Origin of the sequence: Novosphingobium umbonatum (genome assembly GCF_004005905.1) — a bacterium.
Lineage (GTDB): Bacteria > Pseudomonadota > Alphaproteobacteria > Sphingomonadales > Sphingomonadaceae > Novosphingobium > Novosphingobium umbonatum.
In genome coordinates this window covers 1-57080 of the sequence record NZ_SACO01000008.1, presented here as the reverse complement: position 1 = coordinate 57080, position 57080 = coordinate 1, and the positions used below count along the sequence as shown (strand labels likewise).

At 61.6% G+C, this 57080-nt stretch carries 50 protein-coding genes, 1 tRNA gene and 1 other RNA gene (1 of these 52 running past the window's edge); 29 read left to right on the top strand and 23 right to left on the bottom strand.

All coding sequences use genetic code 11. The annotated features are described in order from the left end of the window. Both dnaE and EOE18_RS11630 read left to right on the top strand, forming a co-directional pair. Nucleotides 1-122, top strand: the 3' end of a protein-coding gene (gene dnaE, locus EOE18_RS11635) for a DNA polymerase III subunit alpha (RefSeq protein ID WP_127709680.1). 3451 nt of this gene lie to the left of the window's left edge; 122 of the gene's 3573 nt are visible here — the last part of the coding sequence; the start codon falls outside the window, past its left edge; the stop codon is at nucleotides 120-122. Beyond that, a complete protein-coding gene (locus EOE18_RS11630) occupies nucleotides 119-721 on the top strand; it encodes a pyridoxamine 5'-phosphate oxidase family protein (RefSeq protein WP_127709678.1) in 603 nt (200 codons plus the stop codon). Before dnaE ends, EOE18_RS11630 begins: the two co-directional genes overlap by 4 nt. Here EOE18_RS11630 and EOE18_RS11625 read toward each other — a convergent pair. Beyond that, entirely contained in the window at nucleotides 718-1803 is a 1086-nt protein-coding gene (locus EOE18_RS11625) for a PA0069 family radical SAM protein (protein WP_425464292.1), read from the bottom strand. The two genes, EOE18_RS11630 and EOE18_RS11625, sit on opposite strands and share 4 nt — an antisense overlap. Nucleotides 1804-1898: 95 nt before the next feature. Here EOE18_RS11625 and EOE18_RS11620 point away from each other — a divergent pair, with 95 nt between their 5' ends. Then, entirely contained in the window at nucleotides 1899-2741 is an 843-nt protein-coding gene (locus tag EOE18_RS11620; RefSeq protein WP_181953049.1) for an arylamine N-acetyltransferase family protein, read from the top strand. Here EOE18_RS11620 and moaB read toward each other — a convergent pair. From moaB to EOE18_RS11605, 3 genes are all read right to left on the bottom strand, one after another. Beyond that, a complete protein-coding gene (moaB, locus tag EOE18_RS11615) occupies nucleotides 2738-3277 on the bottom strand; it encodes a molybdenum cofactor biosynthesis protein B (RefSeq protein ID WP_127709676.1) in 540 nt (179 codons plus the stop codon). The genes EOE18_RS11620 and moaB overlap by 4 nt on opposite strands. A gap of 27 nt (nucleotides 3278-3304) precedes the next feature. After that, the gene (locus tag EOE18_RS11610) at nucleotides 3305-5071 is read right to left on the bottom strand and encodes a lytic transglycosylase domain-containing protein (protein ID WP_127709818.1); all 1767 of its coding nucleotides are present in this window, start codon (nucleotides 5069-5071) and stop codon (nucleotides 3305-3307) included. Nucleotides 5072-5179: 108 nt separating this feature from the next. Further along, nucleotides 5180-5965, bottom strand: coding sequence for a uracil-DNA glycosylase family protein (locus EOE18_RS11605; RefSeq protein ID WP_164852738.1), 786 nt, complete (start codon nucleotides 5963-5965; stop codon nucleotides 5180-5182). Between the two features lie 118 nt (nucleotides 5966-6083). Between EOE18_RS11605 and EOE18_RS11600 the strand changes: the two genes are divergently transcribed. The 5 genes from EOE18_RS11600 to EOE18_RS11580 all read left to right on the top strand — a co-directional run bounded on the left by EOE18_RS11600 (nucleotide 6084) and on the right by EOE18_RS11580 (nucleotide 12133). Next, a complete protein-coding gene (locus tag EOE18_RS11600; protein ID WP_246027411.1) occupies nucleotides 6084-6902 on the top strand; it encodes a 4-(cytidine 5'-diphospho)-2-C-methyl-D-erythritol kinase in 819 nt (272 codons plus the stop codon). Further along, complete coding sequence (locus EOE18_RS11595; protein WP_127709670.1) at nucleotides 6899-7639, top strand: N-formylglutamate amidohydrolase; 741 nt, start codon at nucleotides 6899-6901, stop codon at nucleotides 7637-7639. Before EOE18_RS11600 ends, EOE18_RS11595 begins: the two co-directional genes overlap by 4 nt. Before the next feature lie 82 nt (nucleotides 7640-7721). Beyond that, nucleotides 7722-9563 carry a dihydroxy-acid dehydratase gene (ilvD, locus tag EOE18_RS11590; RefSeq protein WP_127709668.1) on the top strand — a complete coding sequence of 614 codons (1842 nt, stop codon included), beginning with the start codon at nucleotides 7722-7724 and terminating at the stop codon, nucleotides 9561-9563. Then, nucleotides 9560-10921 carry an NAD(P)H-hydrate dehydratase gene (locus EOE18_RS11585; protein WP_127709666.1) on the top strand — a complete coding sequence of 454 codons (1362 nt, stop codon included), beginning with the start codon at nucleotides 9560-9562 and terminating at the stop codon, nucleotides 10919-10921. The genes ilvD and EOE18_RS11585 overlap by 4 nt, the downstream gene beginning before the upstream one ends. Before the next feature lie 12 nt (nucleotides 10922-10933). Then, nucleotides 10934-12133, top strand: a complete 1200-nt coding sequence (locus EOE18_RS11580) for a class I SAM-dependent RNA methyltransferase (RefSeq protein WP_127709664.1) — start codon at nucleotides 10934-10936, stop codon at nucleotides 12131-12133. Between the two features lie 4 nt (nucleotides 12134-12137). Here the strand turns inward: EOE18_RS11580 and EOE18_RS11575 are convergent, their stop codons facing one another. Both EOE18_RS11575 and EOE18_RS11570 read right to left on the bottom strand, forming a co-directional pair. Then, a complete protein-coding gene (locus EOE18_RS11575; protein ID WP_246027410.1) occupies nucleotides 12138-12794 on the bottom strand; it encodes a class I SAM-dependent methyltransferase in 657 nt (218 codons plus the stop codon). 17 nt (nucleotides 12795-12811) lie between these two features. Further along, the gene (locus EOE18_RS11570; RefSeq protein ID WP_127709662.1) at nucleotides 12812-14026 is read right to left on the bottom strand and encodes a BtaA family protein; all 1215 of its coding nucleotides are present in this window, start codon (nucleotides 14024-14026) and stop codon (nucleotides 12812-12814) included. Nucleotides 14027-14239: 213 nt separating this feature from the next. On the opposite strand from EOE18_RS11570, the gene EOE18_RS11565 reads away from it, so the two are divergent. The 9 genes from EOE18_RS11565 (at nucleotide 14240) to alaS (ending at nucleotide 26124) form a co-directional block, all read left to right on the top strand. Continuing rightward, nucleotides 14240-15451 carry a saccharopine dehydrogenase family protein gene (locus tag EOE18_RS11565; protein WP_127709660.1) on the top strand — a complete coding sequence of 404 codons (1212 nt, stop codon included), beginning with the start codon at nucleotides 14240-14242 and terminating at the stop codon, nucleotides 15449-15451. Nucleotides 15452-15462: 11 nt separating this feature from the next. Then, a complete protein-coding gene (locus tag EOE18_RS11560) occupies nucleotides 15463-15795 on the top strand; it encodes a DMT family protein (RefSeq protein ID WP_246027409.1) in 333 nt (110 codons plus the stop codon). Between the two features lies 1 nt (nucleotide 15796). Further along, entirely contained in the window at nucleotides 15797-16981 is a 1185-nt protein-coding gene (locus EOE18_RS11555; protein WP_127709656.1) for a carboxynorspermidine decarboxylase, read from the top strand. Between the two features lie 265 nt (nucleotides 16982-17246). After that, nucleotides 17247-18455 carry a type III PLP-dependent enzyme gene (locus tag EOE18_RS11550; RefSeq protein WP_127709654.1) on the top strand — a complete coding sequence of 403 codons (1209 nt, stop codon included), beginning with the start codon at nucleotides 17247-17249 and terminating at the stop codon, nucleotides 18453-18455. 133 nt (nucleotides 18456-18588) lie between these two features. Then, nucleotides 18589-19071, top strand: coding sequence for an SsrA-binding protein SmpB (smpB, locus tag EOE18_RS11545; RefSeq protein WP_127709652.1), 483 nt, complete (start codon nucleotides 18589-18591; stop codon nucleotides 19069-19071). Beyond that, nucleotides 19068-19625, top strand: a complete 558-nt coding sequence (locus EOE18_RS11540; protein WP_246027408.1) for a DUF2062 domain-containing protein — start codon at nucleotides 19068-19070, stop codon at nucleotides 19623-19625. Before smpB ends, EOE18_RS11540 begins: the two co-directional genes overlap by 4 nt. Nucleotides 19626-19647: 22 nt before the next feature. Next, a complete protein-coding gene (locus tag EOE18_RS11535; RefSeq protein WP_246027407.1) occupies nucleotides 19648-22137 on the top strand; it encodes an ATP-binding protein in 2490 nt (829 codons plus the stop codon). A gap of 111 nt (nucleotides 22138-22248) precedes the next feature. Continuing rightward, complete coding sequence (gene recA, locus EOE18_RS11530) at nucleotides 22249-23313, top strand: recombinase RecA (protein WP_127709650.1); 1065 nt, start codon at nucleotides 22249-22251, stop codon at nucleotides 23311-23313. A gap of 165 nt (nucleotides 23314-23478) precedes the next feature. Further along, a complete protein-coding gene (alaS, locus tag EOE18_RS11525) occupies nucleotides 23479-26124 on the top strand; it encodes an alanine--tRNA ligase (RefSeq protein ID WP_127709648.1) in 2646 nt (881 codons plus the stop codon). Nucleotides 26125-26540: 416 nt separating this feature from the next. Here alaS and EOE18_RS11520 read toward each other — a convergent pair whose 3' ends face one another. After that, on the bottom strand, nucleotides 26541-26879 hold the full coding sequence (locus EOE18_RS11520; protein ID WP_127709646.1) for a hypothetical protein: 339 nt from the start codon (nucleotides 26877-26879) through the stop codon (nucleotides 26541-26543). Nucleotides 26880-26917: 38 nt separating this feature from the next. Further along, complete coding sequence (locus tag EOE18_RS11515; RefSeq protein ID WP_127709644.1) at nucleotides 26918-28693, bottom strand: cation:proton antiporter domain-containing protein; 1776 nt, start codon at nucleotides 28691-28693, stop codon at nucleotides 26918-26920. 204 nt (nucleotides 28694-28897) lie between these two features. On the opposite strand from EOE18_RS11515, the gene EOE18_RS11510 reads away from it, so the two are divergent. Next, entirely contained in the window at nucleotides 28898-29632 is a 735-nt protein-coding gene (locus EOE18_RS11510; RefSeq protein ID WP_127709642.1) for a tetratricopeptide repeat protein, read from the top strand. Nucleotides 29633-29809: 177 nt separating this feature from the next. Here EOE18_RS11510 and EOE18_RS11505 read toward each other — a convergent pair whose 3' ends face one another. The 3 genes from EOE18_RS11505 to cpdR all read right to left on the bottom strand — a co-directional run bounded on the left by EOE18_RS11505 (nucleotide 29810) and on the right by cpdR (nucleotide 31847). Then, entirely contained in the window at nucleotides 29810-31033 is a 1224-nt protein-coding gene (locus EOE18_RS11505; protein ID WP_127709640.1) for an NADP-dependent isocitrate dehydrogenase, read from the bottom strand. A gap of 238 nt (nucleotides 31034-31271) precedes the next feature. Further along, nucleotides 31272-31346, bottom strand: a tRNA-Val gene (locus EOE18_RS11500). A gap of 126 nt (nucleotides 31347-31472) precedes the next feature. After that, on the bottom strand, nucleotides 31473-31847 hold the full coding sequence (cpdR, locus tag EOE18_RS11495; RefSeq protein ID WP_127709638.1) for a cell cycle two-component system response regulator CpdR: 375 nt from the start codon (nucleotides 31845-31847) through the stop codon (nucleotides 31473-31475). A 139-nt stretch (nucleotides 31848-31986) separates the two neighbouring features. Here cpdR and EOE18_RS11490 point away from each other — a divergent pair, with 139 nt between their 5' ends. Further along, nucleotides 31987-32946 (top strand): N-formylglutamate amidohydrolase, encoded by a 960-nt coding sequence (locus EOE18_RS11490; RefSeq protein ID WP_127709636.1) that lies wholly within the window; start codon nucleotides 31987-31989, stop codon nucleotides 32944-32946. Between the two features lie 332 nt (nucleotides 32947-33278). On the opposite strand, the gene EOE18_RS11485 is transcribed toward EOE18_RS11490, so the two are convergent. Both EOE18_RS11485 and EOE18_RS11480 read right to left on the bottom strand, forming a co-directional pair. Next, the gene (locus EOE18_RS11485; RefSeq protein WP_127709634.1) at nucleotides 33279-34064 is read right to left on the bottom strand and encodes a SapC family protein; all 786 of its coding nucleotides are present in this window, start codon (nucleotides 34062-34064) and stop codon (nucleotides 33279-33281) included. 112 nt (nucleotides 34065-34176) lie between these two features. Then, nucleotides 34177-35637, bottom strand: a complete 1461-nt coding sequence (locus EOE18_RS11480) for an FAD-binding oxidoreductase (protein WP_127709632.1) — start codon at nucleotides 35635-35637, stop codon at nucleotides 34177-34179. Between the two features lie 158 nt (nucleotides 35638-35795). Between EOE18_RS11480 and EOE18_RS11475 the strand changes: the two genes are divergently transcribed. Both EOE18_RS11475 and EOE18_RS11470 read left to right on the top strand, forming a co-directional pair. Then, a complete protein-coding gene (locus tag EOE18_RS11475; RefSeq protein ID WP_127709630.1) occupies nucleotides 35796-36383 on the top strand; it encodes a hypothetical protein in 588 nt (195 codons plus the stop codon). Nucleotides 36384-36567: 184 nt separating this feature from the next. Next, on the top strand, nucleotides 36568-38010 hold the full coding sequence (locus EOE18_RS11470) for a DEAD/DEAH box helicase (RefSeq protein ID WP_127709628.1): 1443 nt from the start codon (nucleotides 36568-36570) through the stop codon (nucleotides 38008-38010). 39 nt (nucleotides 38011-38049) lie between these two features. On the opposite strand, the gene EOE18_RS11465 is transcribed toward EOE18_RS11470, so the two are convergent. Next, nucleotides 38050-39282, bottom strand: a complete 1233-nt coding sequence (locus tag EOE18_RS11465) for a carbohydrate porin (protein WP_164852737.1) — start codon at nucleotides 39280-39282, stop codon at nucleotides 38050-38052. On the opposite strand from EOE18_RS11465, the gene EOE18_RS11460 reads away from it, so the two are divergent. Further along, on the top strand, nucleotides 39281-39541 hold the full coding sequence (locus EOE18_RS11460) for a hypothetical protein (protein ID WP_127709624.1): 261 nt from the start codon (nucleotides 39281-39283) through the stop codon (nucleotides 39539-39541). The two genes, EOE18_RS11465 and EOE18_RS11460, sit on opposite strands and share 2 nt — an antisense overlap. A gap of 15 nt (nucleotides 39542-39556) precedes the next feature. Here EOE18_RS11460 and EOE18_RS11455 read toward each other — a convergent pair whose 3' ends face one another. The 4 genes from EOE18_RS11455 to EOE18_RS11440 all read right to left on the bottom strand — a co-directional run bounded on the left by EOE18_RS11455 (nucleotide 39557) and on the right by EOE18_RS11440 (nucleotide 44183). Beyond that, the gene (locus tag EOE18_RS11455) at nucleotides 39557-41443 is read right to left on the bottom strand and encodes a methyl-accepting chemotaxis protein (RefSeq protein WP_127709622.1); all 1887 of its coding nucleotides are present in this window, start codon (nucleotides 41441-41443) and stop codon (nucleotides 39557-39559) included. 263 nt (nucleotides 41444-41706) lie between these two features. After that, nucleotides 41707-42786 (bottom strand): substrate-binding domain-containing protein, encoded by a 1080-nt coding sequence (locus EOE18_RS11450; protein WP_246027406.1) that lies wholly within the window; start codon nucleotides 42784-42786, stop codon nucleotides 41707-41709. An 84-nt stretch (nucleotides 42787-42870) separates the two neighbouring features. Beyond that, the gene (locus EOE18_RS11445) at nucleotides 42871-43626 is read right to left on the bottom strand and encodes an SDR family oxidoreductase (protein ID WP_127709620.1); all 756 of its coding nucleotides are present in this window, start codon (nucleotides 43624-43626) and stop codon (nucleotides 42871-42873) included. Continuing rightward, a complete protein-coding gene (locus EOE18_RS11440) occupies nucleotides 43623-44183 on the bottom strand; it encodes an NUDIX hydrolase (protein WP_127709618.1) in 561 nt (186 codons plus the stop codon). The genes EOE18_RS11445 and EOE18_RS11440 overlap by 4 nt, the downstream gene beginning before the upstream one ends. A gap of 139 nt (nucleotides 44184-44322) precedes the next feature. Here EOE18_RS11440 and mscL point away from each other — a divergent pair, with 139 nt between their 5' ends. Then, complete coding sequence (mscL, locus tag EOE18_RS11435) at nucleotides 44323-44754, top strand: large conductance mechanosensitive channel protein MscL (RefSeq protein ID WP_127709616.1); 432 nt, start codon at nucleotides 44323-44325, stop codon at nucleotides 44752-44754. A 53-nt stretch (nucleotides 44755-44807) separates the two neighbouring features. Beyond that, nucleotides 44808-45174: a transfer-messenger RNA gene (gene ssrA, locus EOE18_RS11430) on the top strand. 49 nt (nucleotides 45175-45223) lie between these two features. Here ssrA and EOE18_RS11425 read toward each other — a convergent pair. Next, a complete protein-coding gene (locus EOE18_RS11425) occupies nucleotides 45224-45490 on the bottom strand; it encodes a hypothetical protein (protein ID WP_127709614.1) in 267 nt (88 codons plus the stop codon). A gap of 282 nt (nucleotides 45491-45772) precedes the next feature. Here EOE18_RS11425 and EOE18_RS11420 point away from each other — a divergent pair, with 282 nt between their 5' ends. After that, nucleotides 45773-47920, top strand: a complete 2148-nt coding sequence (locus tag EOE18_RS11420) for a malate synthase G (protein WP_127709612.1) — start codon at nucleotides 45773-45775, stop codon at nucleotides 47918-47920. Between the two features lie 20 nt (nucleotides 47921-47940). On the opposite strand, the gene rsmA is transcribed toward EOE18_RS11420, so the two are convergent. The 4 genes from rsmA to EOE18_RS11400 form a co-directional block, all read right to left on the bottom strand. Continuing rightward, nucleotides 47941-48765, bottom strand: coding sequence for a 16S rRNA (adenine(1518)-N(6)/adenine(1519)-N(6))-dimethyltransferase RsmA (gene rsmA, locus EOE18_RS11415; RefSeq protein WP_127709808.1), 825 nt, complete (start codon nucleotides 48763-48765; stop codon nucleotides 47941-47943). 11 nt (nucleotides 48766-48776) lie between these two features. Then, nucleotides 48777-49784, bottom strand: a complete 1008-nt coding sequence (gene pdxA, locus EOE18_RS11410; protein ID WP_181953048.1) for a 4-hydroxythreonine-4-phosphate dehydrogenase PdxA — start codon at nucleotides 49782-49784, stop codon at nucleotides 48777-48779. Then, nucleotides 49784-51130, bottom strand: coding sequence for a peptidylprolyl isomerase (locus EOE18_RS11405; RefSeq protein ID WP_425464293.1), 1347 nt, complete (start codon nucleotides 51128-51130; stop codon nucleotides 49784-49786). Before EOE18_RS11405 ends, pdxA begins: the two co-directional genes overlap by 1 nt. 248 nt (nucleotides 51131-51378) lie before the next feature. Beyond that, nucleotides 51379-53619 (bottom strand): LPS-assembly protein LptD, encoded by a 2241-nt coding sequence (locus EOE18_RS11400; protein ID WP_164852736.1) that lies wholly within the window; start codon nucleotides 53617-53619, stop codon nucleotides 51379-51381. Nucleotides 53620-53828: 209 nt separating this feature from the next. Between EOE18_RS11400 and EOE18_RS11395 the strand changes: the two genes are divergently transcribed. From EOE18_RS11395 to EOE18_RS11380, 4 genes are all read left to right on the top strand, one after another. After that, a complete protein-coding gene (locus tag EOE18_RS11395; protein WP_127709606.1) occupies nucleotides 53829-55277 on the top strand; it encodes a leucyl aminopeptidase in 1449 nt (482 codons plus the stop codon). Between the two features lie 21 nt (nucleotides 55278-55298). Next, entirely contained in the window at nucleotides 55299-55739 is a 441-nt protein-coding gene (locus EOE18_RS11390; protein WP_127709604.1) for a DNA polymerase III subunit chi, read from the top strand. Between the two features lie 85 nt (nucleotides 55740-55824). Then, nucleotides 55825-56247: a nucleoside-diphosphate kinase gene (gene ndk, locus EOE18_RS11385; protein ID WP_127709602.1), complete on the top strand. Its 423-nt coding sequence runs from the start codon at nucleotides 55825-55827 to the stop codon at nucleotides 56245-56247. A 587-nt stretch (nucleotides 56248-56834) separates the two neighbouring features. Then, nucleotides 56835-57080: phage integrase N-terminal SAM-like domain-containing protein (locus EOE18_RS11380; RefSeq protein ID WP_164852735.1), on the top strand; the 246-nt coding region annotated here is incomplete at its 3' end.

The window sequence follows — 57080 nt, the reverse complement described above, 5'->3', positions numbered from 1 at the left end:
GTCTGGGCCGCGATTTCATGCTGGACGGGGATCTGGCCGAAGTGATTGCCGGGTTGGATGGCGTAGCGCAGGTTTCCCTCAAGCCGACGCGTTCGGGGGCGCATTTGCGTCTGGTGGCGTGATCGAGGCGGCGAAGCAGGCGCTGGCGCTGGATGATCCGCAAGGCTGGCTGCCCATCGGGCAGGCCATGCTGGCCGATGGCGTGGCAAGGCGGCGGAGCCCCTGGCGGGTGATGACCTTGGCCTCGCTCTCGGCGGATGGCTGGCCAGAGGCGCGCTCGGTTACCTTGCGGCATTTTGATGCTCAGGCTTGGGAGTTGGGCTTCAATCTGGACCGGCGTAGCCCGAAATGGGCGCAGATGGCAGCGCATGATCAGATTTGCCTGCATGGCTATGACGCCGCAGGGCGGATGCAATTGCGGCTTTGGGGCCATGTGCGCTTACATGGCGATGATGCCTTGGGCGATGCGGCATGGACGGCCAGCCAGCCCATGAGCCGCGCCTGCTATGCCGTGGCCGATGCGCCAGGGGAGGAGCTTTCCTCCCCTCCATTAGCTCCTGCAAAGCCTGATGCGCGGGATGCACCGGCGCGGGCACATTTCGGCGCGGCGCGAGTAGCGTTGAACCGCTTGGACATGCTCTGGCTGCGCGTCGAAGGCCATGTGCGTGTGGGGGCCTATCTTGAAAATGGCGCGATGCAGGCGCGCTGGCTGTCGGTTTAGAACAGCGCCAATTGCCCATGCCGGTCGGGGGCCACGAATTGGCTGCAATCCAGCTCCGGCCCTTGGTTGTTCAGTCCCACCCTTGCGCGGGCCTTGTTGAAACGCGCGCGGACCAGATCGGCCCAGACGCCCTGCGGCTTCATGCGGGTGAAAAAATCGCTGCTATTGTCTTTTCCCCCGCGCATGGATTGCACCAGATGCATCACCTTCTCCGCTCTGTCGGGGAAATGCACCTCCAGCCATTCGCGGAACAGAGGCGCCACCTCATGCGGCAGGCGCAGCATGATCCAACTGGCGCCTTGCGCCCCATGCTCGGCGGCCGCTTCCAGAATGCGCTCGATCCATTCCTCGGTGATGGCCGGAATGATGGGGGATACATTCACCCACACTGGTACGCCCGCCGCGCTCAATTGCCGAACGGCCGCCAGACGCTTGGCCGGACTGGCAGCGCGCGGTTCCAGCTTGCGCGACAGGGCCGGATCCAGACTGGTGACCGAAATCGCCACCGCCGTTAACTTGCGGGCGGCCAGCGCGGCCAACAGGTCTGTGTCCTGCAATATGCGGTCGGATTTGGTGGTGATGGTCACCGGATGGCCGGTTTCAAGGCAGAGTTCGAGGATCTGCCGCGTCAGGCGGTATTGGCTTTCAATCGGTTGATAGGGGTCGGTGTTGGTGCCCATGGCGATGGGGGCGGGGGTGTAGCCCTTGCGCGCTAGTGTCTTGCGCAACAATTTCGCCGCCTCGGGCTTGGCGAAGAGCTTGCTTTCAAAATCCAGCCCCGGCGACAGGTCGAGATAGGCATGGGTTGGCCTAGCATAGCAATAGATACACCCATGTTCGCAGCCACGGTAAGCGTTGATCGAGCGGTCGAACGGAATATCGGGCGAGTTGTTGCGCGACAGGATCGAACGCGCCGCTTCCTCGGTAACGGTGGTGCGCAATTTGGGCGCGGGGCCGTCGAGCGTTTCGGCCATATCCAGCCAGTCGCCATCCTCCTCACGCGCGGGCAGGGCAAAGCGGGTGGAGAGTTGCGCCGTGACAGCCCCACGGCCGCGTTTGGGGAGATTGACCATAATGGACATAGAACATAAAAGGAACGAATGCGCAAGGCGCTAGCAAGCCTTGCGATTAACCATTAAGAGGGGGGGAAGCACTTCCGCCCATGTGAAAGCCATTCATGATCAGCGATTTTCTGGCTGCCTATCTTGAGCGCATTGCATTGCCACTGCCCAAGGCTGTTACTTTGGAGGTTCTTGAACAAATCCAATTGGCCCATCGTATGGCCATCGGCTTTGAAAATATGGACGTGATGCTGGGGCGGGGCATTTCTGTGGAACTTCCCGCGATTCATGCCAAGCTGGTCGAGCGGATGCGGGGTGGCTATTGTTTTGAACATAATGCGCTGTTCGGTGCGGCGCTGGAGGAGTTGGGCTTTCCCAACCGCCCGCTACTGGGCCGGGTCTGGCTCAATGTCCCTGAAGGTGTAGTGCCACCGCGTACCCATACTTTGCGTCTGGTGGAACTGGACGGGGCCGTGTGGATTGCCGATGCGGGCTTTGGCGGGTCCTATGTGCCGGTGATGCGTTTGGCGGACGGGGCCATTGCGCAAACCGCCGATGGTGCGCAACATCGGTTGAGTCGGGTGATGGAATCGACCGGCGAATGGGTGCTGGAACGGGCGGGGCCGGTGGGGGCGACCGATGGCCGTGCACAGCCGCATACCAATTGGCAGCGGCAATATAGTTTCGATCTGGCGCCGGTGATGCCGGTGGATCTGGAAATGTCCAACCACTGGACCAGTGCCAAACCCAACACCCGTTTTACCAGTGCGCATATCGCTTCCATCGTGCTGCCCAACGGCGGCTTTGCCGCGCTCAACGGGCGCAGACTATCGATGTATAGTGGCGGGCGGGCCGATGTCATGGAATTGCCCAGCGCGGCGGACTGGCGCCGCGTGCTGGGCGATCTGTTCAATATTGAATTGAGCGTAGAGGAAATCGACGCACTCTATCTGTTTTAGGCTTCTTTCAGGCGCGGCATCAGTTCCACGAAATTGCAGGGCCGGTTGCGGCTGTCCAATTGTTCGTCAAGGATGCCGTCCCAACCATCCTTCACCGCGCCGTTTGATCCGGGCAGGGCAAAGATATAGGTGCCCCCCGCCATGATCGCCATGGCGCGCGATTGCACCGTGCTGGTGCCGATGGTTTTGAGCGAGAGCCAGCGGAAGACTTCGCCAAAGCCGGGGATCAACTTGCCCGAATGCGAGACGAGCAATTGCTCCAGCGCCTCTGGCGTAACGTCGCGGCCGGTCAGGCCCGTGCCGCCGGTGGAAATGATGCAATCAATATCAGGCGCATCGATCCACGCGTCCAGTTGCGCCACCAGCGCTGGCACGTCTTCGCGCAGGATCTTGCGCGCGGCCAGATGGTGGCCCTTGGCGGTGATCCGCTCGGCCAGAATGTCGCCGCTGGTGTCGGTTTCGGGCGTGCGCGTGTCGGACAGGGTGAGCAGCGCGATGCGGATGGGTCTGAAAATGCGGGTTTCGTCAATGGCCATGGGGAATGTCCTTGTTCAATGGCCAGCTTAATAGCCGCTGCCGTTGGAGCTGTCTTTGCTGGCCACGCGGATGGAACGCTGGGTCTGTGCCCCATCCAGTCCGGGGAAGCCGGGCCATTGGCCCTGCGCCAGCGCCACGCGGCTTTCCGAAATGCCGCCCGCCTGCCGCTCGTACATCCAGTAATTGCGCAGCACCGTGGCGACATAGCCACGCGTCTCCCAATAAGGCAGCGATTCCATCCAGAGCAGCGGATCACCCTTGTCACGCACGGTGCTGTTCCAGCGCGCCACCGTCAGGGGCCCTGCATTATAGGCGGCCATCACCTTGGGTAGCAGACCCTGGGTAGAGGCGGATTTCTTCAACGCCTGCAAATGCTGCTGGCCAAAAGCAAGGTTGACATCGGGGCGGGTCAGATCGCTGACGCTGCCTGATACGCCCAGGGCGGCGGCATGGTCGCGCGCGGCGGCGGGCATGATCTGCATCAGCCCCCTTGCGCCCGCGCCCGACACGGCATTGGCGCGGAAAGCGCTTTCCTGCAACGTATGGGCCAGCACCAGAGCGGGATCGACCTGCCATCCGGTGGCGGGCGTCCATTTGGGGGTGGGGAAACGACTTGCCGGAGCAGGGGCCGCGCCGCCCGGAGCATTATAGGCCATCCACAATTGCGTGGCGGGCAGGCCCAGATCGCGCGCCAGACGGGCGAGTGGTTGATAGGCCTGCGCCCCGCCCAGCCTTGCCTGATGGCGCAGCACATCATCGGCCAGCGCATCCTCGCCAATTTCGGCCAGAGCGACAGCAGTGCGCACATTGGGCGTTTCGCGCAAGGCCTGCCAATCCTGCGCGGTAAAGTCCGGGGCGGCATGGGTGGCGGGCAGTTTCAGTCCCAATTGCTCCACCGCCATCATGCCATAGAGCGTTTCATCCAGACGCGCCGCCGCGCGCAAAGGCTCACTGGCCGCTTCAGGCTGGCGGCAACGCACCAAGGCGCGCGATTGCCAGAACAGGGCGGCGGCGGTCAGTTCGCTATTGGCCGATTGCTTCGCCGTGCGGCCAAAAGCCTCGGCCGCATTCATGCAATCATCCAGACGCCATGCGGCAAGCCCTGCCACCCATGCGCCCTCGGCCAGCCAAGGCCCGTCCATCGCCACGCTGCCATCGCCGATAGAGGCGGCCAGCGCGAAAGCCTCGCCGTCCTGATTGCCGATATAATAGGCCCATGCCACTTTCTGCCGCCATTCGGCCCGAGCCTCGGGGCTGAGCGCGGCGTCTATACCGTCCAGCAAAACGCGGGCGCCGGTGGCATCATCGGCCTTGATCTTGTCCAAGATGCCGCCGGCGATGGTGGCGGGCATGGTGCCATCACTGCTGCTGCGCGGGCGAGTGCGGCGCGGGGCATTGGGCTGCGCCTGCATCGGCATGGCGGCGGGCAGGGTGGGCAGGGCCGTCACCCCGCGCTTGCTGGCCAGCGCGGCCAATTGCTCGGCTTGTGGCAGGCTGGCATTGGCACCCAGCCAAGTGGCCAGCGCCGCGCCGTCCACCTTGGGCGAGCCTGCGGCCAGATAATATTCGCCCAGCGCCACACTATGCAGCGGGCCATCGGCCTTGCTGGACAACAGGCTTTGCACCTTGGCCCAATCGCGGCTCTTGATGCTGGCGAACAGGTCTTTGTAATAGCTGCGCTCGTCCTCGGTCAGCAGTTTGGGCACAGGGCTGCGGCCGATACGGCTGATGAAATAATCGGCGGCGGCGGAATTGGCCTTCGCCGCGCCAGGGGCCAGCAAGGGCGCTGCCATGGTCAGCAGCGCACAGGCCGCAACCCGCACGCGCTTTTGCGCTCGCTTTGAAAAACAGACCCCCGTCAACAATTCGTCACCCTTGTATCAATTACCGCCTGACCGCGACTACACCCTTGCGGTCCAGTCCAACCACGCCTGCCACAGGCCGCGTTTGCGCGACGCATGTTCCAGCATCACGCCCAGATCATAAGAGGCCAAAGCCTCTATCAATTGCTCAGGCTGCCCTTGTCCGACAGATAGGCGCAACTTGGCAGTCTTTTGCGCTGGCTCGTGGCCAAGAAGCGATAGAATGCTCTGCCCCAGCACCAAAAGGCGTTGGGGAGCGGCCAGAGCGATGTGATGGGCCAGCACTGGCCCGATACCCTGCGCCAACAAACCGGCCCAATCGGGCGAGGGCATGGTGCGCGGCAGAACCGAGGCGACATAGACCTCGTCCTCAGCCAGCCCCAGCACGGGCAGCATGCTGGACAGCAATTTGCCCTGCGCACCGGCCAGCAACAGGCCCGCTGCGGCATCCTCGGCTTCGGGATGGGCGACCAGCACCATCAGTCTGGCATGAGCTGGCCCGCGGGGTGGCACGCGTTCATGGGTCAGGCCTTGGTCAAGGCTGGGCTCGCCCATCCACCATGGCGTGAAATCGGCCAGCGATTGCGGCCAATCCTCGCGCGGGCCGCCCATTTGCGGCTTTTGCTCTTCGGGCGCGGCGACAGGCTTGGCCAGCGCGGGGTGGATCGGCTCCAGCACCTCGCCCGCCGGTTCCTCAACCGGCAGCCAGTCGCGCGGATCGTCCTGAAAATCATAGTCCAGCCCGGCATCGCGCCACCAATCCAGCGCAGCGGCAAGGCCAGCGGCAAGGCTGTCGGCAGGAAAGGATGCAGGATGGGCAGACATGTCGGCGGTCTTGGGCGTAGTTGCCGTTTTTGGCAAGGGGCCGTTTTGGTCAGCGGCGCCCAAGTTTTCGGCAGCCTCCCTCTTGTTTCCCGCCGCCGCTCGCGCCATGGCTGCTGGCATGTTTCAGCCTCTCACCGAAACGGCTTACGCCAAGATCAACCTCGCTCTGCATGTCCGTCGCCGCCGTGATGATGGCTATCACGAGCTGGAGACCTTGTTCGCCTTTGTGGATGCGGGCGACCGGTTGCAGGTCACCCCTGCCGACCGCGATAGTTTGCGTTTGAGCGGGGAATTCGCGCCCTTGCTGGCGGAGGAAGATGGCAATCTGGTGCTCGACGCGCTGGCCTTGCTGCCGCGCCGTCATGGCTGGCTGGTGTCGCTGGACAAGGTTTTGCCGGTGGCGGCGGGCTTGGGCGGTGGTTCGGCCGATGTGGGGGCGGTGTTTCGACTGATCGGTCGCACCTATGGCTTGCCCGATCATTGGCATGCGCTGGCGTCCAAATTGGGCGCGGATGTGCCCGCTTGCGTGGAAAGTGTGGCGATGGTCGGGCGCGGCACGGGAACCGAGTTAAGCGCGGCGCCTGATGATCTGGCTGGCTGTCCCGTGCTGCTGGTCAATCCGCGTGTGCCTTTGCCGACCGGACCGGTGTTTAAGGCGTGGGACAGGGTGGATCGCGGCGCTATGCCCGAGGGTAGCGCGCGAGAGATTGCGCTATATGGCCGCAATGATCTGGAAATGCCCGCCTTGTCGATCTGTCCGCAGGTGGGCGATGTGCTGGCCGCGCTGGGGCAGACGGGCGCATGGCTGTCGCGCATGTCGGGCAGCGGGGCCACCTGTTTTGCGCTGTATGACAGCAAGGCGCAGCGCGATGCGGCCAAGGCTTACATCGAGGCCAAGCACCCCGACTGGTGGCAATTGGCAGGAGCCCTGCGATGATCGCGCCCGAACATGAAGCCTATCGCCTGATCGGCACGCCCCGCTTTGGCGGCATCCAGATCATTTCCGACCATGCCAGCAACCGCGTGCCCGAAGGCATCGATCTGGGCATCGATCCGGTTTTGCTTAACCAGCATATTGCCGTGGACATTGGCGTGGGCGCGATTGCCGAAATCATGGCCCGGCGCGCAGGGATCGCGGCCTTTTGCGGCAATGTCAGCCGCCTTGTCTGCGATTTCAACCGCGAGGAAGGCCAGACCAGCATTATCCCGCTGGTGAGCGACGGGCATAATATCCCCGGCAATGCGCTGGATGCTGACGGGTTCGAGGCGCGTTATGCCCGATTTTTCCGCCCCTATCACGCGGCCTTGTCGCAATTGCTGGACGATGTGCCGCCCGCGCTCATCCTCTCGCTGCATAGTTTTACCCCATGCCTTGCCACCAGCGACGAGCAGCGACCTTGGCATATTGGCATCCTCTATAACGAGGATGACCGCGCGGCGCGCATCGCCATTCCCTTGCTGGAGGCCGAAGGCTTGGTGGTGGGGGATCAGCAGCCCTATTCGGGCAAGATCCTGAACGCCACCATGAACCGCCATGCCGAGGCCGATGGTCGCCCCTATCTGGGGGTGGAGATTCGGCAGGACCTGATTGCCGACGCCGAGGGACAGGCGCAATGGGCCGAAAGATTGGCGCGCCTTTGTAACAAGATTGCGCTGGATATGCCGCAAACGTAATTTTGCATTTGCCACTTGCCGCGCCCGATAGTAGAGGCGCCCCATCCGTTTGCCCCTTTGAGTCTTGCCGGAAGGACCGATCATGCCTGCCTATCGTTCACGCACCTCCACCCACGGCCGCAATATGGCGGGCGCACGTGGCCTGTGGCGCGCCACGGGGATGAAGGACAGCGATTTCGGCAAGCCGATCATTGCGGTGGTTAACAGCTTTACCCAGTTCGTGCCGGGCCATGTCCATTTGAAGGACTTGGGCCAGATGGTGGCCCGCGAGATCGAGGCTGCCGGTGGCGTGGCCAAGGAATTCAACACCATCGCCATCGATGACGGCATCGCCATGGGCCATGATGGCATGCTCTATTCGCTGCCTTCGCGCGATCTGATTGCCGATAGCGTGGAATATATGGTCAACGGCCATTGCGCCGATGCCATGGTCTGCATTTCAAACTGCGACAAGATCACGCCCGGTATGTTGATGGCCGCCATGCGTCTCAACATCCCCGTGGTTTTCGTGTCGGGCGGTCCGATGGAAGCGGGCAAGGTGGTTCTGCGTGGCAAGGAAACCGCGCTGGATCTGGTGGACGCCATGGTTGCCGCCGCCGATGAAAGCTATACCGACGAGGAAGTGCAGAGCATCGAGCGTTCGGCCTGCCCCACCTGCGGGTCGTGCAGCGGCATGTTCACCGCCAATTCGATGAACTGCCTGACCGAGGCGCTGGGCCTTTCGCTGCCGGGCAATGGTTCGACTCTGGCCACGCATAGCGACCGCAAGGAATTGTTCCTGCGCGCGGGCCGCTTGGTGGTGGAATTGTGCAAGCGTTACTATGAGCAGGATGATGCCAGCGTGCTGCCGCGCTCCATCGCCACGTTCGAGGCGTTTGAAAATGCCATGAGCCTCGATATTGCCATGGGCGGTTCGACCAACACCGTGCTGCATCTGTTGGCGGCTGCTCAGGAAGCGGGCGTCGATTTCACCATGGCCGATATTGATCGCTTGTCGCGCCGTGTGCCCTGCCTGTCGAAGGTGGCTCCGGCCAAGAATGACGTGCATATGGAAGATGTGCATCGCGCGGGCGGCATCATGTCGATCCTTGGCGAATTGGAGCGTGGTGGCCTGTTGCATGGCGATCTGCCCACGGTGCATGCGCCGACTTTGCGTGCCGCGATTGACCAGTGGGATATTGGCCGCACCAATGATCCGGCGGTGCAGGAATTCTTCCGCGCCGCCCCCGGTGGCGTACCGACCCAGACCGCTTTCAGCCAGAGCCGCCGTTGGGAATCGCTGGATACCGACCGCGAAAATGGCGTGATCCGCAGCTGCGAACATGCTTTCAGCAAGGATGGCGGTCTGGCGGTGCTGTTCGGCAATATCGCGCTGGAAGGCTGCATTGTGAAAACGGCGGGTGTGGATGAAAGCATCCTGAAGTTCACCGGCCCAGCCAAGGTTTACGAAAGTCAGGATGCGGCGGTGACGGCGATCCTGACCGGTCAGGTGGTCGCTGGTGATGTGGTGGTGATCCGCTATGAAGGGCCGCGCGGCGGTCCGGGCATGCAGGAAATGCTCTATCCCACCAGCTATTTGAAGTCGAAGGGGCTGGGCAAGGCCTGCGCGCTGATCACCGATGGTCGCTTCTCGGGCGGTACGTCGGGCCTGTCGATCGGTCATGCCTCGCCCGAAGCGGCGGAAGGCGGGGCGATTGGTCTGGTGGAAACCGGCGACATTATCGAGATCGACATCCCCGGTCGCACGATCAATCTGGCCGTGTCGGACGAGGTGCTGGCCGAACGCCGCGTGGCGCAGGAAGCCAAGGGCTGGAAGCCGGCTAAGGACCGCCCGCGCAAGGTTTCGGCGGCGTTGAAGGCCTATGCCGCGATGACCACCAGCGCCGCCAAGGGCGCGGTGCGGGATGTCACCCAGCTGAAATGAGCCCTGCTGGCCAGATCCTGTCCACCGCGCAGATGCGCGGGGCCGAAGATGCCCTGATCGCCGCTGGCGTCAGCGTGGAAGCGCTGATGCAGCGGGCAGGGCAGGGCGCGGCGGATTGGGTGTGGCGCATGGCGGGGGCGCAAAGGCGCGTGACCGTGCTATGCGGACCGGGCAACAATGGTGGCGATGGCTGGATCATCGCTGAAACCTTGCGCCAGCGTGGCGGGCAGGTGGCTGTGGTGGAAGCGGCGGCTCCCCGCAGCGCCGCGGCGCAGGTGGCCAAGGCGGGATTTCGCGGCGCGGTTGTTGAGGCCGCCTCTGGCGATGTTCTGGTCGACTGCCTTTATGGCACGGGGCTGACGCGCGGGCTGGGCGAAAGCGATCTGGCCCTTTTGCATGGGCTGGCCGCGCGCCATGCCTATCGCATTGCGCTGGATGTGCCGAGCGGGATTTCCAGCGATACGGGCGCGGCATGGAATGATGGCTTGCCCGATTATCATCTCACCATCGCCTTGGGTGCGTGGAAACCCGCCCATGGATTGATGCCCGCCTGCGCGGCAATGGGTGCCATGCGTTTGGTGGAGATTGGCTGCGCGGCGGTGGAGGGGGCTGGCCGATGGATTGCGCGGCCCGAATTTTCCGCCCCCGCGCCGGATGCGCATAAATATCGCCGTGGGATGTTGGGCGTGGTGGCGGGGGCGATGAGCGGCGCGGCCATTCTGGCGGCGACCTCGGCGCAAGGGGCTGGGGCTGGATACGTGAAGCTGTTTGCCCATACGCCGGTACATACTCCGCCCGATCTGGTCTGCGCCGCGCCGGATTATAGCGACCCGCGCCTGTCGGCCCTGCTGGTCGGGCCGGGGTTGGGCCGCGATGCGCAAGGTTTCTTCGCTCTGGCTCAGGCGGTGGAGGCGGGCAAGCCTTTGGTGCTGGATGCCGATGCTTTGCATTTGCTGACCAAGGGGATGCGTGCCACGATTGCCACGCCGCATGAAGGCGAATTGGCGGCGATGGAGCAGATTTTTGGTTCCGGTGGCGAGGACAAGATCACCCGCGCCCGCGCCTTGGCGCAGGCCAGCGGCATGGTGATTGTGGCCAAGGGGCCGGACACCGTGGTCGCCGCGCCGGATGGTCGCTGGGCCTTGGCGCCGCGTGCGTCGAGCTGGCTATCCACGGCGGGCACGGGCGATGTTCTGGCGGGCGCGATTGCCAGCAGGCTGGCCAGTGGCGCAACCCCATTTGACGCCGCTTGCCAGGGCGTATGGCTGCATGGCGAGGCCGCGCGTATCACGCCAGCGCCTTTTTCTGCGGGTGAACTGGTCAAATCCATTCCCAGCGCCTATCGCGCCTGCCTCTGACAGGAGAGATATGTGAGCGAAGAGACGATCATCCGCCTTGCTGCCAAGGGCGATGGCGTGACGGCCAGCGGCGGTTTTGTGGCTGGCGCGGCACCCGGTGATGTGCTGCTGGCCGATGGCAGCCTGCGCCGTGGGGCCCATTATGCCGCGCCTGCCTGCCGCCATTACGGCCAATGCGGCGGATGCCAGTTGCAGCATGTGGATGATGCCGCTTTGGGCGATTTCGTGTTTGAGCGGGTCAGCTATGCCGCCTCGGGGCAGGGCGTGGAAGCGGGTAAGGTCACGCCTGCCCATCTCTCCCCCGCCGCATCGCGCCGCCGTGCCAGTCTCCATGCGCAGCGCGTGGGCGGAGCGGTGGCGATCGGTTTCCGCGAGGCCGGTTCGCACAAGCTGGTCGATTTGCAGGAATGCCCCGTGCTGGTGCCCGAACTGGCCGCTCTGCTGGGGCCTTTGCGCCGGATGCTGTCGCGCCGCGATGGGCGTTTGGCGGTGGAGATCGACCTGACTTTGGCCGAGCAGGGCGTGGATGTCTCGATCAAGGGGCTGACCGTTGAAGGTCTGCAACAGACCGAGGCCATGCTGGACTTCGCCCGTGACAACAAGCTCGCGCGCCTTTCGCTGGACCAAGGCTTTGGGCCGGAAAGCCTGTGGGAGCCGGATGGCGTCAGCGTCAACCTGTCGGGCGTTTCGGTGCCTTTGCCGCCCGGCGCCTTTCTTCAGGCCACGCTCGATGGCGAGCAGGCGCTGGTGGGCGCGGCGGTGGAATGGCTGAAAGGCGTGTCGCCGGTGGCCGATCTGTTCTCCGGCCTTGGCACTTTTGCCTATGGTCTGGCCAAGGCGGGCGCGAAAGTGTTGGCGGCAGAGGCCGATCAGGCGGCGCATCTGGCTTGCAAATCGGCCGCGGCGCGCAGCGGGCTGGTGGTGCATAGCATCCACCGCGACCTGTTCCGCAACCCTTTGCTGCCTGATGAGTTGAACCGTTTCGGCGGGGTGGTGCTCGATCCGCCGCGTGCCGGTGCGCGCGATCAGGTGGGGCGCGTGGCGGCCAGCACAGTCAAGCACGTGGTCTATATCAGTTGCAACCCGTCAAGCTGGGCGCGGGACGCGGCCACTTTGGTGGCGGGCGGTTATCGTCTGGTGGAATTGCGGCCGGTGGGCCAGTTCCGCTGGAGCACCCATGTGGAACTGGCCAGCTATTTCACGCGCGATTAAAGGTTTAGCGAGGGCGGCGGATCACCAGACGGCGGTAATAGCCGAGCGGGCCGTCCTCGACCTCTACTTGGGCGGTGGCGCCCAGACTGTCGCGCGCTACCTCCACCAGATCCAGCCTTGGCGTGACATGGAAATGGCGCAGCCATGCCTTGAGCAAACCGCGCAAGGGGGCGGGCAGGCCATGGGCAGGGCCGAAGTCTACGATATGCAATTCGCCCCCCGCCGCCAGCATGCTGGCGCCTTGGCGCAGGGCTGCCTGCCAGTCGGGGATCATCGATAGCGCGAAAGAGATAACCACCCGATCAAAACTGGTGCGGCCAAACAGCGCTTCCGCATCAAAACCGCAGGCATCGCCCACCGCCAATTGCGCGCGAATGCCCAAACGGCTTTGCGCCGATTCCAGCATCAGCGCGGAAATATCCAGCCCGTGCAATTGCGCCTTGGGCCAGCGCCGCCCGATCAGCGCCAGATTGCGCCCCGTGCCACAGCCGATTTCCAGCACCGCCCCGCCATAGGGCACCTGCAATTGCCCGATCAGCCGGTCGCGGCCAAACAGGAAATATTTGCGCGTGGCGTCATAGATATGGCGTTGCCAGCGATAGACGCCATCCATCAATTCGCCATGGGCGATGCTGGTGTCTTCCGGAGCAATAAGCGGCATGGAAGGGGCCATGGAGATCAGCCTTTTAAACGATAGAGGTGGAGGCCGCCATAGATGGAGGAGCGGTCGGCGCGGATCAGGGCGCGGGCCTCGTCCTCATTGTAATCCCAGCGGGACAGGATGGCATCGGGCACACGGCCGGGCAGCAGCGTTTCCTCCGCCGCCGTGCGGAACAGCACGCGCGCGCCGTTGCGGGCGGTGCGGGTGATCTGGTTCCATAGCTCGGTTAGCTGCGTATCATCCATCCAGTCCTGCGCGTCGAGCAGGATATAACGGTCGAGGCTGGCATCGGGTTGGGCGGCCAGATGGTGCGTGAAATTGACGTGGCGCCATTCGATGCGGTCGATCCGCTCCCTCACCGCCGCGTAATTCTCGCGCTGGAGATAGGGGGGCAGAGGGGCATCGGGCCCTTTGTCATAGCCGCGGTTGAAGGCCTGCCATGCGAAATAATTGTCCTGCACCGAAAAGTCGCAGGCCAGCTTTTCCAGCCTTGCGCGCAGAACATGCGCCATGCGTTGATCGCCGGCCAAGGCGTCGAATTGGGCAGGGGGAATGCCAAGGCCGAACAGGCTGGCGGGCTGGTTGGTCAGCCAGCGGATGAAGGCTTTGTCGAATACGGGCGCGATTCTGGCGTCGAAGATTTCGCGCTGCTCCTCTATGCTGCGCGCCTCCAGCAGCACGCGCAGGTCCACGCCATAGAGCCGCGCGATGCGATGGGCCATGCCGATGAAATTGCCCAGCAATCCGCGTTTATAAATGCCGCTGGCAAAGCCACCGATCCTTTTGCGCCCGACCAGATCGCGCCCTTCCCAATAGCGGCGGGTAGTTTCGTCCAGATGCGGGGCCAGATATTGGTGATAGGCGGCGATATTGGCCTTGCTGTCGGCCTCGACAAAGAAGCGGCGCAGCACGTCATAATCGGGCAGATGGCGGAAGGCGGCATATTTCAGCTTGCCCAGGGCGATATGGGCGGTGTTGAGATCGACCGCCGTAATCTGCGCCGGATTGGCGGTCAGATAGGACAGCGCGTTGCATGAACCGCTGGCGATGGTGACGATGCGGCTGTCGGGCTGGATGTCCAGCGCGGCCATATCCACCACCGGATCCTCCCAGATCTGGGCATAGACCAGCCCGCGAAAGGCCAGAGCGAAAGCCTTGTCCAGCAGGCGTTCCTTGGGCTGGGCAGCTTCGCGTAGAACGGCATGTTCGATGATATTGGCCGCTGTTGCCATCTTGTCATGATCCCCTGCCGCCAAACCTGCGGCATCTGGGACGGGATTGCTAAACCAGCCCTGTTGCGCCTGCGTGACGCATCGGTGACGCTTTGGCGACACCATCCTGCCCACCTTGCCTGTTGTGCTGTCACAATCCGGCTCTATAGGGCACTTTTGGTTTCAGGCTGCGCCAAGGCTAGTGGCGCGCGGCCGGTTGAAGGAGTTTAGGCCTTGAACAAAGTTCTGGTGATTGGCGCTGGCGGCGTCAGCTCGGTTGCTGTGCACAAGATGGCGATGAACGCCACCATCTTTCCCGACATCCATCTGGCAAGCCGTACCAAGAGCAAATGCGACGCCATTGCCGCCAGCGTGAAGGAACGCACGGGCGTGAATGTGGCGACCTATGCCATCGATGCCGAGGATGTTCCTGCCCTGACCGCGCTGATCAAGCAGATCGGCCCCAAGCTGGTGGTCAATCTGGCGCTGCCCTATCAGGATCTGACCATCATGGACGCCTGCCTTGCCGCTGGCGCGCATTATATGGACACGGCCAATTACGAGCCCAAGGATGTGGCCAAGTTTGAATACCACTGGCAATGGGCCTATCAGGACCGCTTCAAGGAAGCTGGTCTGACGGCTCTGCTGGGCAGCGGGTTCGACCCCGGCGTGACCAGCGTTTTCGCCATGTGGCTGAAGAAGCACAAGCTGAAGACCATCCGCCAGCTCGACATTCTGGACTGCAACGGCGGCGACCATGGTCAGGCCTTTGCCACCAATTTCAACCCCGAAATCAACATCCGCGAAGTGACCGCGCCCGCGCGCCACTGGGAAAATGGCCAGTTCGTGGAAACCCCGCCCATGGCCAAGAAGGTCACGTTCGATTTCGAACAGGTTGGCCCCAAGAACATGTATATGATGTATCACGAGGAGCTGGAAAGCCTCGCCAAGTTCATCCCCGAGCTGGAGCGTGGCCGTTTCTGGATGACCTTTGGTGATGAGTACATCAAGCATCTGACCGTGTTGCAGAATGTGGGCATGACCCGCATTGATCCGGTGATCTATAATGGCGTGGAAATCATCCCGCTCCAGTTCCTGAAAGCCGTGCTGCCCGAGCCCAGCACTTTGGGCGCCACCACCAAGGGCAAGACCAATATCGGCGATATCGCCACGGGTGAAGCGCTGGATGGTAGCGGCGAGAAGACGTTCTACATCAAGAATATCTGCGACCATGAAGCCTGCTATGAGGAAACCGGCAATCAGGCGGTGTCCTATACCACCGGCGTTCCGGCCATGATCGGCGCGGCTTTGGTGATGCAGGATGTGTGGAGCGGCGCGGGCGTGTTCAACATCGAGCAGTTCGATCCCGATCCCTTCATGGACATGCTCAACCAGCATGGCCTGCCGTGGACGGTGGAAGAGCTGGCCGGTCCGGTCGAGTTTTGATGGAACGAGCGATGATCCTGCCAGTGCTGTTGCTGGCAGGATCGAATATCTTGATGAACCTTGCATGGTATGCCCATCTCAAAGTGCCGAACAAGGCGCTGTGGGTGGTGGTGCTGGGCAGTTGGGGCATCGCCTTTTTCGAATATTGGCTGGCCATTCCTGCCAATCGTATCGGGGCGCGGGCCTATAGTCTGGCCCAGCTCAAAACCATGCAGGAAGTACTTAGCCTTGCCGCCTTTGTGCTGGTGGCGTGGTGGCTGTTTGGCCAGCGGCCGACTTGGCACCATCTGGTGGGTTTCGCGCTGATCGCAGCGGGCGCGGCTTTGATTTTCAGGAGCAAGTGACATGGAAACGCGTGCAGGCGACCCCGGCGCCTTTGCCCATTTCGATTTGACTCGCGTGGATTCGCCCGCCTTTGTGGTGGACGAGGCGCGGCTGCGGGCCAATCTGGCGGTTCTGGCCGATGTGCGGGACCGTAGTGGCATCAAGCTGCTGGCGGCGATGAAGGCCTTTTCTATGTGGCGGGTCGCCTCCATCGTGGGCGAATATCTCGATGGCGTTTGCACCAGCGGCCTGTGGGAAGCGCGTTTGGCCCGCGACTATTACAAGGGCGAAATTGCCACCTATTGCGCCGGCTACAAGGCCGAGGACATGGGCGAGATTTGCCATATTTCTGACCATGTAATCTTCAATTCGCCCAACCAATTGGCGCGTATGCGGCCCTATCTGGCAGCGGCGCAGGATCTGGGCGAGCAGTTCGATATCGGCCTGCGTATCAACCCGCTGCACCGCGAGGGCGAGGTGGAGAAATATGATCCCTGCGCCACCGGCTCGCGTCTGGGCTTTCCGGTGGACCAGATTGGCCTTGCCGATCTGGAAGGCGTTACCGGCCTGCATTTCCACACGCTCTGCGAGCAGGATTTTGAACCTTTGGAGCGCACGTGGAACGCGCTTTATCCGCGAATCGCGCCATGGTTGGCCGTGAATGGCGGGCCAATCACCTGGCTGAATTTTGGCGGTGGGCATCACATCACCCGCGCCGATTACCAGCGCGATGATCTGATAGCCTTCCTGCGCAAGGTGAAGGCGGAAACGGGTTGCGAGATCTATCTGGAGCCGGGAGAAGCGGTGGCGCTGGATGCGGGCATTCTGATTGGCACGGTGCTGGATACCCATACCAACGGCATTCCGGTGGCGATTGTCGATATTTCCGCCACTTGCCACATGCCCGATGTGATCGAGGCGCCCTATCGCCCCGCCATGTTGGGCGAGTTGGACGAGGGCGAGGCGGTGCGTCTGGGTGGGCCATCCTGCCTGGCGGGAGATGTGATCGGCGATTATCGCTTGCCTGTGCCGGTTGAGCCGGGCCAGCGCTTCGCCTTCCTTGATCAGGCGCATTATTCGATGGTGAAAACCACCACGTTTAACGGCGTTCCGCTTCCCTCGATCTGGCTATGGAACAGCGCGGATGATTCGCTGGAATGTGTGAAGAGTTTCGACTGGACCACTTTCCGCGACCGTTTGAGCTAAAAGGCTTTTTTATCCAGTAAAGGCGCGGGCAGGGGGATGGCCTTCTGCTTCGCGCCTTTTGCCTTTTGGGGCATTCATCCGCTGGAAAAGGCGTTTCATCCGCAACTTGGCCTCTACCCGTGCCAATACGCAAATTTTCTCTTGCACCGCCCATGCAACGACCTTAATGCACCCCCCTCGCTGCCCCATGGGGACTTCCAAACCGCAAGGCAGCTTTCGTCCTGTGTTTGATTATGGCTTCACGGCCTATTGGGGGTCCCTTGCGTTGTCCATTCATCTCGATGCATCGTCTGTAGCGCGCACCCTCGCGCCTACCGAACCTGTCATTCTGAACCGTCCTGCCGCCGCAGGCCGCGCCGCTCGTTTCTTCGCTCAGAAGTTCCCGGGCAAGTCGCTCTATGCGGTCAAGGCCAATCCTTCGCCCGATCTGCTGGGCGTGTTGTGGGACAATGGCATTACCCATTTCGATACGGCTTCTATTGTGGAAGTGCGTCTGGTGCGTGACACGTTGGGGCCGGAACCGACCCTGTGCTTCATGCATCCGGTCAAGCCCTTTGCGGCCATCCACGAAGCCTATCACATCCATGGCGTGCGCACTTTCAGCCTCGACAGCTTTGACGAGCTGGAAAAGATCGTCGAAGCCACGCGCGATGCCGATGGTGAAGTGGCCAGCGACCTTTCGCTCTGCGTGCGTCTGCGCGTGTCCAGCGAATATTCGCAGCTGAGCCTTGCCGCCAAATTCGGCGTTGATCTGGCCGATGCGGCACCTTTGCTGCAGGCAACGCGTCAGGTGGCCGATTGCCTTGGCATCTGCTTCCACGTGGGCAGCCAGGCGATGACGCCCTTTGCCTATGTGCAGGCGCTGGAACGCGTGCGTGCGGCGATTGTCGATGCCTCGGTCACGGTGGACATTATCGATGTCGGTGGCGGTTTCCCGTCCATCTATCCCGGTATGGAACCCGCCCCGATGGAGGACTATTTCTCGGTGATCCACCGTGCGGCTGAATCTTTGCCGGTGTCCTATTCGTCGGAATTGTGGTGCGAACCGGGCCGTGCCCTGTCGGCCGAATATAATTCGATGATCGTGCAGGTGGACAAGCGTCGCGGCAAGGAGCTGTTTATCAACGAGGGTGCTTATGGCGCGCTCTATGATTGCGCCCATGTCGATTGGCGTTTCCCCGTGCGTTGCCTGAACGAGGCGCGTGAGGAAGGTTTGGAGGATTTCTCCTTCTACGGCCCGACTTGTGACGATGCCGACTTCATGGAAGGCCCTTTCCGCCTTCCGGCCGATATTCAGGCGGGCGATTATATCGAAATCGGCATGCTGGGCGCTTATGGTGCGGCGATGCGCACCCGCTTCAACGGCTTTGGCACTGGCCTTGCGTTGGAAGTGAGTGATGAGCCGATGGCCAGCCAGTATAATGGCAGCCGCAAGGATCCGCGCAGTTCCGACAATGTGGTGTCGCTGCGTTAAAACATAACAGGCCCGAAATCTGGCAAAGTGCCGGTTTCGGGCCTTTTGCTTGCCGCTTTTTGCGCAGGCAGGCGAAAAGATCTTGGCAAGCCTCTTTCGCTAAAGGCTTGGGATCCCTACATGCCGGAATATTATGGCACGCCCGACTCCAGTAGAATTCGACAAGAAGAAGACCGTTGCGGAGAACCGCCGCGCGCGCTTCGAATATTTCATCGAGGACCGCTATGAGGCGGGGATCGCGCTGACCGGCACGGAAGTGAAAAGCTTGCGCTTTGGCGAAGGGTCGATTGCCGAAAGCTATGCTGAGGTGCGTGACGGGCAGGTGTGGCTGGTCAATGCCAATGTGCCCGAATTCAGCCATGGCAACCGTTTCAACCATGTGCCCAAGCGCCCGCGCAAATTGCTGCTGCACGAGCGGGAAATTGCCAAGCTGACCGGCGCGGTGGAGCGCAAGGGCATGACTTTGGTGCCACTTTCGATCTATTTTAATGGTCGCGGGCGGGCGAAGGTCGAACTGGCCCTGTGCAAGGGCAAGAATGTGGCCGACAAGCGCAACACCGTCAAAGAGCGCGACTGGAAGCGTGATCAGGCCCGCATTATGAGAGAGCACAAGTGAGCAAGACCAGACTTGTCTCTCTGGCAAATTGGGCGCGAACCCATTTGCCCACGCGGGACAGTCTGGAACAAAGTGTGCTGATCCGTCCGTTTGCCCATCTGGTGCTGCGGGCGGACCTATGGCGATTTAACCGCCGCAGTGTGCCGCGCGGCGTGGCGGTCGGCCTGTTTGTCGGGATATTCGCCCTGATACCGGGCGTACAATTGGTTGGGGCGGCGCTGCTTTGCGTGCCCACGCGGGGGAATATTCCGCTGGCCGGAGCCATGACCTTTCTGTCCAACCCGGCCACCACACCCTTTATTATGCTCGCATCGATTGCTTTGGGCAATGCGCTGGGCTTTCATGCCGATCTAGCCACGCTCAACCATCTGTTCACCAGCGGGGCTGGCATGGGGGCGTGGATGCATTGGCTGTTGTCGGATGGCGCGCCAGCCTTGATGGTAGGACTGGCGATCATCGCTTCGGTATCGGCGGCGGCGGGCTATTGCGTGGCGGCGCTGGTATGGCGGCGGATGGTGGCGACGCGTCGTCGCAAGCGGCGCTTGCGGGCTTGAGTTAGGAATTAAGGGGATTTGTATGGCGCGCGGGACAATGCGCAAGGGGCCTGCCATGGCGGGGGATCGCGCTGTCCTGATGGGGCTGGGTGGCTTGCTGGTCAGTCTGGGTCTGGTGTGGCTGGCCACGGGGCAGGTGGTGCTGGTGGCGTCTTTTGCTGCGGGCCTGCTAGCTTTGGGGCTGGGCGCTATGCTGGTTGCCCGCCGTCAGACGCCTCTGGCGCAAACCACTGCGTCCGAACCGGATTGGACGGTGACGGTCGCGGCAATCGAGCCGGCGACAGGGGCAGCGCCTCTGGCAGTGGCCATTGTGGATCGGGCGGGGCGTCTGGTCTGCGCCAACTCCCCCTATGAGCGCCAGTTCGGAACGCAGCCTCCGCAATTGCTGCCGATTAACCCCGCGCATCAGGATCAACTGACCGAAGCCGTGCGTGTCGCTTGGCGCGATGGCGCGGGTGAGGTGGATCTGGTGGAATATTCCGCCGTGGGCGGTGTGCGCCGCTGGCGGGTGGAAGTGATCCGCGCTGGTCGGGCCGAAGATTTTCTGGTGTGGCGCTGGACGCCTTTGGTAGCACCCGATCTGGTGTCCGACCTTGCGCAACATCTGGCGGGCAAGGTGGGGCGGGTTCTGTCCCATGCCGGTTTCTCGGCGGCTTTGGTGGGCACGGATGGGGCGATCATCGCCACCAATACCGCCTTTGAACAGCGCGCGATGGGGGACAGCAGCGAGCCGGTGCTGGGCGCGGAATTTGCCGGATTGTTCATGCAGGACGATCAGGACCGCATCCATTGGGCGCGGGACGCCAGGCGGGCGGCGCCTTTGACCCTGTTCTACCTGCCTTTGGCCGATCCGGAAGGCCCCGCTTTGGCCGACCCGCAGCATAGCCCTTCGCTGATGTTGGTGGTGGAGCAAGGCGTGGGCGTGGGCGGCGGCGCGGAATCGAGCGCGGCTGTGCCCCATCTGGAGGCCTTGCTGTCCCAATTGCCGCTGGGCCTGGCGATGGCGGACCGAGACGGGCGCTTGCTGTTTGCCAATGTGGCCTTCATGCGCGCGGCAGGGCGCGAGGGCGAGATGCCGCCGACCTATCCCATCGATCTGGTGGTGAAGGAGGATAAGGCAGCGCTGTCCGATGCGGTACGCCGTTTCGGGCAGGGGGCGGCGACCAGCGGCGACGTGGCGGTGCGGCTGTCGGCACAGCCGGACGAGACGGTTTCGCTATCCTTGGCGGGCGTGCGTGGTTTGGGCGAGGCAGCCGTGCTGCTGGGCCTGACCGATAGCACCGAGGAGCAGCGGTTGAAGCGTCAGGTGGCGCAGGCGACCAAGATGCAGGCGGTGGGCCAGTTGGCGGGCGGTGTCGCCCATGATTTCAACAATGTATTGACCGCTATTATCGGCACTTGTGATCTGATGCTGCTGCGCCATACGCCCGGCGACAGTGACTATGACGACATTCAGCAGATCCGCGCCAATTCCAACCGCGCTGCCAGCCTGACACGGCAATTGCTGGCTTTTAGCCGCCAGCAGACTTTGCGCCCGCAGGTTTTGCAATTGCCCGATATCGTCAGCGAAATCACCCATATGCTGCGCCGCCTGATCGGCGAGAAGATCCAGTTGCAGGTGACCCATGACCGTGATTTGGGGCCAGTGCGCGCCGACCCGACGCAATTGGAGCAGGTTATCGTCAATCTGGTGGTGAATGCGCGCGATGCGATGCAGGAATCCAGCCAGCGGATGGGCGGCGACGGCAGCGGCCATTTGATGATCGCCACCCGCCGGGTCACCATGGCGCAGGTGCGCAATATGCGCAGCGAGATCATGCCGGTGGTCGATTATACGGCGCTGATCGTGCAGGATACCGGCGGCGGCATTCCGCCCGATATTCTGGGCAAGATATGGGAGCCTTTCTTCACCACCAAGGAGCAGGGCAAGGGCACCGGTCTGGGCCTGTCCACCGTCTATGGCATTGTAAAGCAATCGGGCGGCTTCATTTTTGCCGATACGATCCCGGCCCATGATGGGGTTCCAGCGGGCACGCGATTTACCATCTATCTGCCGGTGCATCATGGGCCTGCGGCAGAAGCGCCGCGTGTGAAGGAAGAGGTGGCCGCATGGGCCGGTGGCGGCGACATCCTGTTGGTGGAAGACGAGGATGCCGTGCGCGTGGTGGCCGAAAGAGCGCTGACGCGGGCGGGTTATAATGTGACCACCGCCAGCGATGGCGAGGAGGGCTATGACGAGGTCAAGGCGCGACTCGAATCGGGCACGGGCATGTTCGATTTGCTGGTTTCTGACGTGGTTATGCCGGTGATGGACGGGCCTGCCATGGCAAAAGCTGTGCGTAAACTTTTGCCCGATCTGCCGGTGCTGTTTATGTCGGGCTATGCCGAGGAACAGCTGCGCCGCGAGATCGATATTGTGAATATGCACTTCATACCTAAGCCTTTTTCCGTATCGCAGATCGCGGGGAAGGTGGCCGAGGTTCTGGCGAGAGATGCGGCAAGAAGGGCTTGATTGTCCAGCATTTCAGAAATTTTGTTCCCCCCTTGTTCATGGTGAACAAAGGCGATACATATATCGCCATGTTGACGTATGGCGTCAGCGCCTTAGCAAGGGAGTCCAAGCATGGCATCTCAGCTCAAGCTGATACAAGATAGCAAGGATAAGGATAGCATGGACCGGCAGAAGGCGCTGGAGGCGGCATTGGCGCAGATCGATCGGGCCTTTGGTAAAGGCTCGGCGATGCGTCTGGGGGCCAAGGAAGCGATGCAGGTGGAGGCCATTCCCACCGGTTCGCTGGGGCTGGATATTGCCTTGGGTATTGGCGGCTTGCCGCGCGGGCGTATCGTGGAAATCTATGGTCCGGAAAGCTCGGGCAAGACCACGCTGGCGCTGCATGCCATTGCCGAGGCGCAAAAGGGCGGCGGTACGGCCGCTTTTGTGGATGCTGAACACGCTTTGGACCCTGTCTATGCCAAGAAACTGGGCGTTGATATCGACAATCTGATCGTCTCGCAGCCTGATACGGGCGAGCAGGCGCTGGAAATCGTCGATACTCTGGTGCGCTCCAACGCGATTGACGTGCTGGTGGTGGACTCGGTGGCGGCGCTGGTGCCCCGCGCGGAAATCGAGGGCGAAATGGGCGACAGCCATGTCGGCCTGCAAGCGCGCTTGATGAGTCAGGCGCTGCGCAAGCTGACCGGTTCGATCAGCCGTTCGCGCTGTCTGGTGATTTTCATCAATCAGGTCCGCATGAAGATCGGGGTGATGTATGGCAATCCCGAGACGACCACGGGCGGTAATGCTCTGAAATTCTACGCCTCGGTGCGTCTGGACATCCGCCGCACGGGCCAGATCAAGGATCGCGACGAGATTACCGGCAACGCCACCCGCGTGAAAGTGGTGAAGAACAAGGTGGCCCCGCCGTTCAAGCAGGTCGAATTCGACATCATGTATGGCGAGGGCATTTCCAAGATCGGCGAAATTCTCGATCTGGGCGTGAAGGCTGGCATTGTCGAGAAGTCGGGCGCTTGGTTCAGCTATGATTCGATCCGCATCGGACAGGGGCGCGAGAATTCAAAAACCTTCCTGCGCGAAAATGCCGAAATTCGCGACCGGATAGAGGCCGCGATCCGGGCCCAGACCGAAGGTTTGGCGGTCGAGATGATGGCCGGTCCCGACGAGGACTGATGCATCGCAAGGCGTCCGAAGGCATACTTCGGGCGCCTTTTTCGTGGCACGTGGTGCGGTGGCGGCAGATCAAACTGCGGAAACGCGCAAATATCGTGCAATTCTGTTACGGTTATTGCGCCTTCCGGCTTGTCGGGCGCGCTTGTGTGGCTTAGTGGCGAAACCATGATCTCGACGAATGACATCCGCCGCTCCTTCCTCGACTACTTCGGCTCGAACGGGCATGATGTGGTGCCATCCGCACCGCTGGTGCCATACAACGATCCCACGTTGATGTTCACCAATGCGGGGATGGTTCCGTTCAAGAATGTGTTTACGGGGCTGGAAACCCGCGCTTTGCCGCGCGCCACCAGCAGCCAGAAATGCGTGCGCGCCGGCGGCAAGCATAATGACCTCGACAATGTGGGCTATACCGCGCGTCACCACACTTTCTTTGAAATGCTGGGTAATTTCTCCTTTGGTGACTACTTCAAGGAACAGGCGATCACCCATGCCTGGACCCTGTTGACCAAGGAGTGGCAGATCCCCAAGGACAAGTTGCTGGTCACAGTCTATCACACCGACGACGAAGCGTTTGGCCTGTGGCAGAAGATCGCTGGCCTCTCGGAAGATCGCATCATCCGGATTCCGACCAATGACAATTTCTGGTCGATGGGCGATACTGGTCCTTGTGGGCCGTGCAGTGAAATCTTCTTTGACCACGGCGACCATATCTGGGGCGGGCCTCCCGGATCGCCGGAAGAGGATGGCGATCGGTTTATCGAGATCTGGAATCTCGTGTTCATGCAGTTCGAGCAGCAGGCCGATGGTCAGCGTCTGAACCTGCCCAAGCCCAGCATCGATACCGGGATGGGGCTGGAGCGTATCGCTGCGGTTTTGCAAGGTGAGCATGACAATTATGACATAGATACGTTCAAGGCGCTGATCGCGGCGAGCGAGAGCCTGACCGGCGTGCGCGCTGAGGGCGAGACCCGTGCTAGCCATCGCGTGATTGCCGATCATTTGCGTTCGACCAGTTTCTTGCTTGCCGACGGCGTGCTGCCCAGCAATGAAGGGCGTGGCTATGTGCTGCGCCGCATTATGCGCCGCGCCATGCGTCATGCGCATTTGCTGGGTGCCAAGCAGCCATTGATGCATCGTCTGGTGCCAGCGCTGGTAACGGAAATGGGCGCTGCCTATCCAGAATTGGGTCGTGCGCAGGCCTTGATTCAGGAAGTGCTGGAGCGCGAGGAAACCAAGTTCCGTCAGACGCTGGACAAGGGGTTGAAGCTGCTCGACGAAGCCACCGAGGCGATGGGTGATGGTGCGCAGCTTCCAGGCGAGACGGCATTCAAGCTCTATGATACTTATGGCTTCCCTTACGACCTGACCGAGGATGCGCTGCGATCGCGGGGCATTACGGTCGACAAGGAGGGCTTTGACGCCGCCATGGCCCAACAGAAGGCAGCCGCCCGTGCAGCCTGGAAGGGCAGTGGTGAAGCCGCTGCTGGCGAGGTCTGGTTCGACTTGGTCGAACGGGTTGGGGCGACCGAATTCACCGGCTATACCAGCGCCACCGGCGAGGCACAGGTCGTTGCCATTTTGAAGGATGGCGCGGAAGTGGCCTCGGCGCAGGTGGGCGATGCGGTGATCATTCTGACCAACCAGACGCCTTTCTACGGTGAATCCGGTGGTCAGATGGGTGATGCCGGCGTGATCTCTGGCGCAGATGGCCTGTTGGTTAATATCAGCGATACGGCCAAGCCTTTGGGCCGTTTGCATGCCCATAATGGGCAAGTGGCCTTGGGCACGATTGCGGTGGGCGATGCCGTGGCTTTGGCCATTGATGTGACGCGCCGCGATGCTATCCGCGCAAACCATTCGGCAACACACCTTTTGCATGCCGCTTTGCGTAATCGCTTGGGCGACCATGTGACGCAGAAGGGATCGCAGGTCGCACCGGAACGTCTGCGTTTTGACTTTTCGCAGCCGACCGGCCTGACGGCGGACGACATTGCCGCCATCGAAGCGGAAGTGAACGCGCAAATCCGCGCCAATGATACTGTGTCTACCCGCTTGATGTCGCCTGAAGATGCGATTGAAGCCGGTGCCATGGCGCTGTTCGGCGAAAAATATGGCGAGGAAGTGCGCGTGCTGGCCATGGGCAGCCAGCAGGCAGGCAAGGCCTATTCGGTCGAGCTTTGCGGTGGCACCCACGTTCGCGCGTTGGGCGACATCGGCGTGTTTCGCATTGTTTCGGAAAGCGCGGTTTCCAGCGGCGTGCGCCGTATCGAGGCCGTGACCGGCGAGGGTGCTCGTCAGTGGTTTGTAACACGTGAAGAGCAACTTAAGGCTGTTGCTTCGGCGCTACGCACGACGCCTGATGAAGTGGAGTCGCGCGTTGTGGCTTTGCTGGATGAGCGCAAGAAGCTGGAACGCGAATTGGCGGAAGCCAAGAAGGCGCTGGCTCTGGGAGGTGGCGGCGCGGCTCAAGCGGCAGACGAAATGGTCAATGGCGTGACCTTTGCCGGACAGGTGCTGGAAGGGCTGGACCCCAAGGAATTGCGTGGCCTGCTGGATCAGGCCAAGGCGCGCATTGTCAGCGGCGTTGCCGTGATGGTCGCGGTCAATGAAGGCAAGGCCAGCATTGCTGCAGCTGTGACCGAGGACCTTACCGGGCGTATTAGCGCTGTTGATCTGGTGCGTGCCGGTGTGGCGGCGCTGGGTGGCAAAGGCGGTGGTGGTCGTGCTGATATGGCGCAGGGCGGCGGTCCTGATGGGGACAAGGCTTCCGAGGCGCTTGAGGCGGTAAAGGCCATTATCGCAGGATGATCTGGGCCGTCGGTTCGGCTTTGGTGGCCGTAGTGACGGAACATGGTTCGCAATAAAGAGGGGCGGGGCTTTGGCTCCGCCCCTTTCGCGTGATGGCATTTGCGGTATTTTGGAAAAGAGAGGCAAACAGACGACTTGAGTGGCTAGGAAATCAGCCTTTGGTGCGGCGGCTGGATGAGGCGCGCATTTTGCTATTTGCCGGGCATCCGGTTTAAAGGCATGGTTGCCCCGCAGTGACTTTTCACACCCGATACCTCTGTTGCAGTTTGGCAAAGGCGGCACATTAGCAGGCCATTGGATTTGCCGAGTGAACGTGTTCCACTGGGTTGGAATAGGCTAAATCTCAGGCCGCTCTGCCACGAAGATGGCTTTGCAACCGCGTGTGACAGGCAGGCGCATGATGCGCCAATACCCGATTAGCTTTGTTGCAACTTGGCCAGCCAAGCTGCTGCTTGCTTGGGTTCGCCTGGCGCATTGGATGGCACCGGCCCGCGTGCTGCCAAGAATTCAGCATGCAACTCAAACGGCTCCATCATCAGCTTTTCGCGCATAGTGTCGATTTCGTCTGCCAGTTCTTGCAGACTTTCCAGAACGGGAGCCCATTTGGCCTGTGCGTGGCGATCCTTGGTATGGCCAAACATGCCCCATGAACCACCGGCTGCTATCGTCAGCGCCTCGATCAGCGCGGCTCGATAGTCGTCTTCCCGTTCGGCGCGCAGGCTGTCCATGCGCTCTAATCTATCTGCCTTGGCCATGCGCCGCGCTTAGGACGCATGGGCTGGCGCGGCAAGCGTTAGCTGCTGGTCTTGTCGCGCAACGCTGCACTTTTTAGCTTGGGTCGTTCCGACAGCCCGCCTTGTTCCATGATCTGGTCGCGGAATTCGTCGCGCTTTTCATGGACCGACGCGATGACGAAGCCCATGGGCACGCCCAGTTCCACCAGCACGGCCTCCGACAGCTGCAAAGTGGCCTCCAGCGTTTCAGGTGTGGCATGGGTTGCGCCAGCGCGATAGAGCGCCGCCGCGTGCAAAGAGTCGCGGGCGCGAACTAGGATCGGTAGATCGGGATATTGACCGCGCAGCTTTTTCACCAATCTTTGCGCCGCGCGGGGTTCGTCCATCGTCAGAATGACGCAGGTGGCCTTGTCCAGATGGAGGCGGTTTAACACATGCGCGGACATGGCATTGCCAAAAAGCGCGGGATATCCGGCGCGTAGTGCCGTGCTGATCATGTCCGGATCGGCGTCCACGCCCAGAAATGGCTTATTATGGGTTTTCAACATGTCGGCCACCAAACGGCCTACGCGGCCAAATCCGATGATGATGGCGCGGGGCACATCTTCCTCGAACTCACTGTCGACCTGATTGCCGTCCTCCACACGGCGCCCCAACCGACGACCCGCCCATGCCAAAAGCGGTGTGACCGTCAGACCCAGCGCGGTAACGATTTGCCAGAATTGGGCCGTTCCCGGCTGAACTAGCGTGGCACTGGTCGCGGCGGCCAGCACGATCAGGGTTGATTCCGAAGGGCTGGCCATCAAAATGCCCGCCTCGGTAGCCACGCCGCGCCTTGCGCCAGAAAGGCGGAGCAGGAAGCCGGTGACCAGCGCTTTGACCAGGACCACGCTGCCGGTGGCGACAATAATGGTCAACCAGTGGTGGACGACCATGGCCAGATCGATGCTCATGCCGATGGTGATCAAGAATACCCCCAAAGCCAAGCCTTTGAAGGGCGAGATAATGCCTTCCACCTCGGTGTGATATTCGGTTTCGGCGATCAGCAGGCCCGCGATCAGGGCGCCCACGATGGGCGACAGGCCAACGGCCGCCGTGGCCAACGAGGAGACGATGACCACCAGCAGGCTGGCCGATAGAAACAACTCGGGGCTTTTGGTGCGGGCCGCCTGTGCAAACAGATGGGGCAGGGCATAGCGCCCCACCACCAGCAACAGGAGCACAACCAGCAAGCCGTAGAGCAAAGTGTCCGCCAGTCCCGACCAGCCACCTGCCGCTTTTGGTGCCAAGGCGCCCAGCAAAAAGATGATCGGGACCAGTGCGAGGTCCTCGAACAGCAACATGGCCAGCGCCGCCCGCCCCACGGCCGTATGCGATCCTGCAATGGGCAAAACCAAGGCGGTGGACGACATGGCCAGAGCCAGCCCCAAGCCTATTGCGCCGACTGTACCCTGACCCAACAGGGCCAGCGCAAAGGCCAGCACCAGCCCGCCCAGCAGCAATTCGGCCGCGCCCAATCCAAACACTTGCCTTCGCATGGACCACAGGCGGTCAAAGGAAAGCTCGAGCCCCACTGTGAACAGCAACAGCACGATGCCGAATTCGGCATAGGGTTTGAGCGATTCCGGATCGGATATCGTGACAAAGGCAAGCCACGGATAATCAAATACATGGCGGCCAAGCCCGTAGGGGCCCACCAGCAAGCCCACCAGAATGAAGCCGATGACCGGCGTAATGCGGAAACGGGCGAAAACAGGGATAACGATGCCCGCCGCGCCCAGAATGACCAGTGCGTCACCCAGCGAGGAGGAGGGGGAGAAGGAGGCTTCAGACATGGCGCAAGGCTAGGGCAAGGGGCGCGTGATGTCACGGGCGGATGGCTCCGCAGCGGGGCGGGCGCAAAGTGTGGCATTTTTGTTGCACCGGGGCGGAATGGCTAGATGGTTGCAAAATGCGCAACATCAATTGCATTTTCTGTTTTGCATTCGTCTGCGAATCAGCTAATCAGAATGCAACAAGAAGAAGTTTGGGAGTGAGTGATGGTTCTGACAGGACGGCGCTTTTGGTATTTGATGGCAGGTTATGCTGCCTCTGCCTGCGCCGTCCTGTCGGTTCCTGCAGAAGCGGGCAATATGCCGGTTCCGATGACGGTCGCCTCGGTGGCCCAAATGAACCCTTCGGCGTCGCAGCCGGTCTTTTCGGAAATTTCGGCAACTGCCATGGATTTGATGCGTGCTGGTCGCGCTGGTGATGCGCTGGCGATACTGGAGCCTGTGTCGGGCCAGTTGGCCATGCTGACCAAGGCAAAGGCCGGTCGCGTGACTTGCCAGCAGGGCCAACGTGGCAAACAATTGCTGGATGCCGATCTGTGTCAGGCGCTCTATCTACGCGCCTTCGCCTTTACCGAGCTTGGTCGCCGCGCCGATGCGGTGGAAGCGCTGGAGCAACTGACCGTGCTCTCGCCGGAATACCCGCGCTACTTTGTGGAACTGGCCTATGCTTATCGCGTGGGTGGGGACAAGGTAAAGGCGCTGGCGACCTACCAGCAAGCGGCGTCTTTGGCTGAAAAGCCTGCTCTGCGTGAAGAGAACAAGCGCTATCACGCAGCGGCTTTGCGCGGCGTTGGCTACTTGCTGATTGAAAAGGGCGATCTGGCCGGAGCTGAAGCCGCTTATCGTGCCAGCCTTGCCGATGATCCAGGCAGCAAGATTGCGATCAAGGAATTGAGCTTTATCGCCCGCAAGCGGGCCGATGGGGAACAAAAGGGCGGGTAACAGCCCTCAACGCCTCTAACAGGGGCCTCAAGATGGGCGCTCGCCAATGGTGCGGGCGCCTTTTTTGTTGCCTGCCTTTGGCGTTTGCTAGCCGTCTGCTTTTACCCCCGTGGCCCAACAAAAACGGCGCCGCTCCGAAGACCAGCGCCGCCTTTATTCTATCCGATGGAGCGGAGCTTACGCCCAGCTGGCCATTTCGGCTTCCAGATTCTGCACGATGGCTTCGAAGAAGGCTTCCGTGGTCATCCATCCCTGTTCGGGGCCGATCAGCAGCGCGAGGTCCTTGGTCATCTTGCCGCTTTCCACGGTTTCGATGCAGACGCGTTCCAGCGTTTCGGCAAACTTTACCACTTCGGGCGTGTTGTCGAAACGGCCGCGATAGATCAGGCCGCGGGTCCATGCGAAGATCGAGGCGATCGGGTTAGTCGAGGTCGCCTTGCCCTGCTGGTGCTGGCGATAGTGACGGGTCACGGTGCCGTGGGCGGCTTCGGCTTCCACCGTCTTGCCATCGGGCGACATCAGAACCGAGGTCATCAGACCCAGCGAGCCGAAGCCCTGCGCAACGGTATCCGACTGCACGTCACCGTCATAGTTCTTGCAAGCCCAGACGAACTTGCCCGACCACTTGAGAGCCGAAGCCACCATGTCGTCGATCAGGCGGTGTTCGTAGGTGATGCCGGCTTCCTTGAACTTTTCGGCGAAACCTTCGGTGGCGAAGACTTCGGCGAACAGGTCCTTGAAGCGGCCGTCATAGGCCTTGATGATGGTGTTCTTGGTCGACAGATACACCGGCCAGCCCAGCGACAGGCCATAGTTGAACGAGGCGCGGGCGAAGTCGCGGATCGAATCGTCAAGGTTGTACATCGACATGGCGACGCCTGCCGAGGGGAACTTGAACACTTCACGGTCGATCACCTGACCATCGTCGCCTTCGAACACCAGGCGCAGGCGGCCCGGACCGGGGACGAGGAAGTCGGTGGCGCGATACTGGTCACCAAAAGCGTGACGGCCAACCACGATGGGGTCGGTCCAACCGGGCACCAGACGGGGCACGTTCGAAATCACGATGGGTTCGCGGAACACAACGCCGCCCAGAATGTTGCGGATCGTGCCGTTGGGCGACTTCCACATGCTCTTCAGGTTGAATTCTTCCACGCGGGCTTCGTCCGGCGTGATGGTGGCGCATTTCACGCCCACGCCATACTGCTTGATGGCATTGGCCGAATCGATCGTCACCTGATCGTCGGTGGCATCGCGGTTTTCCACCGAGAGGTCATAATACTTCAGGTCAATGTCGAGATAGGGCAGGATCAGCCGCTCGCGGATCCACTGCCAGATGATCTTCGTCATTTCATCGCCGTCAATTTCGACGACCGGGTTGGCAACCTTGATCTTGGCCATGTTTTCTAACTTCCCCTGGGGTGGATATTGCCCAAATCCCCTAGCATAGGTGTGGCGCGGCGCAAGGGCAGGTTTTGCGGGAGGGAAGGGTTATTTTGAAGGACTATTGATACCGACTTGCAGCATCAATAGGTGCGCCTGTGGTTTCTGCATGGCTTGCATGATCGAGGCATGGGCCTAACTGTTTTGAAGGCAACAAAAAACCCGCCTGATCCAATCGGATCGGCGGGTTTTTGAATGGTGGGCGTAGCAAGGATTGAACTTGCGACCCCTGCGATGTCAACACAGTGCTCTACCACTGAGCTATACGCCCACTCTATCAAGAGGCTGACCGGCTAGCTCGTTAAAGCGTGGTAGCGCCGGGCAGGTGCGTGCCATTAGCGGGGGTTCCGGATTCTGGCAAGCGGCTTTTTGAAAAAAAATGCAAGAGGGCGAAAAATCAGATGCTGGCCTGCGAAGGCAGGCCAAAAACGCGCTGCACCTCCAGCACCAGATCGCGCAGGTGGAAGGGCTTGGACAGCACCTTGGCCTGCGGGGCCTCGCGATTGGCCTTCAATGTGACGGCGGCAAAGCCGGTGATGAAGATCACTTTGGTTTGCGGGCTGATCTCTGCGCAGCGCTGCGCCAGTTCGATGCCGTCCATTTCCGGCATGACGATGTCGGACAGCAACAGGTCGAACCTTTCCCGTTCCAGCCAGGGCAGGGCCGCCGTGCCGCGGTCCACCGCCACCACATCATAACCGGCATTTTCCAAGGCGCGCGCCAGATAGCTGCGCATGGCAAGATCGTCTTCGGCTAGCAGGATACGGATCATGGGGCCTGTCTCTTCTTATGTGTTGCCACGCTTATAACGCGGTCTGCGTAAATTTTCCTGCCCCATTTTGCCTTTGTCGCTGACCGGTTTTGACACAGTGCTTTTGACACTGGCGCAAAACAGGGCCAATCTCGCCCCGATGAAACATGCAGAAGGCGAAAAGGATCCTCAAGGCGGCCTGCCTAAGCGCCAGTTGATAGGGCAGGGAGGGTTGATCCCCGCGGGTTCTGGCGATTTTGGCCATGCGTTTGAAGTGTTTGGTGATGAGCCCTCCGCCCTGCCGGTGGTCATCGCCGTGCCCCATGCGGGCCGAGCCTATGCGCCCGATGTGCTGGCATCCATGCGGCAACCCGAAATCGCGGCACTCAAACTGGAGGACCGTCTGGTCGATGCCTTGGGCCATGCCATCGCCAAGGCGACAGGCGCTGCCCTGTTGGTGGCGCGGGCGCCTCGGGCGATGATAGACCTTAACCGCCACCCGCAGGATGTTGATTGGGACATGCTGGGCCTGCCTGCGCAAGGCGTGCCGCCGATTAATGCCAGGGCGCGCAGCGGTTTGGGGCTGGTGCCCCGCCGATTGCCCGCGATGGGCGACATCTGGCGCGGCCGGATGACGCGGGACATGTTGGACGCGCGAATCGAGGGCATTCACCAGCCTTACCACGATGCCTTGAGCCAGATGCTGGAGGGGACTCGCCAGCGTTGGGGCGCGGCTTTGTTGATCGATCTGCATTCCATGCCGCCCTTGCCGCCGGAATTGGGCGGGACCAAGCTGGTGATCGGGGATCGCTTTGGTTCCTCTTGCCATCCCCTGCTGGTGGCGGGGGCCTTTGCGGCCTTGGGTGAAATGGGCTGCCCTGCCTTGCATAACCGGCCCTATGCGGGGGGCTATGTGCTGGACCGGCATGGCAGGCCCAAGCAAGGCCTGCATGCGATTCAGATCGAGGTGGACCGCGCGGCCTATCTTGATTCGCAGCTGCATGAATTGGGAGATGGGGCTGGCCCGATGGCGGATATGTTGACTCGCCTTGTGATGCGTCTGGCACGGGATGTCGCGCGGATTGGCGGCGATGACGCCTTGCCGCAGGCGGCCGAATAAGCAGCTGCCTTTTTGCATAAAAAAACCACCTCGCGGCTTGCGCGAGGTGGCCAAGGTTCAGGGAGGAGGTGCATAAATGCACCAAATCCAGACGGGCCATGAGGGAAGCACCGTCCGAACAAGATCAGTCTTACGCTGTCAGTTGCGGGCTTTCAAGCCCTGATCCATCGGTTCTGCATGATGAATTATCAGATTTCATCAAGTCATCGCGCCAAAATGGCATATTTCGACAAAATTGCGTAATACAAACAAAAACCCCGCCCGGACGAACCGGAACGGGGCCTTGTTAGCGCCACCAAGGGCGCCGGATTCGCAGAGAATCGGTTGGCCTATCAGGCCACCGGCTCAACCTGCGGCAGAGCCACAGGGCCCTTGCCCTGGGCAACCTGACGGGCGAAGATTTCGCGCATCAGGTCAAGGCTGAACAGATGTGCGAACAGCAAGGGCAGCAGGCCCGACTGGTTCCAGCCACGCAGCACGTCACCGCGCACTTCGCGCAGCTTGGCCTGATCGACCATCTGGAAACCGCGATAGACGAAAGGCTGGTCATTGCCTTCCTGCTGGATGCCCACTTCGCCTTCCATCAGCAGGCCGTGCTTCTTCAGCTCTTCGACAAAGGCAGCGCTGCGGGCGCCGGCTTCTTCAAAGTTTTCGCAGAATTGCAGCATGCCCTTGGTGGCTTCGGCGGGGGTTTCGCCGTCAAACAGCGGCGCGCCTTCTTCGCCTTCGCCCAGCAGATCGCTGGTGGGGTCAAAGCACAGCGACAATTCCTTGGCATCGGGGCTGAGGCGCGCCAGCAGGAAGGGATAGCGGCGGGCATAGGCGGGGACATAGGCGTCCTGCAGGAACTTGCCTTCGTCATCGACAAATACGTTCACGCCTTCGTTCAGGCCCATCAGCGCCAGCGGCACGGGCTGGTCGCCCGACGAGAACACGATGGGATAGTAACGCGCGGCCTGCGGGAATTCTTCCACGGTCAGCGGCACGGCATGCTGACCCACCAGCCACTTGGCCTTGTCGGTCGTGCGGCTCTTGAAATTGGCGTGGTCGCGGCTGTTGAGCGGCACGAGGTCATTGTAGAACAGCGGCAGGTCGGCGTTCTGCGGCGCGCTGGCCATGTGGGTACTCTCCGAAAGATGGGTCCGTTGTGGCCCCGAGACAAATGATGTGCAGGCTTTAAGCATGCCAGCGCCGCCGCGCAAGCGGGCGTTTTTACGCCATGCGCGCGTTTCAGGGGATCAGCTTGCCCGGATTGAGCAGGCCCAGCGGGTCCAGCGCCTGTTTCACGCTGCGTAAAAGATGCAGGCGGGCCGGATCGGCCAGTCGGGCCAGATCATCCACCTTCAATTGCCCGATGCCATGTTCCGCGCTGATAGAGCCGCCCCATTGCGTGACCAGATCATGCACCATTTCGCTGATCGCCTTGCCATCGCCTGCCTCCCATGCGGCGCGGTCGCTACCCTCGGGCGCTATGACGTGAAAATGCACATTGCCATCGCCCAGATGGCCAAAGGCCACCGCATGGCATCCGGGGAAGGCTTTGGTCATGGTGTCGCTGGCCGCCACGATAAAGTCGGGCATTTTTTCCACCGGCACGGCAATGTCATGCTGTTTGGCAGGTCCCTTGGCGCGTTCGGCCATGGGTACGGTTTCGCGGATGCCCCAAAAGGCCTCGGCCTGCGTTTCATTGGCGGCAATCGCCGCATCGCTCAAAAGGCCTTGTTCAAAAGCCTCGCCCAGCATGGCCTCCACGCGCTCGCCCAGAGATTCGGCCTGCGCCTGATCGGCCACCAGTTCGATCAGTGTGTACCACGGCGCCGCCGAATCGAGCGGGTTACGCGTATCGGGCGCATAGTCGAACACGGCTTCAAGGCTGGGGTGGGGGATCACCTCGAAACCCTCCAGCGCCTCGCCCATCGCGCCCTGCACATGCAGCAGCAGGCGGCGTGCGGCCTGAATGCTCTCTACCGCGGCCCATACCACGCGCCTTTCGGCCAGCGCGGGGATCAGCTTGAGCGTGGCCGCGGTCACCATGCCCAATGTGCCTTCAGAGCCGATGAAAAGCTGCTTTAAATCAAAGCCGCGATTGTCTTTCTTAAGCGGCGTCAGCGCGGAAAAGATTTGGCCATCGGGCAGAACCGCTTCCAGCCCCAGCACTTGCGCCACCATATTGCCATGGCGCAGCACCTGCGTGCCGCCCGCATTGGTGGAGATCAGCCCGCCCACCGTGGCCGACCCCTTGCCGCCTAGGGTCAGAGGAAAGCGCAAGCCCTGCGCCTCGGCTGCCTCGTGCAGATTTTGCAGCACCACGCCCGCGCCGCAAGTGACGCGGCGGTTTTCCAGATCGATGGCTCCGATCTGGTTCATGCGACGCAAGGATACCAACAGGCTGCGCCCCGATGCATCGGGCGTGGCCCCGCCCGACATGCCCGAATTGCCACCCTGCGGCACGATCGGCACGCGATATTCGACGCATAGCTTTACCAGCGCCGACAATTCCTGCGCATCGGCGGGCGAGGCCAGTGCCAGCGCCGCACCATGGTAACGCCCGCGCCAATCACTCAGCCAGCCCGCCATCACATCCCCATCCTGCGTCAACCCGCGCGGGCCGAGCAAGGCGGCGGCTTTTTCCAGAAAGGCCATGGAGCTAGCGGTGGTATCGGTTTGTGCTTGCAGGTGCTTGTCGGTCATGAACCGGCTATGGCATAAGCCAAGCGGGCGCGCCAAGGGGTATCAGGTGCAGCCATCGGGGGTTCAGCACTTGTTCAACGTGCCGGACTATGTTGGGGGCGACAGGGAAACAGATGAGGTTGACGGGTTAACGCCAAAGGCGTGGGCCGTGAAAAGCAATGGCAGGTATCACCTTACCCTTCCGGTGGGCAGGCGCTTTGCGTCTGAAGCCAAGGGCCGCGCTGGTGGGCGTGGCAATTGTCGTCGGTCTCGGCGGCAGTTGCTGTTTTGCGTCTCCGCTGGCGGATTGGGGCAGGGGGCTTTTGCATCGCATCCATATTCCCGGCGTCAATCTGGACTCGGCCGCCAAACAGGTGCGGATCCAGCAGCAATTTTCGATCCGCATTGGCCCTGGTGCGCCCGGAATGCCGCCCAATGTCCTGTTTGAAATGGAACAGATCGAGCGCCGCACCACCACCACCAGATTGGAAGAGCGCCCTTATGGCAGATGCCTGCCGGTGGGGGCGATTGCGGCGGTGCAGAATGCGCAAGGCAACCGGCTGTTGCTGATCCTGCGCGATTCGCGCGTGTTGACGGCGGGGCTAGAGAAGTCCTGCCGCGCCCATGACTTCTACTCCGGCTTCTATGTCGAGCGGAATGCCGATGGCCAGCTTTGCATCGAGCGGGACCAGATTCATGCAAGGTCAGGTGCCAATTGCCGCATCAGTGACCTGAAAAGCTTGGTGGAAGTGTCGGCCAAGCGTTAGGCTTTTTACGCCTCCGTGCCGAAATTCTTGACTTTTGCCGCATCTTGGGGCTAACGCGCTCTGCCGCCCTTTGCGGCTCAAGCTGCAATGCCCGCGCTGCCTTACATCTGGCTTGGCGGCGGTTATACTTTTCGGCACCCTTTGGGCGTGGATGCCGTCCTCCTATCCGGACATTTGTGATTTTATGAGTTTTGCCGAACTCGGCCTTTCCGAAGAACTGCTGCAAAGCGTCACTGCCGCTGGCTATGACACGCCCACGCCGATTCAGGCGCAGGCGATCCCCTCGGTGTTGATGATGCGCGATCTGATCGGCATTGCGCAGACAGGGACCGGCAAAACCGCCAGCTTTGTGCTGCCCATGATCGATGTGCTGGCCCATGGCCGCCGTCGCGCTCTGATGCCGCGCAGCCTGATTTTGGAGCCGACCCGCGAATTGGCCGCGCAGGTGGCCGAGAATTTCGAGAAATATGGCAAGAACCACGATCTGAAAATGGCGCTGCTGATTGGCGGCGTGCAGATGGGGGATCAGGTCAAGGCTTTGCAGGAAGGCGTGGACGTTTTGATCGCCACGCCCGGTCGCCTGATGGACCTGTTTGAACGTGGCAAGATCCTGCTGACCGGTTGCAATCTGCTGGTGATCGACGAGGCGGACCGGATGCTCGATATGGGCTTTATCCCCGATATCGAAAACATCTGCACCAAGCTGCCCGCCCAGCGGCAGACCCTGCTGTTTTCGGCCACGATGCCGCCGCCGATCAAGAAGCTGGCGGATCGTTTCCTGTCGAACCCCAAATATATCGAGGTTGCGCGTCCGGCCACCACCAACACCAATATTGTCCAGCACAAGGTGAAGGTTGGCGGCAAGCAGAAGCGCGAGGTTTTGCGTCACCTGTTGCGCACCGATAATGTGGGCACGGCGATCATCTTTGCCAACAAAAAGACCACGGTGCGCGAATTGGCCAAGAGCCTGAAGCGTCATGGTTTTGCCGCGGGTGAAATCCATGGCGACATGGATCAGTCGAGCCGCATTGCCGAACTGGACCGGTTCAAGGACGGTTCGATCAGCATTCTGGTCGCATCGGACGTTGCCGCGCGCGGGCTGGACGTGAAGGGGGTGAGTCATGTGTTCAACTTTGACACGCCTTGGCATCCCGATGACTATGTCCACCGCATTGGCCGTACCGGTCGTGGCGGGGCGTCGGGCCGCGCTTTCACCCTGTTTACCGAGGATGATCTGGAAGCGATCCAGAACGTTGAAAAGCTGACCGGTGGGCCGATCCCTGTCATGGTGGTCGATTTGGGCAAAGGATCGACGAGCCAGGCCGACGAGGCCAAGCTGGACAGTGACGATCGCAAAAGTTCCGGCCGCAACCGCCGTGACAAGGCGCCGCGCAAGGAGCCTGTGGCGCGTGAAGAGGCCGCTCCGGTCGAAGCCCGCGCGCCGCGCGAGGACCGTCCTGTGCGTGAAGAACGCCGTGAGGAGCGCGCGCCTCGCCGCGAACCGCGCCGCGAAGAAGCTCGCCGTGACGAGCGTTATGGCCGTTGGCGCGACAATGATCCGCCTGCCAAGCCGGGCGAATGGAACGGACCGATCCCCGAATTCCTTGCCGTTTCGGCCTTGAAATAATCTGCAAAGGGGCGCCCGACCAAGGCGCCTCTTTTTGCATCAGGGCAATAGAGTCACTCTCAGCCCGAACACCAGCGCGGAGGGGCGTTCCCGATCGCCGCCGGGGTGGGGCAGATATTGCAGATTGGGTTGCAGCACCACATGCTTGCCCCAAGGATGCTGATAGGTCGCCTCCAGCACCGTTTCATGGCCAAGGCTGGTACCTTCGATCCATGGCACGCGGGCATGGGCCACGGCCACGCCCAAGGAATCCTGCGGGAATTTCTTCCAAAAGCCCTGCGCGACCAAGCCGCCGCCGTAATAGGCGGTAATGGGCGCGGCGGCGCTCTTGCTGCGGCCATAACGCAGCCATGCGTCGAGATGGAAGGTCTTGCCCTCTGGCGCTTCGGTTCCCATGGGCACGCCCAGCAAAGTGCCCTCGGCCACAGCGAATTGGCCGCTGGCGCCATCGGTCAGGCCCGTTCCGTCGATGGTGGGCAAATGGGCGCTGTGGTGCCATCCGCCCACCGCTATCCGCCAACCGGGGCGGGTCCAGTCCAATTCTCCCATCACAAAGCGTCCGGCATCGCCCCCGCGCCGCCACACAATCCGCGTGGGATTTTCCGGATCGCCCGGTTGCCCGTCGAACAGGCCCACGCGCAGCTTCAATCCGCTGGCATCGTCTTTCAGAAAGCCGATCACGCCCAAGGCGCTATAGGGATTGGTGCCCAGACCATTGACGCCCGCCATCGACAGATCTGGCCCCATGCCATGCGATCCGTTCAAAAAGATCGCGCCGACATTCTGCTCATCAAAATCGGCGTTGGTGTCCATGATGCCAGCCTTGACGCCGAAATGGTCGCCCTGCCACATCACCCAGGCGTTGATCGGCCGCACCATCCGGTTGGCACTAAAGGCGCTGACGCCTTGCAGATCGCCCAATTGGCCGCTGATGCCCGGCCCATTATAGGCGGCCATCATCACATTGGCCGAAAAGCCCTTGGCGCCAAAGGCCTGCCCATCCACGGTAACCCCGACCAAGGCCAGCCCTGCCACCCCTTGCGCATGATGCACGCCGCCAAAGGTGGTTTGCCCGTCCATGGTCAAGGAAGCATCCCATGTCAGGGCTTTAATCCTTGGCGCGTCCTCCGTTCTTTCCTGCGTGGGAACTTCAAGCTTTGCTGCGCCTTCTGTACCACTTTGGGCCAATGCAGGGCTGGCCAGCGCCATTCCCGCAATGATACACCATGCCTGCTTGAACCTTAACGAGGCTTCTGCGATTCCCATGGGCATGAGCAAAACAACCCTTCTTTCGGCGATCATCGCCCTTGTAGCTTTCGCTCCGGCAAGCTTTGCGAATGTGGCGGTTGCCCCTGCCAATTCGGCTACGCCCGTCGTAAGCCGTGAAGCCGCACAGCCCCGTCCCGCCTGGTGCAATCAGGCCGGTTATCAGCGCCGCTTGCAGGGCGGCGTGCTGTCGGATCGTCAATTGTCGCGCTGCCGTGTGGTCAGCGCTCCGGCGCAGGTGGCTAAGGACCAGCCCGCGCCATAATCACTCCCTCGCGGTTCAAAATTCGCTCCAGTCATCCACCGGCGCAGCCATGGCGGTGGGTTTCAGGGCGAGGTTGCCCGAAATGGGCAACACATCTGGTTCTACCACCGGCATCGCAAAACTGGTTCGCCCGGTCATAGGCGCAACTGGAACGGGTGCCGGTGTGTAGGCCGATGAAGACATACTGGTCCGGCTACTGGTAAAGCGCTGGACCAATCCGGTCAGGCGGCGGGAATCTTCCTGCAAATGGCGCGCGGCGCCCGAGGTTTCCTCCACCATCGCGGCATTTTGCTGCGTCATCACCTCCATTTCGCCCACCGCGCCGCTCAGTGATTCCAGATCGCTGGCCTGCCCTGCGGTGGCCTCGGTAATGTCCTCGACCAGTTGCTTCAGGTCGGAAACCTTGGCGACGATGGTCGACAGGGCTTCGCCGCTGCTGGACACCAGTTTGACGCCGCGATCGACATGAGCGTTGGATTGCGCGATCAGGTCCTTGATCGACTTGGCCGCATCGGCGCTGCGTTGCGCCAGAGCGCGCACTTCATTGGCCACCACCGCAAAGCCTTTACCCGCATCACCTGCACGGGCCGCCTCCACACCGGCGTTGAGCGCCAACAAATTGGTCTGGAAGGCGATACCGTCGATCACATCGGTGATCTGGGTGATTTGGCCAGAGGAATTGGCCAGTTCCTTCATCGCATCGCGAGCCGCTGCGGCCACTTGCGAACCTTGCTCGGCCTCGATCTGCGCCGTATCGGCCCCGCCTTTCATATTCTGGGCATGGCCAGCGGTTTCGCGCACGGTTTGCGTCAGGTTGCGAATGGCGGCCAAAGTGGCCTCCAGCCTTGCCGCCTGCGTTTCGGTGCGATGGGCAAGGTCGGCCGAGGCGGAGGACAGTTCGGACGAGGCGGTCTGCACCGAATGGGCCGAATCGGCGACATCGCCCACCACCTGATCCAATTCGATCACCGCCGAATTATACATGTCGCGCAGGCTGTCATAATCGGCGGGGAAGGGGTTGTTGATGCGATGCTTGAGGTGCCCTGCGGCGAGCTCGCGCAAACCCTCGCCCAGCGAATCGACCACCTGTTGCTGGACTTTGGCTTCGGCAGCGGCCCTTTCCGCCACCAGCGCCTGAATACGTTCGACCGAGGTGACGATGGAGCCGATCTCGTCCTGCTTGTCGGCATTGGGCAGGACGGCGTTGAAATTGCCCTGTGCCATGCTGCGCAATCCATCATCCAATTCGCCCAAAGGCTTCAGGATGCGGCTGCGCGACAGCGAGTAAACGCCCGCACACATGGCCATGGCCAGCAAGGTGGTGACCGAGGCCAGCGCCCATCCGATTTTGGCGGTGTTTTCTCCTGCCTCCGTCGCGGCATTGGCGTCGAAATTGACGTCTTCGCCCGCGCTGCCCAGCATTTTGGTCATGGCATCGGCATCGGGCACAAGGCGGCTGTTAAAGTGATCGGTGGCTTGGCCCAGTTGGTTGGCCTTCAGATAGGATTGCCCGGTGGCCAGATCCTGTTTCACCTTGGCCCATAATTCCTTGGCCGCGCCAAAGCGTTTGCGGTCTTCATCGTCACGATAATAGGCAACATAGGCGGTGAATTCGTCGTCCAACCGCTTTTGCAAGGCGTTGGAGCGCCCGACCAGTTCATCCACCTGTTGCGGATTGGTCAGCAGCAGCATTTGCGATTGCACCTGCATCACATCGGCGGCCATCGTGTTCATCTCGCCCAGCGCCTTGACCGAAGGCATGCGGGCGCGGCTGATTTCCTCCAGGCTGCTGCTCATCGCGCTGATAGAATAAAGGAAGGAACCGCCAAGGGTCAGGCTTATGATGGCAATGAACAGGTTGATGCGGTTGAGTAGCGAGCGAATGGTTTGCGAAGGCATCATAATATGGCTGGCCCCTATCCGGCGTTCTCCCAGCTTCCATTTGTAAGTTTGGCAACCCACGCAGCCGAAAGCTTGCAAGCTCTATAGGGGGCAAAGCGCTTATATCCCGCCAATGAACCATCGGCAGTTCGACATGCGCCGAGCTTAATCCGCATGAAACCATAGTTCAGGGGGCATACGGAGTAAGTATTTGATTTAACCGGATAGGCGTCATGCACGCGTGAAAGCGTGCCGAAAAACTTGCACCAAAGGGTAGTTTTGCCTTAGCGGCGGCTGCTGCTGCGCGGCAAAAGGCGAACCGGCACGCGGGGCTTGGTTTCGGGCGTTTCGGCAATCACCGAGAGCAGGCGGTCCACCAGCACTTCACCGGCGGTCTGGAAGTCCGGCTCCACCGAGGACAGAGGCGGGGCCGAATGCGCACCGGCGCGGATGCCGTCAAAGCCGATCAGGCCCACCTGTTCGGGCACAGAAATGCCCTGTTCGCGCAGGACGCGCAAAGTACCCAGCGCAATTTCGTCACAGCAGGCGAAGATGGCGTCAAAAGGCTGGCCCGAACGGATCAGTTCCACCGCCGCGCGGCGCCCCTGTTCATCACGCGAGAGGCCTTCTTCAAAAGTGACAAGGCGCGGTTCCAGCCCTTGCTCGACCATCAATTCGGCATAGCCGTCATAACGCTCTTTGAACTGGCGCTGCGCCGAGGTTTGCGAGGCGATGCACACGATGTTGCGATAGCCGGAATCGAGCAAATGTTGCGTCGCCATCCGCGCACCGCCGACATTGTCCGACCGCACCCAATCCAGATCCTCATGCGGGCTACCCCAGCACACCAGATGCGCGCCTTCTTTGGCCAGATTGCGGAAATAGTCCCATGCTTCGGGGTTTTCGCTGGTGCCAATGACGATCACGCCATCGGCCTTGCGCTGTTCCTGATACAAGCCCCACAGGCGATCGGCGGCGCCCTGAAACGACACCAGCGTTTCATGGCGGCGGCGCGAGGCGGCAGCGCAGACGCTGCCCATCAGGGCGAAGTGGAACGGGTTGAAGTTCTTGATGTCCTCATCCGGACGGCAAATCACCACCACCGCCAGAGTGCCCGTGCGCCCTGTGCGCAGGCGTGCGGCGTTTTCATCCACATGGTAATTCAGCTTGGCGGCAGCAGCGGCCACACGGGCGCGGGTCGCCTCGCTGACCACCGGATCGCCGGCCAAAGCGCGGCTGACCGTGGACTGGCTGACACCGGCTTCGGCGGCCACGTCAAAGGAGGTCACGCGATAACGTCGCTTCGCCTTGGCGGCGGCGATCTTGTCGGCATCCATGGCGTCGAGGTAGCTATCGTCTCCCATAGCGCAGGCTTTGTCAGGCTTTGGGGGCACTTGTCCAGAGGCCATTGTATCCGTGACCGTGCAAAGCTTTGTTCCGCACGATCCTCAGCCCGCCGAAAGCCCGCCATCCAACCGCATTTCCGTGCCTGTCATAAAGCCGCTGGCAGGGCTGGCCAGATAGAGGGCGGCTTCCACCACATCTTGCGTTTTGGCGATGCGGCGGGCCGGAATATGCTTCGAAAGGGCTTTCAACAGCTCCAAACGGTCCATTCGCGGCGCAATCGCGTCCAGCATGGGCGTGTCGACATAGGCGGGCAAAATGGCATTGGCGCGGATGTTCCAGCCATGATGGGCGCAATGCAAAGCCACCGATTTGACCAAAGAAAGCAGTGCCGATTTTGATGCGCCATAGGCCGCCATATCGCCTCTGGCGGCCACGGCGGCGATGGAAGAGACGGCAATGATCGAGGCCTTAGCCGAATCACGTAGCAGGGGCAGGGCGGATCGGATGCCCAGAAAGGCCCCGTCGGCGTTGACGGCAAAGGCATGGCGCCATGCGGCAAGGTCCAGATCCTCCACCGATCCGCCCACCGGCGCACCGGCATTGCAGACCAGAATGGACAGGCCGCCCAGTTCTGCTTTTGCCATGGCTGTGGCGGCGGCCCAATCGCTCTCCCGCGTCACGTCCAGCGGGCAGGAGAGGGCGCCGATGTCCCGCGCCACCGATTGCGCGGCCGCCCCGTCCTTGTCGGTTACAAGCACCCGCGCACCGGCTGCGGCAAAGCCTTGGGCCATCGCCGCGCCAATCCCGCTGCCCGCACCCGTGATCAGCGCGGTTTGGCCGGTCAGATCGTGACTCACGCCAGACCCAGCAGATAGGGCGAGAGGAGGAGGAGCATCTTCACATCCACCGCCAGCCCTTCCGCGCGTTTGGCGGCGACGAAGGCGGGCAGGTCGGACAGGGGCACGCGATGGGTGATGATATCCTCATCATCCACGCCGCCGCCTTCGCCCACTTTGGTCAGATCATGCGCGCGCAGCAGGGTGAAGCTTTCCGAAACCATGCCGGGCGAGGAAAAATATTCGCCTAGCGACTCCATCCGTCCCGCCCGATAGCCGGTTTCTTCCTCCAGCTCACGATTGGCCGCTTCCAGAGCATCCTCACCCTCGCTGCCCTCGGTATCGCCGATCAGGCCTGCGGGCAGTTCCAGTGCAGGGCGGCCCAAAGGCACGCGGTATTGCTCCACCAACAGCACGTGATTGTCCGAATCAATGGCCAGAATGACGGCGGCGCGGATGTTGCGCGCGCGGCTGACATATTCCCAATTGCCGCGTTGTTTGGTGGTGATGAAGCGCCCTTGCCACACCACTTGCTCCTCGCTTTCGCGCCAGGTCTGGACAATTTTCTCGCGGCTCATGGGCATTTCCTTTGCAGCACAGGCCTTTGGGCAAACCATAGCTTTGGCCTGTGTGCAAGGGGAATGGGGTGGCGCTTGTGGTTAACCAAAGCCTATGGCAAGCATCGGGGAATATGCTTTTGCATCAAGAGGGGGATTTATGCTGCAAGAATTCAAGACCTTCATCGCGCGCGGCAATGTGCTGGATCTGGCCGTCGGTGTGATCGTGGGCGCCGCTTTCGGCAAGATCGTTGCCTCTTTGACCGATGACCTGTTGATGCCGGTGATCGGTGTGCTGACGGGCGGCATTGATTTCTCCAGCAAATTCATCCTGCTGGGTTCGATCCCTGAAAGCTATACGGGTTCGCCCACCGATTATGCCGCGTTGAAGAAGGCTGGCGTGGCCATGCTGGGCTATGGCAGTTTCATCACGGCGGTGATCAATTTCCTGATTCTGGCCTTTGTGATCTTCCTGCTGGTCAAGCAGGCGAACAAGCTGATGCCCAAGGCGCCCGAAGCCCCTGCCGCGCCTAGCGGCCCCACCGAAGTGGAACTGCTGGCCGAAATTCGTGATGCGCTGAAAAAGAGCTAAATCTCTGACACCTTGGCGTGTTGGAAGGGGGAGGAAGGCAAGATGCTTTCCGCCCCCTTTTCTTTTTCGAAATCGGGCCTATATGCGGGGGTGCCGGTTTCGACCGGCTATGGTGATAAATTGCGGCGTGCAATAGATGCAGCGGACCCGGGGGCGGTACCCGGCGGCTCCACCATCACTTTTTCCAGCTTTGTCTGGAAACTCCGTTGTCGCGGGGGTGTTGATGGGGCCGAACTAGGATCGACGTGTGTTGAAAAGCGCTGTTTTTACCCGGGCTGAGTAACCCGTATCAAGGCTCAAATCTCATAAGTGCCAACGACAACGAAGCACTTGCTCTGGCTGCGTAATTCTAGGCCTTAACGGGCTGAAGTTACAAACCTAGAACACGGTTGAACCCACCGGGTAACAGAAGGGAATTCGGGGGCTCGGGGGGAGGGCCTAGCAACAGAATCTCCCCCACCTGATAGGATCAGGCGCGGCGGAAATCGCCCTCCGGCATAATCGCTCCAGACATCGCCTTTTCCCGCGCTTCATAGCGCAGGCAGTCGAGCATCTTGCCCCCGGCCAGAAAAACCGAACCCGTGCAGGCCAGAAACAGCAATTTGCCGCCAATGCCCGGATATTGCCCCAAATAGACCTGTCCGCGCTGCACCGCGCCATTGGCCAGCGCAAAAATCACCAGAAACGCTTCGGTCCGAGTCTTGATGACAAACAGGCGGCGGATATTGCGCAACATGGGTCTGGCTTTCCTGTGGCGACTCTATCGCGCCCTTGCTGATGTCTCTTTTTGGACAGAGCGGGGCGACGTGCAAGACTTGGAAAGAATTGATTAACCATATTGCGTGTCAGAGTTGGACAAATGGGACATGCGGCCCGTGGCGCAACAGCACACTTGCCAAGCGGGGCAGGATGAGTCATAAAAAGCATCGGTCGCCTCCTCCCCGGTGTGTCCATTCAAACTGTGTTGCCTGCGCTTGGGCTTAGTCCGGCGCGCCCTGTTGGAATGAGGATAAGACCTATGCCTGCCACCCATGACCAGCCATTGAACTCCAGCCTGTGCGAGCGCGCCGGTCTGCGCGTGGATGCCGCGCTGGCGCATTTCGTGGAAGAAAAGGTTCTGGCGCCGCTGGGGCTGGATACCGCCGAATTCTGGACCGGCTTTGCCGATCTGCTGGCCCGTTTCACGCCGCAGAACCGCGCCCTGTTGGACAAGCGCGATGCGTTGCAGGCCGCGATTGATGGATGGCACAACGCGCATCAGGGCGTTGTCGATGCCGCGGCCTATCGCGCCTTTTTGCAGGGCATTGGCTATCTGGTGCCTGAGCCTGCTCCTTTCACCGTTTCCACGCAAAAGGTTGATGCCGAAATCGCCACTATGGCGGGGCCGCAACTGGTTGTGCCGGTTCTCAACGCGCGCTTCCTGCTCAATGCCGCCAATGCGCGCTGGGGCAGCTTGTATGACGCGCTCTATGGCACGGACGCGCTGGATGCGCCTGCGGCCAAGGCGGGGGGGTATGATGCCGAACGCGGGGCGGCGGTGGTTGCTGCCGGTCGGGCTTTTCTGGATCAGGCGGTGCCGCTGGCAGCCGGGTCTTGGGCCGATTGGGATGGTGGCGCGCTGACGTTGGCCGATCCTTCGGCGCTGGTTGCGCGTCGGGGCGATGGTTTGCTGCTGCGCCACAATGGCCTGCATATCGAAATCCGCCTCGACCGCACCCATCCGATTGGCGCGACTGATCGCGCTGGCATTGCCGATATCGTGCTGGAAGCGGCGTTGACCGCGATTGTCGATCTGGAAGATTCGATCGCGGCGGTCGATGCGCAGGACAAGCTGGCCGCCTATGCCAATTGGCTGGGCCTGATGCGCGGTGACTTGACCGAGACTTTTGCCAAGGGCGGCAATACGATCACCCGCGCTCTGGCGCCCGATCGCGTGTGGACGCTGGACAATGGCGAGCAACTGACGCTGGCGGGGCGCAGCCTGCTGTTCGTGCGCAATGTCGGCCATTTGATGACCAATCCGGCCATCCTGCTGCCCGATGGCAGCGAGGTGTTCGAAGGGCTGATGGATGCCGTGATCACCAGCGCGATTGGCGCGCAGGATCTGTTGGGGCTGGGCCAGTTCCGCAACAGCCGCGCAGGCAGCATCTATATCGTGAAGCCCAAGATGCATGGGCCGGAGGAAGTCGCCTTCACCGGCGCCTTGTTCGATGCGGTCGAGGATCTGCTGGGCCTGTCGCGCCATACGATCAAGGTTGGCGTGATGGATGAAGAGCGCCGCACCAGCGCCAATCTGGCCGCCTGCATTGCAGCGGTGAAGGAGCGGATTGTCTTCATCAACACCGGCTTCCTTGACCGCACGGGGGATGAAATCCACACCTCGATGCGGGCAGGGCCGATGCTGCGCAAGAATGCGATCAAGGCCAGTCCCTGGATTGCCGCCTATGAGGCGCGCAATGTGGGTATCGGCCTTGCCAGCGGGCTTTCGGGCCGCGCGCAGATTGGCAAGGGCATGTGGGCCGCGCCGGACCAGATGGCCGCGATGCTGGAGCAGAAGATCGCCCATCCCATGGCGGGGGCCAATACCGCTTGGGTGCCTTCGCCCACGGCGGCAGTGTTGCACGCCACGCATTATCACCAATGCAATGTCTTTGTCCGTCAGGGCGAGATTGCCGCGCAAGCCATCCCCGATCTGGCGCCTTTGCTGACCATTCCCTTGGCCAACACCGCCCCTTCGGCCGCCGAACTGGCCGAGGAACTGGACAATAATGCGCAAGGTCTGCTCGGCTATGTCGTGCGCTGGATCGATCAGGGGGTTGGCTGTTCCAAGGTTCCGGACATCCACGATGTCGGCCTGATGGAAGACCGCGCCACTTTGCGCATTTCCAGCCAGCATATCGCCAATTGGCTGCTGCATGGCTGGGTCAGCGAGGCGCAGGTGATGGACTCGCTGCAACGCATGGCCGCCAAGGTGGATGCCCAGAACGCGGGCGATGCCGAATATGAGCCGATGGCGGGTCGCTGGCAGGAAAGCTTTGCCTTCCGCGCCGCTTGCGATCTGGTGTTCAAGGGTGGTGAGCAGCCCAATGGCTACACCGAGCCTTTGCTCCACGCATGGCGGCGGGCGAAGAAGGCGGCTTTGGCAGCTTTGGTGCCTGCGGAGTAAGCGGGCCAGCAGCGCGGGTGTTAAGCGCTTAGCACCCGCGCAATGCTGACAAATTCGGCGACGCTTAAAGTTTCGGCGCGGCGGGCGGCATCAATGCCCAATGTCTCCAACGCCGCCAAAGCACCGGGAAGGCCTTTAAGGCTTTGCCGCAGCATCTTGCGGCGCTGACCAAAGGCGGCCTCGGTCACACGCTCCAGCATGCGGGCCGAGACGCCTTCGGGCATGTCTTCGGGCGTGACATGGATGATCGCGCTCATCACCTTGGGCGGCGGGGTGAAAGCGCTACGATGCACTTTCATCGCGATCTTGGGCTTGGCGCGCCATTGGCTGAGCACCGCAAGGCGGCCAAAGGCATCGCTATCGGTGCCCGCCACGATCCGCTCGGCCACTTCCAACTGGAACATCAGCGTCAGCGAGGTCCAGCGCGGCGGCCATGCCTCGCCCGACAACCAGCCCGTGAACAGGGCCGTGCCCACATTATAGGGCAGGTTGGCAAGGATGGCATAGGGTTCATCGCCAAACAGGCTGGCATGGTCGATCTTGAGCGCATCGCCCTCGATCACCGTCAACTGGCCGGGGAAAGCCTCGCCCAGTTCAGCTAGCGGCGCCATGCAGCGCTTGTCCATCTCAATCGCGGTCACCTTGGCACCGGCGCGCAGCAAGGCGCGGGTCAGGCCACCGGGGCCGGGACCAACCTCCAGCACATTTTTGCCCCGCAAGGTGCCGGGGACGGCGGCAATGCGTTTGAGCAATTGTTCGTCGAACAGGAAGTTCTGGCCCAACGCCTTGGTGGCGAACAGGCCATGCGCGTTGATTACCTCGCGCAGCGGCGGCAGATCGGGCAGGGGTGTCTCGTTCATGCGGCTTTCTCGCGGCGGCGGGCGCATTGCGCGGCCATGCGGATGGCGGCCACAGTGGCGCCTACTTCGGCCTTGGCTTGGCCTGCAATGCCAAAGGCGGTGCCATGGTCGGGCGAGGTGCGGATGATCGGCAGGCCCAGCGTGACATTGACGCCTTGGTCGAAATCCAGCGCCTTGATCGGCACCAAAGCCTGATCGTGATACATGCAAAGGGCTGCATCAAATGTGGCACGACCGCGCGGGGCAAACAGTCCATCGGCGGGATGCGGGCCGGTGGCGTCAATTCCTTCGGCACGCAAAGTAGCGATGGCGGGGGCGACAATGCGCTGGTCCTCGTCACCAAAGCGGCCATCCTCGCCCGCATGCGGGTTCAGCGCGGCAATGGCCAAACGCGGATGGGCCAGCCCGTAATCACGCTGCAGGGCGCGGGCCACAATGCGGGCGCGGCGGGTGATCAAATCCTGCGTCACCAGCGAGGGCACTGCGGACAAGGCCACATGCACCGTCAGCGGCACTGTGCGCAGCGAAGGCCCCGCCAGCATCATCACCGCATCCTGCGCCTCTACACCGCAGGCATCGGCCACAAATTCGGTCTGCCCCGGGAACGCAAAGCCAACCTCGGCCAAAAGCGATTTGGCAATCGGACCGGTCACCAGTGCGCTGGCGTCGCCCGAAATGGCCAGAGCAGTGGCCTGTGTCAGGCTATCGAGCGCCAGTTGCGCGCCAGCCTTGCAGGGCTGGGCCGGTGCATAATCGCCATCGATCGCGCCAAACACGGGCAGGGCGCGGGGGAAGACAGCGGCCACTTCCTCCAGCGAGGAGACCTGCACCACCGGCACATCCAGCCCGCGCTTCTTGGCCGCTGCCGCCAGCAAGCGCGCTCCGCCGAGCGCACAGAAAGGGGCCAGCGAATGAACATCGCGGGCAAACCACGAGGCGACAATCAATTCTGGCCCAACGCCCGCCGGATCACCCAGCGATAGCACCAGCGGCTTTGATGGCATCAATTATACTCGATAATCGCGTCGCGGCGAAGGTCGCGCATATACATCTGGGCACGCTTGTTGACGCGCTCGTCTTCCATCTGCGCCATCGTGTCTTCAAAGGTCGGTTCGTTGGCGGCCTTGGGATCTTCGCGCCCGCACAGCATCAGCATGCGGATGCCTTCGGTTACGCTGCCAAAGGGCGGGGTGCTGTCACCCAGACCCAGCGCCAGCAAGGATTGCTGCAAAGGCGTGGGCAGATCGCGCACGCGGATCTGGTCATTGGCCACCACTTGCGCGCCGATCTTGGCGGCGACAGGGTCAACCCCGCCGCAGCCCTTGGCACCTTTGATCGCGGCGGAAAATTCCTCGATCTTCTTGTTGGCATCGGCCTCGGAAATTTTGGGCGGCAGGGTCAGCGTGATCTGCTTCAAGGCCAGCAGCGCATCGCGAGGATCGGCCATCAGCACCTGACGCTTGTCCACCATGAACAGGATCGAGAAACCGCCGCGCAATTCGATCGGGCCAACCAATTGCCCCGGCGACATGTCGCGGGCAGCCGCCGCCAGTTCGGGTGGCAATTGCGCCAGACGCAGCCAGCCAAGGTCACCGCCCACCGCCTTGGTGGTGGCTTCGGAATATTGACGGGCATAGGCGGCAAAGCTGCCACCTTCGCGCAACTGGGACATGATGCGGTTGGCATTTTCCGAAACCATGGCGCGGGCATCGGGCGCAGCGCTCAGATAGATTTCGCCAAGGTGATATTCTTCCGTGCCCTTCGACGCTTTCAGGCGCTCGAGCACTTCCTTCACTTCCTGTTGGGAAACGTTGATGAAGGGCTGCACATTGCGGCGCAGCACGCGGTTCCATGCCAATTCGCCGCGGATCTGGCGCTTCAAGGAAGCAGGCGAGGAGCCGATACGCGCCAGATAGGCGTCGAGCGCAACCACGTCCTGCTTGAAATTGTCGTTGGCGACGCGGGCATAGGTGCCCTCTACTTCGCCTTCGTCCAGCTTGATGTCGGCATTTTTGGCTTCCTGCATTTGCAGGGTTTCGTCGATCAGATTGCGCAAAACCTGCGCGCGCAGGCGTTCGATTTCATCCTCGGGCACCTTGCCACCATTGGCGGCCAGAATCAGCGCCAGACGCTGGTTCACATCGGTGCCGGTGATGATATCGCCATTCACGATGGCGGTTGCGCGGCGCAGATTGGGATTGTCCTTGCCCAGCATGGTCACCTTGGGCCCGATGCCGAAAGCATTGGTCGGTGCAGCTTCCGGCGCGGCGGCGGGGGCAGCAGCTGCGGGTGCCGCCGGAGCTGCAGCCTTGGGCGCAGGCGCGGCGCGGCGTGTGGCAGCATCGGCCATCGAGCCTAGCACCATCGAAGAGGCACCCACCATCAACAGCGCGGGAGTGAACAACCGCCGCAGCGGGAAACCAGCTTTGCTCTTCACTTGCATACCTTGCCGTCGATCCTGTTTATGCGCGTAGCAAGACTACCCGCTTTATTCTGTGCTGCGCCATGCAGGCTGAACCCAGCCTTGCCCATGTTGCATTTTTGCCGCTCTTGCCCTGCGATAGCGACTTTGATGGCCGCTGCCAATGGCCAGAAGCCTTAATGGAAACCCAGATTGCGCAGCGAGAAGCGCAGTTCAAAACTGCTGCCCTTGGCCGCGTCGCCGATGGTCACATAGTCGCGCCGCCAATTGACATCGAACTGGAAGCAATCGGACTGGAAAGACACGCCAAGCCGGGAGCGCAAGGGCTGGAACGAGGAGATTTGCGTTCCCGCCACCAGACTGTTGCCCGACAGGTCGAACACGCCCGAGCCGAACACCGACCAGTAACGCGCAAGTGCGATTCGTCCGGCAGCGCGCAACTCGTTGCTGTCACGCAAATCTTCCAATCCAGAGGTGATCTGGCGGTTCAGGCGCGCATAGCCGACCTCGGCATAGGTTTTGTCATCGCCAATCGCGGCGTCCAGTTCCACGCGGCGGATCGAGAAATTGTTGTGGTCGAGGCGGTAGCGATGGGTGATCTTGAAGAAATCACGATAGCGGATTTCGTTGCGGCCCACGATGTCCGACATGCGATCCGACAGGCCGGTGCCCTGCGGCAACAGTGTGGGTTCGCTCGACAGGCGATAGCTTTGCGCGATTGTGCTGTTCACCCTCCAGCGCGGGCGTTCCAATTGCCATTCCATGCCATAGGTCATGCGCTGGCCATCCTCGATCCGGTCATAGCCGGGGAAGCGGTTGAGCGCGAAGATATTGGTGTCTTCCAACTCGATGGCGCGGGCGTCCTCGTTGGGGATGGCCATGTTGCGGGTGGGGGCGGTGGACACGATCTGGATATGCGGGGTCAACACCTGCGTGCCGCCCAAAGCCGCGCCGACAAAGGGCCATGTGATGTCCACCGCGCTCGTTGCCGTAACGCGGCCCTGCCAGCCTGCGGTGCCGCGATAGATCTCGGTGCTGGTCAGATAATTGTCGCTGGAGTGATAGGCGTCCGCGCGGGCCAGCGCGGTCAGCGTGACGATCTGGCCCATGGGCGTGATCTTGCGCAGGCTCCATTGCGCGCTGGTAAAGGCGCGCTGGGTGTTCTGGCCCGCGCTGCGGCTGATGGCCAGACTGTTGGCCTGCAATTCGATGGTGCCGCCCAGCCAATTATCCTTCAACCGGCGGCGATAATCCAGCATGGGCAGGGCGATTGGCACCAGCCCTTGCGTGCCGGTGGTCCGCATCGTCTGGAACGCCCAGCCCGAGAGCGAGAAATAGCTTTTATCGTCAATATGCTCCAGATTGATGGTGGAGCGTAAAGTGTCGTCGCTGTTGATGTAATAGCGGCGCAGGAAGGTGCGGTCAGAGGCAAAGCGGCCCGAGAAATCCACGCTCCATTTGTCGGACAGCTGGAAATGGCCATTGGTGTCGAAATAACCGCGCCATTGCTGGCTGGTCGCCCCGCCGCTGACCGAGGTGGCGGTCGAGCGGGTGAGATAGCCGGTCATCTGATAGGCGCCCTTGTCCACCAATGCACGATAAACCACGCGGGCCATCGGTTGCACCTTGGTAAAGGCATAGCCGGTGATGGCCAGATCGCGGTTGGCGGCCAGGCGGGCGTAATATGTACTGGCGACTTCCAGCCCGTTATTGGCCGAAATGCGCGCGTCAGGCACCAGAAAGCCGGGCAGGGCGCGGCCATCGGTGGCGATGGTCAGATTGGGCAGCGGCACAATCGACACGCCAAACAGCGACAGCCTCGCGCCCTTGAAGCGGACCAGCTTGGTCTTGGGGTCATAGACCACGCTGCGGGCGGTGACTTTCCACGTCGGACTTTTGGAGCAGCCTTTCTCGTCCACCACATCGCAGCCGGTATAGGCCGCCTTGGTCATGACAAAGCGCCCGTCTGCCTCGCGCCGCCCTTCATTGGCGGCCAATCGCCCGCCCTCGCGCATCAGCATCAGCATATTATGCGTCATGCCCAAAGCCAGATCGTCCGACAGTTCCATCTGTTCGGTGATCAGCTCGTTGCCCTCGGCATCCACCACGCGCAGATTGCCCTGTGCGATGATCTGCCCCGTCTTGCGGTTCCAGCGCACCGTGCTGGCGCGCACGGTCTGTTCGCCACGCCGCAGGAAGACATTGCCTTTGGCGGTCACCACATCGGCGGCATCGTCATAGACCACCTCGTCGGCGGCGAAATCGATCAGCTTCTTGTCGAAAACCGGACGCGGAGGCGGATTGGCCGGATCGGTGCGTTGGGCATCATCGCGAGTCAGCAAGGGAGTCGATGATTGCACCGGCACGCCTGCTGCGGTTTGCGCATGGGCGGCCGATAGGGGCGTCATGGCCAGCATAGGCGCACCTAATGGCGCGCAGAGCAGCCATCTCTTGCACCATTGGCGTGAAGGGACGGGGCGGGCCAGCGGCAAAAGCGGCATTTGTAACCAAAGGGCAGGCAGCATGACTTGCCTATCGCAGAGGGGATGCCTAACTGCAATCCATCTAGGCGCTGTTTTGACCTCGGTCCGTCGCAGCGTATGTTCAGGGTTCGACAGGAGTATCTATGCAGATCACCTTTGCTTCCGCCGCCGCGCCTTCGGCTGATGTTGTGGTGCGCCTTGTGCATGAACAGGGTTGGGATAGCGGGGTGGATGCAGTCCTGCTGGCCGCGGCCAAGGCTGCGCGCTTTGCGGGTAAGGCTGGGCAGTTGGTGGAAAGCTTTGCGCCTGCCGCCGATGGCGCGGCGCGCGTGGCGCTGTTGGGTGTGGGTAAGGCCGATGCCGATGATCGTCAGGCCTCGCTGGAGAAGGCGGGGGCGGCGGTGGCGGCCAAATATCGCACTGGCGGCGTGGTGTCGCTGGCGCTGGATGTTGCAGGTTTGAATGCTGCCGAAACCGCCAGTGTGCTGTTGGGCCTGCGCCTGCGCCTGTGGAAGCAGGACGGCTATCGCACCACGTTGAAGGATGATCAGAAGGCCTCGCTGGAAAACGTCACGGTGCTGGGCGCTGGTGAGGGCGCAGAGGCGGCGTGGGAAGCGACCAGCGCCGTGGCCGAGGGCGTGGAATTCACCCGCGAACTGGTGACCGAGCCTGCCAATGTGCTTTACCCCGAAACTTTCGTGGAACGGGTGCGCCAGCGTTTTGCTGGTACCGGCGTTGCCATCCGCGTGCTGGATGATGCCGAGATGAAGGGGCTGGGCATGAACGCGTTGCTGGGCGTGGCGCAGGGATCTGTGCGGCCCGCCCGCCTGCTGGTGCTGGAATGGAAGGGCGGGGCGGAAGGCGCTGCTCCTCTGGCCTTTGTTGGCAAGGGCGTGACCTTCGACACTGGCGGCATCAGCATCAAGCCTGCGGGCGGCATGGAGGATATGAAGTGGGATATGGGCGGCGCGGGCGCTGTGGTGGGTGCGATGCTCACGCTGGCGCGTCGCGGGGCCAAGGCCAATGTGGTGGCCGTGTGCGGTCTGGTGGAAAACATGCCCGACGGCAATGCCCAGCGCCCCGGCGACGTGGTGACCTCCATGTCCGGCCAGACGATCGAAGTGATCAATACCGATGCCGAAGGCCGTCTGGTGCTGTGCGATGCGCTGACCTTTGTGCAGCGGGAGTATAAGCCCGCCAAGATCGTCGATCTGGCCACGCTGACCGGCGCGATCATTGGCGCGCTGGCCTTTGAATACGCCGGCCTGTTCAGCAATGATGATGCTCTGGCCAACAGCCTGACGGATGCAGGCAACACCAGCGGCGACAAGCTGTGGCGTTTCCCGCTGGGTGCGGTTTACGACAAGATGATCGACAGCCCGATTGCCGATATGAAGAATGTCGGCGGCCGCTTTGCCGGTTCGATCACGGCGGCGCAATTCCTTGCCCGTTTCATCGACAAGGGCACGCCTTGGGCGCATCTGGACATTGCGGGCACCGTTTGGGCCGACAAGCCCGGCGCGACATGGGACAAGGGCGCGACCGGCTATGGCGTGCGCCTGCTGGACCAATTCGTGCGGGGCGCGGAATAAGGCGCAGGGCAGGCCGCCCCGATGCAAACCGACTTCTACCTTCTGGAGCAAGGCGGGCCAGAGCGCGCCTTGGCTCCGCTGGCGGGCAAAGTGTTGGCCGTTGGCGGTCGGCTGCTGGTGGTCGCCGAGGAAGCAGCGGAGCGTCAGCGCCTGTCCCAAGCACTTTGGCAGGCCAGCGGCACAAGCTTTCTGGCCAATGATGTGGCGGGCGGGGCGCATGATGCCCGCCAGCCTATTTTGATCTCCGACCGAATCGAGCCAGCCAATCAGGCGCGCTTCCTTGCCCTTGCCGATGGCATCTGGCGCGAACCCGACGCGGGGGCGTTTGACCGCGTGCTGCTGGTGTTCGGTCAGACAGGACGCGAGGCCGCGCGCGAAACATGGCGTTTGCTCAAAAGCCGCGAGGGCTGGGAATGCCGCTTTTTCCGGCAGGAGCAGGGCCGCTGGCAGCAAGCGGGTTGATAGGCGCGGGCAGAGGCGCTAGGGCGCGCGCCATGGGGCGGCGCAGCCAGCAATGCCCGATTATGCCAACGCAAGGAATATCACCATGGCGGTTACCCGCACCTTTTCGATCATCAAGCCCGACGCTACCCGCCGCAACCTGACCGGCGCCGTCACCAAGATGCTGGAAGAAGCCGGCCTGCGCGTGGTGGCTTCCAAGCGCATCCAAATGACCAAGGAACAGGCTGAAGGCTTCTATGCCGTCCACGCCGAGCGTCCCTTCTTCAACGACCTCGTTTCCTTCATGATCTCCGGCCCCGTGGTCGTCCAGGTGCTGGAAGGCGAAGACGCCGTGAAGCGCAACCGCGACATCATGGGCGCCACCAACCCCGCCAACGCCGACGCTGGCACCATCCGCAAGGAACTGGCCGAATCGATCGAAGCCAATTCGGTCCACGGTTCGGACAGCGAAGAAAACGCCGCGATCGAAATCGCCTATTTCTTCAAGCCCGAAGAGATCGTCGGCTAATCCTTTAGCCCGACTTTTGCTTTCAACAACCGCCGGATGGGGATGCCTTTCCGGCGGTTTTTGTTGTGTGCCGTTTGCGTGTGTTTTGGGGGATTTTTGCCTCCGGCGGGCAAAGGGACTCGTCCCTTTGCAATCCCGTTAATGAATTAACTTTTTGCCGGAATTGTGGGAGTGTTTTCTAATCAATGGCTTGCGTGATTGTGTTTTATGCAAGTTGATAAAACACAAGCGCAGAGCCTGTTTTTTCTTAAACCCGTACCAACCATGAGAAAGAGCGCCACGAGTATGACGCCCTTTGATGAAGTAGGACAGGGGGAGGGGGATGGTTTGGCGTTATGATGCCTCCGGCGGGCAAAGGGCGGGGGCCCTTTGCAATCCCTGTAATGGGTGGTGCGAGGGAGGCTGCGTTGGGTCAGCGATTTAGCCCGCTTCGCGGGATGGGCGGGAATTGGGACGAGTACGAACCCGCTGGCGCGGGAGTGGTGCTTTCCTTGAGGTCAGGCCAGTGATCGGCGGTCTGGGTCTAAGTTGAGATCTGGCCCGAGTAGGCAGACCATTGCGGCTCCTTTCAACCAAGGAGTCGTACTATGGCCAGTGTTCAACTTGATGCCCCAGCCAGTTCCCTGCGTCAGCGCATGATCGAAGACATGAACATGCGCCGGTTCACGCGGAAGACCCAGTTCGATTACGTGCGGCATGTCGCGAGGTTCGCCACATATCTTGGGCGTCCCCCCGATACTGCGACGGTAGAAGAACTCCGGCAATTCCAGGTCGAACAGCGCGAGGCGGGCATAGGGATCCCGACCATGAACAGCATCGTTTCTGCGCTGCGC

Bases quoted from the DNA above. Each gene is read 5' to 3' on its own strand.
- EOE18_RS11625 (WP_425464292.1), bottom strand. From the start codon at position 1,803: ATGTCCATTATGGTCAATCTCCCCAAACGCGGCCGTGGGGCTGTCACG.
- EOE18_RS11620 (WP_181953049.1), top strand. From the start codon at position 1,899: ATGATCAGCGATTTTCTGGCTGCCTATCTTGAGCGCATTGCATTGCCA.
- moaB (WP_127709676.1), bottom strand. From the start codon at position 3,277: ATGGCCATTGACGAAACCCGCATTTTCAGACCCATCCGCATCGCGCTG.
- EOE18_RS11610 (WP_127709818.1), bottom strand. From the start codon at position 5,071: ATGGCAGCGCCCTTGCTGGCCCCTGGCGCGGCGAAGGCCAATTCCGCC.
- EOE18_RS11605 (WP_164852738.1), bottom strand. From the start codon at position 5,965: ATGTCTGCCCATCCTGCATCCTTTCCTGCCGACAGCCTTGCCGCTGGC.
- EOE18_RS11600 (WP_246027411.1), top strand. From the start codon at position 6,084: ATGTTTCAGCCTCTCACCGAAACGGCTTACGCCAAGATCAACCTCGCT.
- EOE18_RS11595 (WP_127709670.1), top strand. From the start codon at position 6,899: ATGATCGCGCCCGAACATGAAGCCTATCGCCTGATCGGCACGCCCCGC.
- ilvD (WP_127709668.1), top strand. From the start codon at position 7,722: ATGCCTGCCTATCGTTCACGCACCTCCACCCACGGCCGCAATATGGCG.
- EOE18_RS11585 (WP_127709666.1), top strand. From the start codon at position 9,560: ATGAGCCCTGCTGGCCAGATCCTGTCCACCGCGCAGATGCGCGGGGCC.
- EOE18_RS11575 (WP_246027410.1), bottom strand. From the start codon at position 12,794: ATGCCGCTTATTGCTCCGGAAGACACCAGCATCGCCCATGGCGAATTG.
- EOE18_RS11570 (WP_127709662.1), bottom strand. From the start codon at position 14,026: ATGGCAACAGCGGCCAATATCATCGAACATGCCGTTCTACGCGAAGCT.
- EOE18_RS11560 (WP_246027409.1), top strand. From the start codon at position 15,463: ATGATCCTGCCAGTGCTGTTGCTGGCAGGATCGAATATCTTGATGAAC.
- EOE18_RS11555 (WP_127709656.1), top strand. From the start codon at position 15,797: ATGGAAACGCGTGCAGGCGACCCCGGCGCCTTTGCCCATTTCGATTTG.
- smpB (WP_127709652.1), top strand. From the start codon at position 18,589: ATGGCACGCCCGACTCCAGTAGAATTCGACAAGAAGAAGACCGTTGCG.
- EOE18_RS11535 (WP_246027407.1), top strand. From the start codon at position 19,648: ATGGCGCGCGGGACAATGCGCAAGGGGCCTGCCATGGCGGGGGATCGC.
- recA (WP_127709650.1), top strand. From the start codon at position 22,249: ATGGCATCTCAGCTCAAGCTGATACAAGATAGCAAGGATAAGGATAGC.
- alaS (WP_127709648.1), top strand. From the start codon at position 23,479: ATGATCTCGACGAATGACATCCGCCGCTCCTTCCTCGACTACTTCGGC.
- EOE18_RS11520 (WP_127709646.1), bottom strand. From the start codon at position 26,879: ATGGCCAAGGCAGATAGATTAGAGCGCATGGACAGCCTGCGCGCCGAA.
- EOE18_RS11515 (WP_127709644.1), bottom strand. From the start codon at position 28,693: ATGTCTGAAGCCTCCTTCTCCCCCTCCTCCTCGCTGGGTGACGCACTG.
- EOE18_RS11510 (WP_127709642.1), top strand. From the start codon at position 28,898: ATGGTTCTGACAGGACGGCGCTTTTGGTATTTGATGGCAGGTTATGCT.
- EOE18_RS11505 (WP_127709640.1), bottom strand. From the start codon at position 31,033: ATGGCCAAGATCAAGGTTGCCAACCCGGTCGTCGAAATTGACGGCGAT.
- cpdR (WP_127709638.1), bottom strand. From the start codon at position 31,847: ATGATCCGTATCCTGCTAGCCGAAGACGATCTTGCCATGCGCAGCTAT.
- EOE18_RS11490 (WP_127709636.1), top strand. From the start codon at position 31,987: ATGAAACATGCAGAAGGCGAAAAGGATCCTCAAGGCGGCCTGCCTAAG.
- EOE18_RS11485 (WP_127709634.1), bottom strand. From the start codon at position 34,064: ATGGCCAGCGCGCCGCAGAACGCCGACCTGCCGCTGTTCTACAATGAC.
- EOE18_RS11480 (WP_127709632.1), bottom strand. From the start codon at position 35,637: ATGACCGACAAGCACCTGCAAGCACAAACCGATACCACCGCTAGCTCC.
- EOE18_RS11475 (WP_127709630.1), top strand. From the start codon at position 35,796: ATGGCAGGTATCACCTTACCCTTCCGGTGGGCAGGCGCTTTGCGTCTG.
- EOE18_RS11470 (WP_127709628.1), top strand. From the start codon at position 36,568: ATGAGTTTTGCCGAACTCGGCCTTTCCGAAGAACTGCTGCAAAGCGTC.
- EOE18_RS11460 (WP_127709624.1), top strand. From the start codon at position 39,281: ATGAGCAAAACAACCCTTCTTTCGGCGATCATCGCCCTTGTAGCTTTC.
- EOE18_RS11465 (WP_164852737.1), bottom strand. From the start codon at position 39,282: ATGCCCATGGGAATCGCAGAAGCCTCGTTAAGGTTCAAGCAGGCATGG.
- EOE18_RS11455 (WP_127709622.1), bottom strand. From the start codon at position 41,443: ATGATGCCTTCGCAAACCATTCGCTCGCTACTCAACCGCATCAACCTG.
- EOE18_RS11450 (WP_246027406.1), bottom strand. From the start codon at position 42,786: ATGGGAGACGATAGCTACCTCGACGCCATGGATGCCGACAAGATCGCC.
- EOE18_RS11440 (WP_127709618.1), bottom strand. From the start codon at position 44,183: ATGAGCCGCGAGAAAATTGTCCAGACCTGGCGCGAAAGCGAGGAGCAA.
- mscL (WP_127709616.1), top strand. From the start codon at position 44,323: ATGCTGCAAGAATTCAAGACCTTCATCGCGCGCGGCAATGTGCTGGAT.
- EOE18_RS11425 (WP_127709614.1), bottom strand. From the start codon at position 45,490: ATGTTGCGCAATATCCGCCGCCTGTTTGTCATCAAGACTCGGACCGAA.
- EOE18_RS11420 (WP_127709612.1), top strand. From the start codon at position 45,773: ATGCCTGCCACCCATGACCAGCCATTGAACTCCAGCCTGTGCGAGCGC.
- pdxA (WP_181953048.1), bottom strand. From the start codon at position 49,784: ATGCCATCAAAGCCGCTGGTGCTATCGCTGGGTGATCCGGCGGGCGTT.
- EOE18_RS11405 (WP_425464293.1), bottom strand. From the start codon at position 51,130: ATGGCCGATGCTGCCACACGCCGCGCCGCGCCTGCGCCCAAGGCTGCA.
- EOE18_RS11400 (WP_164852736.1), bottom strand. From the start codon at position 53,619: ATGCTGGCCATGACGCCCCTATCGGCCGCCCATGCGCAAACCGCAGCA.
- EOE18_RS11395 (WP_127709606.1), top strand. From the start codon at position 53,829: ATGCAGATCACCTTTGCTTCCGCCGCCGCGCCTTCGGCTGATGTTGTG.
- EOE18_RS11390 (WP_127709604.1), top strand. From the start codon at position 55,299: ATGCAAACCGACTTCTACCTTCTGGAGCAAGGCGGGCCAGAGCGCGCC.
- ndk (WP_127709602.1), top strand. From the start codon at position 55,825: ATGGCGGTTACCCGCACCTTTTCGATCATCAAGCCCGACGCTACCCGC.